The following is a 56,122-nucleotide window of genomic DNA, read 5'->3' on the forward strand; positions in this document are numbered from 1 at the left end:
ATGCCGTCACCGTGCTCACCGCCCTGCTGGAGGACGCCTCCGGCTACGGGCGCATCCTGCGCGACGAGGACGGCTCGGTCACCGGGATCGTCGAGCAGAAGGACGCCACTGAGGAGCAGCGTCAGATCCGTGAGATCAACTCCGGGATCTACGCCTTCGACGCCGCCGTGCTCACCCGTGCCCTGGCCCAGGTCACCACCGACAACGCCCAGGGCGAGAAGTACCTGACCGATGTGCTCTCCCTGGCCCGTCAGGAGGGCGGCCGCGTAGCCGCTGTGACCACCAGGGATCGCTGGCAGGTGGAGGGCGCCAACGACCGCATCCAGCTCCAGGCCCTGGGCGCCGAGCTGAACCGCCGGATCGTCGAATGGCAGATGCGCCACGGCACCACCGTGATCGACCCGGCCACCACCTGGATCGACTCCACGGTGATCCTGGAGGAGGACACCACCATCCTGCCGGGCACCCAGCTGCACGGCCGCACCCACGTGGAGTGCGACGCCGTCGTCGGCCCGGACAGCACGCTGACCGATGTGATCGTGGGCGAGGGCGCCAAGGTCACCCGCACCCAGGCCGAGGGCGCACGGATCGGCCCCCGCGCCAAGGTCGGCCCCTTCACCTACATCCGACCCGGCACCGTCCTGGGCGAAGAGGGCAAGATCGGCGCCTTCTACGAGACCAAGAATGCTGAGATCGGCCGCGGCGCCAAGCTCTCCCACCTCGGCTACGCCGGCGACGCCGTCATCGGCGAGCACACCAATATCGGCTGCGGCAACATCACCGCCAACTACGACGGCGAGAATAAGCACCGCACCGTCATCGGAAGCCATGTGCGCACCTCCTCCAACACCGTCTTCGTGGCCCCGGTGGAGGTCGGCGACGGCGCCTACACCGGTGCCGGCGCGGTGGTCCGCAAGGATGTGCCGCCCGGATCTCTGGCGCTGTCGGTGGCTCCGCAGCGCAACTCCGAAGGTTGGGTGGAGCAGAAGCGCCCCGACTCCCAGTCCGCTCAGGCCGCCCAGAAGGCCCGGGGCGACGTCGGCTGAGCCGGTGAACTCACCCCGTCCTTCCCGCATATCCGAATACAGTAGAGTTCCCTTCAGAGACCTTCAGAGAGGCAGCAGGCACCCATGGACGAGATCAGGCTGAGCACCGAGAAGACGATGGTGATCGCCTCCGGGCGGGCACACCCGGAGCTCGCTGAGGAGATCGCCAAGGAGCTCGGCACAGAACTTCTGCCGATGAGCGCCTACGACTTCGCCAACGGAGAGATGTACGTGCGCTCGGCCGAGTCGGTGCGCGGCAAGGACGTGTTCCTGCTCCAGTCCCACCCGGCCCCGCTGAACAATTGGCTCATGGAGCAGCTCATCATGATCGACTCGATGAAGCGCGCCTCCGCCAAGCGGATCACGGTGGTCTCTCCCTTCTACCCCTACTCCCGCCAGGACAAGAAGGGCCGCGGCCGCGAGCCGATCTCGGCCCGCCTGGTGGCGGACCTCTACAAGGCCTCCGGAGCGGATCGGATCATGTCGGTGGACCTGCACACCGCTCAGATCCAGGGCTTCTTCGACGGCCCGGTGGACCATCTGTTCGCCGTGCCGCCGCTGGCCGACCACATCCGGGCCCAGGTGGCCGACGATGAGGTCACCGTGGTCTCCCCGGACACCGGCCGCGTGCGTGTGGCCGAGCAGTGGGCCGAGCGTCTGGGCGGCGCCCCGCTGGCCTTCGTGCACAAGACCCGCGACGTCACCCAGCCCAATAAGGCCGAGTCCAAGCAGGTGGTCGGGCAGATCGAGGGCCGAACCTGCGTGCTCATCGACGACATGATCGACACCGGAGGCACCATCTCCGGTGCGGTGAAGGTCCTCAAGGACGCCGGCGCCAAGGACGTCATCATCGCCGCCACCCACCCGATCTTCTCCGAGCCGGCGGCTGAGCGTCTGGCCGACTCCGGCGCACGGGAGGTCGTGGTGACCAACACCCTGCCCATTCCGGAGGAGAAGCGCTTCGAGCAGCTCACCGTGCTCTCCATCGCGCCGATCCTGGCCACCGCTATCCGTGAGGTCTTCACCGACGGCTCGGTGACCTCGCTCTTCGACGGCAACGCATGATCTGCCACAGGCTGAGCTGATCAGCTCAGCCTGACATCAGTCTGACGCAGAGAGGGCGGGTTCCGGAACTCCGGAACCCGCCCTCTCTTTCTCTGTGCGGTGGGTCTGAGGTGTGGGGAAGGCCTGAAGCTGCGGCTCAGGCCTTCCAGCCGGTGTAGGCGTCGGCGAAGTAGGTGCGCCCGGCCTCCGTGCCGGTCAGCGCCTCGAACTCGCCGCGCCGGCGTCGTTGGCTGAAGGGGTTCTCCTCGGGCTGGCGGTGCAGCAGCGTGGTGGCCCAGTAGGAGAAGCTCTGGGCGCGCCATACCCGGTCCAGTGCGGTGCGGGAGTACTCGTCCAGGGCAGCGGAGTCCCGGCTGGCATCGGCGAAGAAGGCGGTGATCTGGGGGATCAGTGCCCGCACATCGCAGAAGGCCAGGTTCAGGCCTTTGGCTCCGGTGGGCGGGACGGTGTGCCCGGCGTCGCCGGCCAGCACCAGGCGGGCCCAGTTCAGCGGCTCGCAGACATAGGAGCGGAAGGGCAGCACCGTCTTCTCGATGATGGGTCCGCGCTGCAGCTGGATGGAGTCCTCACCGCCCAGCACGCTCTGGATGCGCTCGAAGATGGCTTCATCGCTCCAGTCGGCCGGATCGGTATCCGGGTCGCATTGGAAGTACATGCGCTGGACAGTCTCGCTGCGCTGGGAGATCAGCGCGAAGCCGTCCTCGGAGTTCGCGTAGATCAGCTCCGGATGCGTGGGCGGAGCCTCCACGAGGATGCCGAACCAGGCATAGGGGTAGGCGGTGAAGTGATCGGTGCGGATCTCCTCCGGGATGAGCTTGCGGCACATGGAGCGGGAGCCGTCGGCGCCGACGATCAGCTCCGCCTGGATCTGCTGGGCCGCACCCTCGGAGTCCGTGAAGCTGATCTGCGGGGAGCTGGTCTGCAGGCCCTCCACGCTGACTTCGGAGACCTCCCAGTGGATCTCGCCTCCCTCGGCCTGCCAGGCGGTGGCCAGGTCGTGGAAGACCTCGTTCTGCGGATAGAGCCAGACCGAGCGGCCCACCAGCTGCTGGAAGTCGATGCGCCGGCGCTCCCCGTCGAAGCTCAGCACTGTGCCCTCATGCTCATGGCCGTGGCTGTGCACCCGCGAGCCGATATCGGCCTGGGTGAGCATCTCCACGGTGGCGTCCTCCAGGATGCCCGCACGGTGGGTGGTGCGGATGGTCTCCTGGCTGCGGGTCTCGACGACGACGGCGGAGATTCCCTGACGCTTCAGCAGCAGGGCGGTCATCAGTCCGGCGGGGCCGCCGCCGACGATCCCGACCTGCACCTGGGTGGTCTGAACGGTCATCGAAGTCCTCTCAGGGAAGTGGTGCGCTGGCAGTTCTGTGTGGCCCAGTCTCCTCGCAGGGAAGTGACGGGGGCCATGTGGCTTCCGTTGAATGGATGATCAGCTGGGCGTGCTGAGCCCGCGCTGAATGCCCCGTGCCGCGATCTGCAGCATCTGCACCCAGGGGGCGGGGCGGCGGGCGACCTCCTCGTCATCGGTGACGATGCCCAGCCCCGCCACCAGCTGCCGACCCTTCTGCCGGATCGGGACGGCCAGGCCGGTGATGTTCTCCTCGATGGCGCCGGTCTGGGCGCAGCAGCCGTGCTGGCGGATGAAGGCCAGGTGCTCCTCGCTCAGCCGAGGGGAGGCCTCGGCGTCGTCCTGGTGCTTCTCTCGGTAGAAGGCCTGGAACTCGGAGGAGGCGTGGGCCAGCAGCACCAGCCCAGTAGCCGAGGCGTGCAGCGGCAGGCGCCCGGCCACTCCGCCGTGGATCTCCGGGGCCTCGCGGGAGGAGAGTCGGTCCACGAAGAGCACGTCGAAGCCGTCGATCACGCCCAGCTGGACGTGCTGTCCCATCACCGCTTGGATGTCCGAGAGGTAGGGGCGGGAGAGCACGGCCAGCTTGGTGCGCCGGGAGGCCCGGTTGGTGATCTCCCAGAGCCGAGAGCCCACGGTGTAGCCGCCGGGCCGCTGATCCAGCCAGCCCAACCGGACCATATCCCCACAGACCCGGTGGGCCGTGGCCGGCGGCAGGCCGGCGCGACGGGCGATCTCAGCGGTGCTCAGTGCATCGTCCTCAGGGGTGAAGGCGTTGAGCACACGGTCCAGGCGCCCGATCAGCGCCTCACCGGTGGGGGAGTTGGCCATAGGTGGTTCTGCCTCCAGATCCTCAGCCTCGGCCGCTTCCGGCCTGTGCCGCTGTGCTGTTCTCCGCAGTGCTGCCGTCGGCGGTGCCCTCAGCGCGGACATCGGCCTGCTGCGGCAGGTGCAGGCGCAGCGTCAGGGCTGCGCCGGCCGCCAGCAGGACCACCAGGCCCGCACCGGTGTAGAGCGCGAAGGGAGTCCATCCCACATCCAGCAGGGAGCCGACGATGATCGGCGCCAGGATCGCACCGCAGCGCCCGACGCCGAGCGCGGCCCCCACACCGGTGGAGCGCAGCCGCGGCGAATAGGTCATCGGTGCCAGGGTATACAGTCCGGAGATGCAGCCGTTGATGATCATGCCCAGCCCGACGCCGGTGACCATGGCCAGCGCGTAGACATTGGTGGAGCTGATGAACACGAAGAACATCACCGCGGAGACCGTGGCGAAGGCGGCCAGGACCTTCCGTGCGTCCCAGCGTGCGGTGCAGACGCCGTAGAGCACTGCGCCCACTGTGCCGCCGAGCATCAGCATCACGCCGCCGAGGATGCCCTCCTCCGCGGTGAAGCCCACCTGGGTCAGCAGCTGCGGGGTCCAGGTGTTGGCGAAGTAGAAGCCGAACATGACGATGAAGAAGATCGCCCAGAGCACCAGGGTGTTGCGCAGGTTGGCCGGAGAGAACAGGGCCACATAGGAGTTCTTGGAGGCGGAGCCGGCGTCGTCGTCCTTCTCGGTCTGGACCGAGGCGAGCTCCACCGGTCCGGTGATCCCCAGGCTTCGTGCGATCCTCTCGGCCTGCTGCCGCGGGGCTTCAGAGTCCTCGTGCTGGCTGCGCACGGCCAGGAAGTCCAGGGACTCGGGCATCTTCGCCCAGACCAGTGCGCAGGCGGCCACCGTCAGGATGCCGCCGAGCAGGAAGACCGACTGCCAGCCGAAGTTCTGGATCAGCGGAATGGCCAGCATGCCACCGATGGAGGCCACCACCGGGTAGCCTGCGGCGAAGATGCTCAGGGCCAGGCCACGGTGCTTGCGGTTGGAGTACTCCGAGACCAGCACTGTCCCGGAGGCCAGGATGCCGCCCACGCCCAGTCCGGTCACCACGCGCCAGAGCATCAGCTCCGGCATGGAGGAGGCGGTGGCGGAGAGGAAGAGGCCTGCGGCGTTGACGACCAGAGCCACCAGCAGCATGGTGCGGCGGCCGAAGCGGTCGGCGAAGGGGCCCACGAAGGCCGCGCCCAGGGCCATGCCGATCAGCCCCCCGGAGAGCAGCAGGCCCAGTTCGGTGCTGCTGAGTCCGAAGTCCTCGGTGACGGCATTGGCGGTGAAGGCCATCGCCTGGACGTCATAGCCGTCCAGGCCCATGAGGAAGGTGGCCAGAGCGACGATGAGCCACTGGTGCAGCCCCATGGGGCGGTCATCGATCTGTTCCCGGATGCTCGGCATCAGTTCACCCTCATTTCTCGGTGGTGTGGGTCACATGGCTGGGTGGACACTAACCAGCTATGACCGCCATCACAACTTAGTCGGATTCTTCGCCAGGGAGAAATCATTCAATGGATGATCTCTTGACGCCCTGGCCTGTGGATACGATGTGTCCGTGGCAAATTCACCCAGCGGGGACGCAGTTCTGGACCGCATCCTGCGCATCTTCGAATCCCTGGAGCAGGAGGCGAGTCTGCGCCCGGCTGAGCTGGCCGAGGCGGCCGGGCTGCCGCGCACCACCGGCTATCGGATGATCCGCCAGCTGCTCGGCCGGGGCTTCCTGGCCAGAGACGATGACGGCTGCATCCAGCTGGGACAGCGGCTCTGGGAGATCGCCCAGCACACTCCGCTGAGCCGGACCCTGCGCAGCGCCGCCCTGCCGCTGATGGAGGATGTGAGCTCCGTGGTCGGTCAGACCACCCAGCTGGCCGTCCTGGATGAGGATGAGGTGCTGATCGTGGAGCGGCTCTCCCGGCAGGGCGCCGTGGCCAACCCTGCCGAAGTCGCCTCCCGGATGCCTGCCCACCTGACCTCGATGGGTCATGTCCTGCTGGCCTTCGGCCCGGCGCGCCGGGTGGAGGCCTTCCTGCAGGCTCATGAGGAGCGGATCCGCCGTGAGCGTCCCGAGCTGCGCCGAGAGCTGGCCGAGGCGCGCAGTCGCGGATACGCCAAGCTCAGCGGAGTCATCCACCAGGAGACCGCCGGGATCTCGGTGCCGGTGCTCGATGCCCGCGGGCAGGCTGCCGCGGCGCTGACCATCGTGGTCCCGCGCGACTGGGGGTCCCTGGCCCAGCCGCTGATGGCGCTGCAGACCGCCAGTCGTAGCATCGCCCGCGCCCTCGGTGCCGAGGGCGCGCTGGCGAGCTGATCCCGCGGAGGGGGCTGATCTCGTCGAGGCGGGCGGCCGAGGTCGGAAGCTGTGCCGTTGAATGGTATGCGCCTCGTCGCAGATGGTCCGCGCCGACCAAGCTGGTGAGAGTCACATCACAAGGCACTTCAGATGAGGAGTTCTGCCCGATGGCCGAGCCCAACACCAACCCCGATGCCGCTGTGACCTCTCAGGAGGAGATCAGCCAGGAGATCGGGACGCTGCACGAGAAGTACCGCACCAGCCTCCAGGCAGGCGGGCCGGAGGAGACCACCGCACGGCTGAACTTCCCGCCCTACCGCAGCTCCCTGCTGCGCCACCCCACCAAGAGCCTCCACCACACCGATCCGGAGGAGATCGAGCTGCACAGCCCGGCCTTCGGCGAGCGGGACGTCCACGCGCTGGAGTCGGATCTGACCATCCAGCACAACGGGGAGCCCCTGGGCGAGCGCATCATCGTCGCCGGGAAGGTGATCGACGGAGACGGCCGCCCCGTGGCGGGACAGCTCATCGAGGTCTGGCAGGCCAACGCCGCCGGACGCTACATCCATAAGCGCGATCAGCACCCCGCACCCATCGACCCCAACTTCACCGGTGTGGGCCGGGCGATCACCGGGGCAGACGGCAGCTACAGCTTCACCACCATCAAGCCGGCGCCCTACCCGTGGAAGAACCACTTCAACGCCTGGCGTCCGGCCCACATCCACTTCTCCATGTTCGGGACCGACTTCACTCAGCGGATCATCACCCAGATGTACTTCCCCGGGGACCCGCTGTTCTCCCTGGACCCGATCTATCAGTCCATCGTGGATCAGAACGCCCGGGACCGGCTGGTCGCCCAGTACGATCACTCGGTCTCCCAGCACGAGTGGGCCACGGGGTACCGTTGGGACATCGTGCTCAGCGGCAGCAACCGCACCTGGACCGAGGCCGATCAGGAGGAACACTGAGATGAAGCACATCCCGACGCCGGCCCAGACCGTCGGCCCCTTCTACGGCTACGCCCTGCCCTTCAAGGACGGGGAGAACCTCATCCACCCCTCCCGCCCCGGTGCGGTGCGGCTGCACGGCACGGTCACCGACGGAGACGGCGCCACCATCCCGGATGCGCTGCTGGAGATCTGGCAGCCCGACGCGGAGGGTGCCATCCCGCAGGAGACCGGCTCCCTGGTGCGCGACGGCTACACCTTCACCGGCTGGGGCCGCGCGACGGTGGACAACGTCGGCCACTACACCTTCACCACGCTGAACCCCGGCCCGACGGCGCCGGGCAAGGCCCCTTTCATCCTGCTGACGGTCTTCGCCCGAGGCCTGATGGACCGGCTCCACACCCGGATCTACCTGCCCGAGGACATCCAGGCGCTGGAGAACGATCCGCTGCTGAGCAGCCTGGAGGAGCCCGAGCGTCGCACGCTGATCGCCGAGCGTGAGGCCGACGGCGGCCTGCGCTTCGACATCCGCCTGCAGGGCGAGGGTCAGACCGCCTTCCTGTCCTACCCGCGCACCCCGCAGCAGGTAGGGGCCGCCGAATGACCGAGGACTCTCTGCTCTCCCCGTCATGGGCGGGCACAGAGGTCTCCTCGCTCACCGGAGACCAGGCGCTTCTGACTGCGCTGCTCGAGGCGGAGGCCGCCTGGGGCGAGGTGCTGGCCGAGGCCGGATTCGCTCAGGCCGCCGATGCGCAGGCGCTGCGGCGCATCGGCTCCGATCCCCGGGCCGTCCCCGGTCTGGCCCCGGAGGAGCTGGCGCGGGCCGCCGTCGGGGGAGGCAACCCCGTCATCCCGATGCTCGCCGCAGTCCGTGCTGAGCTGAAGGCCTCCGGTGCGGGGGATTCGGCACTGCACCGCGGCGCCACCAGCCAGGACATCCTGGATACGGCCCTGGTCCTGATGGTCAACCGTGCCGGGGCACAGATCCTCGCTGACGGCTATGCCGCCGCCGGTGGGCTGGCCGCCTTGGCCCAGGAGCATCGCAGCACGCTGTGTGCCGCGCGCTCGCTGACCAAGCACGCCCTGCCCACCGTCTTCGGGCTGCGGGCGGCCACCTGGTTGGACGGCGTGTCCGCGGCGCTGAAGGACCTGGAGCGTGCGCTGAGCCGACTGCCCCTGCAATGGGGCGGAGCAGCGGGCACCCAGGCCGCCCTGGTGGACTTTGCCGGGGCTGAGGAGGCCCGCGGGCTGACCGAGCAGCTGGCCGCCCGGCTGGGCCTGCCGGCGACGGGACGTCCCTGGCATGTCCAGCGCCAGCCGCTGCTGCAGGCGGCCTCCGCCGTGGCCGGACTGAGCTCCGCGCTGGGCAAGGCCGCAGGAGACGTGCTGATGCTCCAACGTCCCGAGGTCGCCGAGCTGCGCGAACCCACGGCCGCCGGCCGCGGAGGCTCCTCCGCCATGCCGCATAAGCAGAACCCGGTGCTCTCCACGCTGATCCGCTCGGCGGCGATCAGCACCCCCGGCCAGCTCTCCACGCTGTACTCCGCGGCCGCGATGGCTCAGGACGAGCGTCCCGACGGCGGCTGGCACGCCGAATGGGCGCCGCTGCGTGAGCTGCTGCGGCTCACCGGGGGAGCGGCAGACCGCGCCCGGGAGCTCTTCGGCGGCCTGGTGGTCGAAGCCGAACAGATGGCGCACAACCTGCGCCTGGACGGTGACCTGGTGCTCAGCGAACGGCTGATGGCCGCGCTGGGCCCGAAGATGCCCGGCGGCAAGGAGCAGCTCAAGGACCTGGTCACCCGCAGTGTGCAGGAGGGCAGAAGCCTGCGCGAACTGGTGACCGAGAGCTTCGCCGAGGCCGGGGCCGCGGAGCCCGAACGGCTGCCCGAGCTCTTCGATCCTGCCGATTACCTGGGACGTGCCCAGGAGTTCATCGATTCCGCTGTACATGATTTCAAGGAGCAGAATGACCAGCGCACCCGCTGACCGGCTGAGCCTGGCCGGATCCTGGCTGACCAGCCCCGAGGACGCCCCGGCGGAGAAGCCGCTGCTGATCGTGGGCCCCTCGCTGGGCACCAGTGTGGAGGCCCTCTGGCGTCCCGCCGTGAGCTTCCTGGAGAAGCGATTCCACGTGGTGGGCTGGGATCTGCCCGGCCACGGCGCGGGCACACCGGAGGCCGAGGCCTTCAGCATCACCGATCTGGCCCAGGGTGTGCGCCGGCTGACCGCAGCAGTGCGGCAGGAGGCTGGGCTGACCGGGCCTGCCTATTACGCAGGTGTCTCCATCGGCGGTGCCGTTGCCCAGCAGCTGGCCGTGGACGCCGAGGCTGAGCCCACCTTCGAGAAGGTCGTGGTGCTGTGCAGCGCGGCCAAGATCGGTGAGCCCGTCGCCTGGCGGGAGCGGGCCGAGTTCGTGGAGCAGGCCGGGACCCCCTCCATGGTGGAGGGTTCGGCCAAGCGCTGGTTCGCCCCCGGATTCATCGAGGCCCAGCCGGCCATCACCGCCGGGCTGCTGCACTCGCTGCAGAACTCCGACCGGCACTCCTACGCCCGCTGCTGCGAGGCATTGGGGGAGTTCGACCTGCGCGAGAAGCTCCGCGGGGCTGCTGTTCCGGTGCTGGCCGTGGCCGGTGCAGAGGATGCCGTCTGTCCGCCGGAGCAGGCTGAGCTGATCGCCCAGACCGTGCCGCAGGGGCGGCACGCTGTACTGGCCGACGTCGGGCATCTGGCCCCGGCCGAGGCTCCCGAACAGACCGCTGAGCTGATCAAGGAGTTCATCGCATGAGCGCTGATGAGATCTACCAGGAGGGCATGCGGGTCCGCCGTGAGGTCCTCTCCGATGCCCACGTGGACAACGCGGAGGCGAAGAAGGACGAGTTCACCTCCGAATTCCAGGAGCTGATCACCCGCTACGCCTGGGGCACCATCTGGACCCGCCCCGGACTGGAGCGCACCACCCGCTCGGCCATCACGCTGACCGCGATGATCGCCGGCGGCTATTGGCACGAGCTGGAGATGCACATCCGTGCCGCGCTGCGCAACGGCGTGACTCCGGATGAGATCAAGGAGATCTTCCTGCAGAGCGCGATCTACTGCTCCGTCCCGGCGGCCAATGTGGCCTTCGGCATCGGCCAGCGGGTGCTGGCTGAGGAGGCGGAGAAGAAGGAGTCCGAGGGCTGAGGCTCCTCAGTCCGCTGCGGCCCAGCGGACCACCACATCGCCGATCAGGCTGCGCATCTGATGCTGGCGCTGCGGCGAGGCGAACTCGCTGTCGAAGAGCACGCTGAAGGTATAGCGGTTGGCCACCTGGAATACGCAGTAGGAACTGATCAGCAGGTGCAGATCCAGGGCGTTGACCTCCTCGCGGAAGACGCCCTTCTTATGGCCCTGGGCGATGATCCCGTCCAGCACGCCCATCGCCGGGGTGTTCAGATCATGCAGGGACTCCAGTTCTGAGATGAACCGGCCGCGGTGGATGTTCTCGATGGCCACCAGTCGGATGAAGTCCGAATGCTTCAGGTGGTGGTCATAGGTCAGCACGGCCAGCCGGCGCAGCGCCTCGGCCGGCTCCAGCTCCTGGACCTGCAGGCTCTGCTCGGCCTCCCGGATGCCCCGGTAGGCCTCCTCCAGCACGGCCAGATAGAGCTGCTCCTTGCCGCCGAAGTAGTAGTAGATCATCCGCTTGGTGGTGCGGGTGCGGCGGGCGATCTCATCGATCCGCGCCCCCGAATAGCCGGAGTCGGCGAAGACCTCGGTGGCCACGGCCAGCACATCGGCCCGGGTGCGCTCCGGATCCCTCAGACGGGTGCTCCGGTCAGTGGTGTCAGGCTCGGTCATAGAAGCACCCTACTGAATCTGGGCCCGGGCAGGGGTGCCCCGGCCGGGCCCAGCACAGCAGTGCGGCGGCTGCGAGGTCACTCGGCGGAGCCGCGGATGGCTTCGAAGACCTCGAGGGACTCTCCGTCCAGGTTCTCCCCCAGATAGGTGTGGGACTGGTCGCGGAAGGTGTCGACGTCGACGTCGTCGATGACCTCGATCTCTCCGGAGGTCTCCCACCGGTCCAGAGTCTCCTGCTCCTCCTCTGCCACGCAGGTGGTGACCTCCTCCACGGCGTCGGAGACCGCGGTGCTGAGCACCTCCTGCTGCTCGGAGTCCAGCTCGTCCCAGACCTCGCCGATGATGATCAGGTTGGTGTTCAGCTGGTGGCCGCTCAGGCTCAGGTAGTCCTGGACCTCGGAGATGTTCTCCGACTCCACGATGTTGATCGGGTTCTCCTGGCCGTCCACTGCGCCCTGCTGCAGGGACAGGTAGATCTCCTCGTAGGCGACCTCGGTGGCATCGGCGCCCAGAGCCTGAGCGTTCATCAGGTACTGCGGGGACCCGGGGAAGCGGATGCGCAGACCATCGAGGTCCGCGGGCTCCTGGATGGGAGCATCAGCGGTGAAGTGCCGGGCCCCTGCGGACCAGGCGCCCAGCGTGTGGATCCCGGTCTCGGCCGCAAAGTCCTCGATCACTGGGTCTGAGGCCTCATCGGCCATGAAGTCAGCCAGATGCTGCTCATCGTCGAAGGCGTAGGCGGCGTCGAAGACGCTGACCGGCTCATAGACCGCGCCCAGGGCGGAGGCGCCTTGGACGTCGATGTCGATGTCGCCGGAGGAGACCGAGGCGATCCGGTCGGCGTCGCCGCCCAGCTGGCTGGAGCCGTAGGTCTCGATGGCGATGCCGGCGTCGGCCTCATTGACCTGCTCCTCGATCAGCTCGATCCCGCAGTCCACCTGCGGCTGACCCGGGTTATAGCTGTGGGCCAGGGTCAGCACAGTGGCATCGGGATCATCTGTGGCGTCCTCGCCGCAGGCGGTCAGGCCCAGCGCCGGCACCATCGCCAGCGCGGAGATCTTCATTGTGGTTGAGCGGTGCATCGTTCTTCCTTCCATCAGGGATGTTGGGCCATCAGATCTGTGGGGCGTGCTGCTCCTGGCGCTCCGCGGCGATCAGAGCGTTGAGGTCGGCGAGCATCGCGGAGCGGTCCGCCGTGCGCCCGGTGAAGATCTCGAACGCATCGGCGGCCTGGTGCATGGCCATGCCGGTGCCGGGGGTGGCCAGCGCCCCGGCCTTCCGGGCGGCCTGGAGCAGCACAGTGTCCACCGGGCGGTAGACCACATCGGCCACCCAGTGGCGGTCGGTGATCAGCTCCGCGCTGAACGGTGCGCCGGGGTGGTGGGCCATGCCGAAGGGTGTGGCATTGACGATGCCCTCGGCCGCGGCGGTCAGTGCGGGCAGATCCTCAGGATGGGCGCTGGCGGCGGTGAAGCCGTGGCTCTCCTGGACGCTGTGGCAGACTGCGGCCGCACGTTCGGCGTCGACATCCACCACGGTCAGGCTCTGCACGCCCCGCATCACCAGGGCATGGGCCACCGCTGATCCGGCCCCGCCGGCGCCCACCAGCACCACGCGGCCGCAGCCGGTGCCGCCCAGGGCATCGTCCAGGCTGGCGCGGAATCCGGTGACATCGGTGTTGTGGCCGATGGCGCGCTCGCCGTCGAAGACCACGGTGTTCACCGCGCCGATCATCTGGGCCGAGGGTGCCAGCTCATCCAGCAGCGGCAGCACCGTCTGCTTAGCGGGGTAGGTGATGTTCAGCCCGTCGAAGCCGGTGCGCCGAGCGAAGTCCAGCAGGCGGGCCAGATCGGCCGGGCCGTCCTGCTCGGCGTGGAACTCGATCCGCCGGTAGATCGAACGCAGCCCATGGCGCTGGCCCTCCAGCTCATGCAGGGGAGGGGTCAGCGAGGGGCCGATGCCCTGACCGATCAGAGCGGCGAGCACGGACGGAGCGGTCTGTGGGGGCATCAGAGTCCCAGCACCTCCGGGAGGAAGAGAATCGTGTCGGGGAAGAAGATGGTCAGCAGCAGAACGACCACCGCTGGCATCGCGAAGGGCAGCGCACCCTTGAAGACCTCGCCCACACGGGTCTCCGAGACTGCGGCGGTCACGAACAGGGCCGTGCCCACCGGCGGGGTCAGCAGACCCAGCATGAGGGAGAAGATCAGCACGACGCCGAGAGTGATCGGGTCGATCTCATACTGCAGCCCGATGGGCAGCAGGATCGGTACCACCAGCACCAGGATGGCGGTGGCGTCGATGACGGTGCCCAGCACCAGCATCAGCAGGGAGACCAGCAGCATGAAGACCACGGGACTCTCGGTGATGCTGACGAAGACTTCGGTCAGCAGCTGCGGCAGCCGTTCCATGGCTAGGATATGGCCCAGCAGCGCGGCTGCGGCGACGATCAGCATGATCCCGCCTGTGGTCACCACAGTCTCGCGGATGGCTGTGAGCAGGCCCTTGAGGCTCAGCGAACGGAGGACCAGCGCGATCAGCAGCACATAGATCACCGCGACGGCGGCGGCCTCGGTGGGAGTGAAGAAACCGCCGAGGATCCCACCCAGGATGATCACCGGGGTCAGGGCGGGCAGGAGCACGCCGCGGACGGAGGCGAAGAACTCCTGCTTGTCGAAACGCCCGGCGGTGAGGTTCGGCTGGCGCCGGACCATCAGCCAGACCACGGCGCACAGGCCCAGGGCCATCAGCAGCGCCGGGACCACGGAGGCCGCGAAGAGCGCGCCGGTGGAGGCCGCGGCCAGCCCTGCGTAGATCACCGCGGGGATGCTGGGCGGCATCACCGGGGCGATCAGCGAGGAGGAGGCTGACAGGCCGGTGGCGAAGCGGCGGCTGTAGCCGTTGCGCAGCATGGCGGGGATCTGGACCTTTCCCAGTGCGGCGGCGTCGGCCACAGCGGAGCCGCTCATCCAGGAGAAGCCCACGCTGCCGCCCACGGTCACATAGCCGAGGTTGCCGCGGACTCGGGCCAGTGCGGCCAAGGCGAAGCGGAACAGCCGGTCGGCCAGTCCCGCGTGATTGGCCAGGGCGCCCAGAAAGACGAACAGCGGGACGGCCAGCAGCGGGAAGCTCTGCGCGGCGTTGGTGACCTGGCGCAGGCTCATGCCGGAGGACTGTCCGTCCAGGAGCATGTAGGCCAGGGAGGGCCCCAGGAAGGCGAAGGCCACCGGGACGCGCAGGATCAGCAGGATGGCGATGGCCAGTCCGAGCAGCAGCAGGCTCATGCGTTCCGCTCCTTCGAATCGGTGGCGGGGGAGTGTTCTCCCGCGGACAGCAGGGGTCCACAGCGAGCGACGACGTAGGCCGCCAGCAGCGAGCGGATGATCGTGCTGATCATGCCGGCCAGCACGGGGATGTAGACCACGGACATGGGAAGGCCCAGCACAGGGGAGCTGATCTGGCCTTCGGTGCTGACCAGGCTCCAGGCTTCGCAGCTCAGTCCCACGGCCACCACTGCGACGATCAGCAGAGAGAACACCTGCACAGTGCGCACCAGGCGCGGTGCGGGGAGGGTGTCGACGACCTCCAGAGTGATGTGGCCGCGCAGGGTGACCAGGATTCCGGCCACGGAGAAGGTCAGCCAGGCCATGGCGAAGCGCGAGAGCTCGCCGGTCCAGGCCGCGCCCTCGCCGGGCATATAACGCTGGGCCGCCTGCATGAAGACCAGCACCAGGATCATCAGAAGCATCAGCGCGCCGAAGGCCAGCTCGAGGCGCGTCATCGCGCTGAGCAGCCGGCGGGCTGCGGGGTGTTGGGGTTCGATCACGGTAGTCCTCAGGTCGCGAAAGGTGGTCTGTGCCACATGGATGAGAGATAACGTACCGGTTCGTACATTAGTGTGTCAAAGCTCACGTATGGGTGATCGAGGTGGGTGCTCCGGCAGGCCCGCGAGCTGGCGCAGGGGCCGGTGTGAGGCGGTGTGGCCGGGGCATGGGGCGGCGAGTGGTTGAGCTCGGCATCCCGGTTGTGTGGGCACTTTGAGACGTTCTCAGCCGGCGTCGGGCGCTCAGAGCATCTGAAAGTGCCCACACAACTCGGGGGTCAGCTGCGCTGGGCGGCGAGGCGGACGGGGGCGTTCGGGGCGCCGTAGCCGTCGTAGTCGCCGATCCGCTCCACCATCTCCAGGAACACGTCGCCCAAAGTGGGCGTGTAGAAGTGGATGAACTCGCCAGAGTCGCTGCGGTCATAGAGCAGGTCCAGCTCCTGAAGCTCCGTCAGGAAGTTCTCCTGCAGCCCGAACTTCGCACGAAGATCGGCGTAGTAGTTGTCCGGCACCTTCAGGAACTGGAGACCCCGACGCCGAGCGGCCCGGGCGAGCTCCACGATCCCGGTGCAGCCCACGGCCACATGGCGCGCCGGCATCGGCGCGGTCGGGGGAGCGAGGTTCAGCGGGAGTCTCACCGCTCCGTCGGTGCTGCGCATCACCTGGCTGCGCACCAGACCCTGCGGGCCCGGCACGTCCTGGGCGTCCTGCGAGGAGAGGCCCAGCACGCTGTGGAAGAACAGCACCGCCTCCTCGAACTCATGCCAGCGGTAGGAGAGGTTGATGTGGTCCACACAGGCCGCGCGGGACCCGGAGCGCCCCGAGCCGTCGAAACTTTCGGCGTCGCCGCCCTCGAACTCGCGGATCCAGGTGCCCTCCGGGGGCTGGTCGTTCCAATAGACCACCGTCCCGTCCGGTGCCGCCACCGGATGCAGCACATGCTCCCCGGCGTAGGTGCGGCGGAACACTGCCGGGGCCCCCAACGCGGCGCCGCGGCGGGCCGCCTGTTCGGCGCTGTCCACGCGAACCCCCACAGCGGAGAGCCGTGGGCTGTCCTCGCGGCTCTGCTCGTTGAGGATGATCCGGGACTCGCCCAGGGACCACAGCCGCACGGGCTTGCTGCGGTGCTTGCCGCCGAAGGTGAAGCCCAGCTGAGCGAGCATCTCGTCCACATCGTCCAGAGAGTTCCCGCTGATCTCCACGAAGTCCACATCCTGCAGCGGCTGCGGATCTTCCAGGCGGTCGGTCTCCCAGCTGTTGGCCGCAGCGGTGCGGTCGGCCAGCCAGGTCAGCGAGCGGCGGGCGTGGGCGGCGGTGCTGACCACATCAGTCTGGCGGAAGGTGTCGTTGAAGACCTCCAGGGACAGCGGGCCGCGGTATCCGGCGCGCAGCACGTGGGTCAGGAAGGCCGTCAGGTCGAAGGAGCCCTCGCCAGGGAAGAGGCGGTGGTGGCGGCTCCAGGAGAGGACGTCCATATCCAGCTGCGGGGCATCGGCCAGCTGTAGGAAGTAGATCTTCTCCCCGGGGATCTGCTCGATGGCGGAGGGGTCGTGTCCGCGGGCCAGGATGTGGAAGCTGTCCAGGCAGGTGCCCAGATTGGGGCGGTCGGCCATCTCCACCAGCTTCCAGGCATGCCGGTAGTCGTTGACGAACCGGCCCCAGGCCAAGGCCTCATAGGCGATCCGGATGTCGTAGCCGGCGGCCAGGTCGGCCAGTCTGCCCAGCTGCTCGGCCACGCGGGCGTCATCGTCCACGGTGGCGGTGCCGGCGTTGCTGCAGACCAGCACGGTGTCCGCGCCCAGGCGCCGCATCAGCTGGAACTTCTCCTCGGCCCGTCGCAGGTTGTCCTGCAGCGGCTCCTCCTCCACACCTTCGAAGTCGCGGAAGGGCTGGAAGAGGTCGATGCTCAGACCCAGGCGCTCGCAGAGGGTACGGATCTCCTCCGGAGACTCATAGGAGACGAGCAGGTCGGTGTCCATGATCTCCACGCCGTCGAAGCCTGCCTCGGCGCAGGCATGCAGTTTGGCGGTGAGGCTTCCGGAGAGGCAGACAGTGGCGATGGAGGTACGCATGCGTGCAATGTACCAAACATTACATTAGCTGGATATGGTGAGCCTCCGGCCTCGGATCGGCGCGATCGCGGGGATCTGCCCCGACCGCCTCGCGCAGGTCGGTACACTCGCGGATATGGAGGACCACGCTGTTGAGGGAGTCGACGCCGGCATCGGACGCAATGAATTCGTCCGTTCGCTGGCCACGGGGCTGAGCGTTTTGGAGAGCTTCACCCCGCTGGAGCCGCGGCTGACCGTCTCCGAGGTGGCGCAGCGCAGCGGGGTCAGTCGGGCCACGGCGCGGCGCATGCTGCTGACCCTGGACAGCCTCGGCTATGCCCACAGCGACGGCCGCCATTTCGAGCTCACCCCCAAGGTCCTCGGACTGGGCCGCGGGTACTGGTCCGGGCGCGGTTGGCATGAGCTGCTGCGCCCCTGGGTGGACAGCCTCTCGGCCTCCGTGGGGGAGTCCTGCTCAGCGGCCATCCTCGCCGAGGACGACGTCATGTACGTCTGCCGCGTGCATACCCGACGGATCATGCGGATCGACCTCGGCCTGGGCACCCGGCTGCCCGCCTTCGCCACCTCCATGGGCAGAGTCCTGCTGGCCGGACTGGAGGGTCAGGAGCTGGGCCGGCGGCTGGAGCGGATGGACCGACCGCAGCTGACCGAGCACACACTCACCGACCCTGCGCGCCTGGCCGAGGAGGTCACCCGCGCCCGAGAAGCCGGCCACGCCGTGGTGGATGAGGAGCTGGAGCTCGGTCTGCGCTCGGTGGCAGTGCCGGTCCATGATGCGGAGGGGCGCACAGTTCTTGCGCTGAACACCTCCATGTCGGCCGGGCGCGAGCCGTTGCAGGAATCGGTGGGGCGCGTGCTGCCTGCGCTGAAGGCCTCGGCGGCCTCGGTGGAGGAGCTGGTGCACTCGCTGGGCCGCGAAGTGGACCGGCTGGTGCTCCCCACCGCCTCCTGAGCAGGTCCATCTCCGGCGGCTCTCTCATTCGGGAGGAATGGTCGCCGCTGAATCTGGCTGAACGCTGATGGTGGGGCTATGATGTGAACGTATAGCGCACGGATGTTTGCATAGCGCACAAATCAGGAGTGGGCAGATAGGAGAAGACCATGCAGGACGTGTTCGTCTACGACGGTGTGCGGACCCCTTTCGGAAAGGTCGGGGGAGCGCTGGCCGGCACTCGTCCGGATGATCTGGCCGAGACAGTCATCAGTGCCGCCGTGGAGCGCGCCCCCGGACTCAGCCCCGAGAACGCGGCCGAGACGGTGGGTGAGGTCATCTTCGGCAACGCCAACGGCGCCGGCGAGGAGAATCGCAACGTGGCCCGCATGGCCTGGCTTCTGGCCGGACTCCCCGTCAGCGTCCCGGCCACCACCGTCAATCGGCTCTGCGGCTCCTCCCTGGACGCCGCCATCGGCGGAACCCGCCAGATCTCGCTGGGAGAGACCGACGTGGTGCTCGCCGGCGGTGTGGAATCCATGTCCCGGGCACCCTGGATCCTGCCCAAGACCGAGCGCCCGTTCCCCATGCAGAATCTCCAGCTGGCCAACTCCACACTGGGCTGGCGGCTGATCAATGACCGCATGCCCGCCGAGTGGACCGTTTCCCTGGGCGAGGCCACCGAGCAGCTGCGTGAGAAGCACGGCATCACCCGTGAGCGCCAAGACGAGTTCGCCGCCGTCTCCCATGAGAAGGCCGCCGCCGCCTGGGAGAAGGGGCACTATGACGATCTGATCGTGCCCGTGCCCGAGGTGGAGCTCAGCCGCGACGAGACCATCCGCGAAGGCGTGACCACAGAGAAGCTCGCCGGGCTCAAGACTGTCTTCCGCAAGCAGGACGGCACTGTCACCGCAGGCAACGCCTCACCTATGAACGACGGTGCCTCCGCCGTCTGGCTGGGCTCCGAGGTCGGCGGGCAGAAGCTCGGCCTGACCCCTCAGGCGCGCATCGCCGGATGGGGTGCCGCGGCCAATGAGCCCCAGTACTTCGGCTACGCGCCGGTGGAGGCCAGCGCCAAGGCGCTCAAGCACGCCGGCATCACCTGGCAGGACGTGGAGGCGGTGGAGCTCAACGAGGCCTTCGCCGCCCAGTCCCTGGCCTGCCTGGATGCCTGGGACATCGACCCGGCCATCCTCAACGCATGGGGCGGAGCCATCGCCATCGGCCACCCACTGGGTGCCTCCGGCACCCGCGTGCTGGCCACACTGGCCCGCCGTATGGAGGTCAGCGGTGCCCGCTGGGGCGTGGCCACCCTCTGCATCGGCGTCGGCCAGGGCCTGTCCGTCGTCCTCGAGAACGCGGCCTGAGAGAAAGGAAGATCATGGCTGTAGAGATTGCACCGAGCACCACGGAGGCCGTGGCCGGGATCGGCGACGGCGCCACCGTGCTGATGGGTGGCTTCGGCAACGCCGGCCAGGCCCATGAGCTCATCGACGCCCTGCTGGACTCCGGGGCCACCGATCTGACCGTGGTCAGCAACAACGCAGGACAAGGCGACGCCGGTCTGGCCCTGTTGGTCAAGGAGCGCAGGGTCGCCAAAGTGATCTGCTCCTTCCCGCGCCAGTCCGACTCCTGGCACTTCGACGAGGCCTACCGCGGCGGAGAGATCGAGCTGGAGCTGGTCCCTCAGGGCAACCTGGCCGAGCGGCTGCGCGCCGCAGGGGCCGGCATCGGGGCCTTCTTCACCCCCACCGGCTATGGCACCACGCTGGCCGAGGGCAAGGAGACCCGCACCATCGATGGCCGCAACTACGTGCTGGAGCACCCGCTGCGCGGCGATGTCGCACTGATCAAGGGGCTGGCAGCCGATGAGCAGGGCAATCTGATCTACCGCAAGACCGCCCGGAACTTCGGGCCGGTCATGGCGGCCGCCGCGCACCGCACCGTGGCCCAGGTGGAGCAGATCCTGCCCGCCGGGGACCTCGACCCGGAGAACATCATCACCCCGGGCATCTACGTCGATGTGATCACTCAGGTCTCCACCGCCTCCGGAGAGGCCGCTCAGAAGGAAGGACGCCTGCGATGAACGACGTTCTGGACCGCGACCAGCTGGCCCGCCTGGTGGCCGCAGACATCGCCCCCGGATCCTACGTGAACCTCGGTATCGGCCAGCCCACCAAGGTCTCCGACCATCTGACCGACGAGCAGGGGGTCACCCTCCACACCGAGAACGGCATGCTGGGCATGGGGCCGGCCGCGGCGGAGGATGAGATCGACGGCGACCTCATCAACGCCGGCAAGATCCCGGTGACCGAACAGGCTGGAGCCAGCTACTTCCACCACGCCGACTCCTTCGCCATGATGCGCGGCGGGCACCTGGACGTCTGCGTCCTGGGCGCATTCCAGGTCTCGGCCGCCGGAGACCTGGCCAACTGGTCCACCGGCGCACCCGGGGCCATCCCGGCCGTGGGTGGTGCGATGGACCTGGCCATCGGCGCCAAAGACGTCTTCGTGATGATGAGCCTCTTCGCCAAGGACGGCAGTCCCAAGATCGTCCCCGAGCTGTCCTACCCGGCCACCGGACTGGGCTGCGTCACCCGGGTCTACACCGATCACGGGGTCTTCCTGATCCAGCGCGAGGGTGAGGAGTCCCACGTGGTCCTGCGCGAGGCCTACGGGCTCAGCGTGGCAGAGATCCAGGAGCGCCTGGAGGTCTCGGTGGTGGACGGCAGCGGCTCCTGACACGTCTGCCGAAAACCCTGTTGCCACTCCATGGGAGACTCTCTGGATGTGGCCGCGATCACGTGATTCACTGGCGGCATGAGCGCACTCTCGATGCCCCAGAACAATGACGTTCAGGACTGCCCGACGCCGACCAGCCAGCCCCAGCCCGGCCGGCAGAAGCTCTGGACCCCCAGCCCGCAGCGGGTGCAGGACTCGGTGCTGCACCGCTATCAGCAGTGGCTGGCGGAGGAGCACGGGGTCTCCACTGGGGACTATCTGGAGCTCTGGGACTGGTCCATCGAGAACCTGGACCAGTTCTGGGACACCGTCTGGGAGTTCTTCGAGGTCCGCGGCGACCGCGGCGACGGTCCCGTGCGCCAGGGGCAGATGCCTGGGGTGCGCTGGTTCTCTGGAGCACAGATCAACTACGCGGAGAACACGCTGCGCCATGCCACCGTCTGCGGCGGCACCCTGGGCGACCAGGAGGCCCTGGTCGGCCTGCATGAGGATCAGAGCTGGCGGGACTCACTGACCTGGGACGAGTTGGCTGGGCAGGTGGGTGCGCTGGCCGCTCAGCTGAAGGAGTTCGGCGTCGGGCCAGGTGATCGTGTCAGTGCGGTGCTGCCCAACATCCCGCAGACGGCCGTGGCTCTGCTGGCCACCACCAGTATCGGGGCGGTGTGGTCAGTGGTGAACACCGACTTCGGCGCCACCGGCATCCGTGACCGCTTCGCCCAGATCGAGCCCACAGTGCTGATCACCGTGGACAGCTATCAGTTCAACGGAAGGGCGCGGAACCAGCTGGGCTCCCTGGAGGAGCTGCTGGAGGCACTGCCCACCGTGGAACACCACATCCTGGTGGACCAGGAGCAGACCACTGCGCATAAGCACACGTCCGGTGAGATCCCCGCTGGTCGGCTCACCGGGCACAGCCGGCTCTACTCGCAGATCGTCGCCGAGCCGAAGACGCCCGAATTCACCCGGGTGGAGTTCAACGAGCCGCTGTGGATCCTCTACTCCTCGGGCACCACGGGACGGCCCAAGGGGATCGTGCACTCCCACGGCGGGATCGTGCTGGAGCAGTTCAAATCCAACGGTCTGCAGTACGACGTCCGCTCCGGTGACCGCATCTACTTCAGCGCGGCCACCACCTGGGTCATGTGGAACCTGATGGTGGAATCCCTGGCCCTGGGCGCCACTGTCATCACCTACGACGGCGCCCCCGCCTACGGGGCAGCGGACCGCCAGCTGGAGATCGTCTCCCGGGAGCGGGCCACCCTCTACGGAACCGGTGCGGCCGTGCTGGCGATGATCGAGAAGTCCGGGGCGCGGCCGGCTGAGCAGCATGACTTCTCCGCGCTGCGCACCATCCTGTCCTCCGGCTCCCCGCTGCCGGACACCACCTGGGACTGGGTCTATGAGCACATCTCCGCCGACCTGCGGCTGGGCTCAGACTCCGGCGGCACCGACATCTCCTCGGGCTTCATCGGCTCCAACCCCTTCGACCCGGTATGGAAGGGCGAGCTGATCAGCCCCTATCTGGGGGTGGCCGCAGACACCTACGACGACGTCGGCCGCCCCGTCACCGGCGAGGTGGGGGAGCTGGTGGTCACCGAGCCCATGCCCTCGATGCCGATCATGCTCTGGAACGACCCGGAGATGACGCGCTGCCGGGAGACCTACTTCGACAGCTTCGAGGGTGTCTGGCGCCAGGGGGACTGGGTCACCCAGCTGCCTGAACGGCATTTCATCATCCACGGGCGCTCCGATGCCACGATCAACCGGGGCGGGATCCGCATGGGCTCGGCCGACATCTGCCAGATCGTGGACGAGGTCCCCGGCGTCCAGGCCTCCATGGTCATCGGTGTGGAGCTGCCCGGCGGCGGCTATCACATGCCCCTGTTCGTGGTGCCCCAGGAGGGCGTCCATGTGGACTGCACGCTGCGCGATGCCATCATCCTGGACATCCGCCGCGAGCTCTCTGCGCGGTATGTGCCCGATGAGATCATCGCGGCCCCGGACGTCCCGCGCACCCGCACCGGCAAACTCATGGAGGTTCCGGTGAAGAAGGTCTTCCAGGGCAGGGCCCCGGAGAGCATCGATCGTGAGGCCGCCAGCGACCCCGAGGTGCTGGCCTGGTATCTGCAGAAGGGTACGGAGTTCCAGCGGAGCCGTTCCGGCTGAGCGCGGCCGGCGCTTGCGACCACCGCAGGCCACCGCAGAGGTGTCCTAGACTCGGTCTGACCCGTCCGCCGTCGTCCCCGGAGGCTCCTTCATGCTTCTCGACCTGGCCGCCTCCCGCAGGGTGCTGTTCATCGGCGGCAAGGGCGGCGTCGGGAAGACGGCCACGGCCTCGGCCGCGGCGCTGCACCAGGCCCGGCAGGGCCGTACGGTGCTGGTGGTCTCCACCGACCCGGCCCATAATCTGGGCCACCTCTGGGAGCGCGCCGTGGGAGATCAGACGGTCGCCCTCTGGCAGCCCGACGTCGCACCCGACGCCGGACAGGCCGGTCTCCTCGACGGTGTGGAGATCGACCCGCAGGCCACGATCAGCACCCACCTCGAGGAGGTGGGGCGCAGCCTGCGGGACTTCATGCCTGAGCATCTGCACCGGCAGGTGGATCAGCACCTGGCCCTGGCCGCCCAATCGCCCGGGACCCATGAATCGGCGCTGTTGGAGCGGATCGCCCTGCTGTTGGAGACTGCTCTGGATGACTATGACCTGGTGGTCTTCGACACCGCACCCTCCGGGCATACCGCCCGGCTCATGGCGCTGCCGGAGACGATGACAGCCTGGACCGAGGGGCTGCTGAACCGGCGCAGCAAGGCGGAGAGGTTCGGGGCCGCAGTGCGTGCTCTGGATGGTGATGATGACCCCGAATCCAGCTCCGGAGCCAACCGGGACCGGCGCATCCGCCAGATCCTGACCCGCCGGAAGAACCGTTTCGAGGGCCTGCGTGCGCTGCTCACCGATGCCGGCCGCTGCGGCTTCGTCATCGTGCTGACCCCTGAGCGGCTGCCGGTGCTGGAGTCGGTGGAGCTGCACGCCCAGCTGAGCGAGAGCGGCGTCGAGGTCGCCGGCTGTGTGGTCAACCGGATGTCACCGGCGGACCAGGGTGAGTTTCTCGCCTCGCGGCGTGAGCAGGAGCTGAATCACCTGGCCACGCTGCGTCAGCAGCTGCCCGGAACTGCGGTGGACACACTGCCGCTGCTGGCCGGGGATCTGGTGGGCCCGGCCGCCCTGGGTCGGCTGGCCGATCACCTGGTATAGTGAACAGCTGTGCCCAGGCGAGGGAGCGCAGTGATCTGATGAGGATCTCGGCGACTCCGTGATCGACGAGGCGAAAACCAGGTTCTCCTTGACGCGGATTCTGAGCGGCAAGGCCTGGACTTCACTTCTCGCTGGTCCCTGGGGTATCGACCCGACCAACGAAGGAACATCATGAGCGACAAGATCGTCATCTCTGTTGAGCACCGCACCGAATTCGGCAAGGGTGCAGCCCGCAAGGCTCGCCGCGCCGGCCTGATTCCCGCCGTCATCTACGGCCACGGCGATGAGCCGCGCCACATCCTGCTGCCGAACCACGAGACCACCCTGGCAGTGCGTAACCCCAACGCTCTGATCACCCTGGACATCGAGGGCGAGGAGCAGCTGGTCCTGCCCCAGGACATCCAGCGCGACGCCATCTACCGCTCCGTGGACCACCTCGACCTGCTCGCCGTGCGCAAGGGCGAGAAGGTCGTCGTCGACGTCCCGGTGGAGGTCGTCGGTGAGCCCGCGGCCGGCTACGAGTACCTGCTGGACCAGGTCAGCGTTCCGGTCGAGGCAGAGGCCACCGCCCTGCCGGAGAACGTCACCATCGACATCACCGACCGCGACGAGAACGCTCTGCCCGAGCACCTCCAGATCCCGGCCGGCTCCACTCTGCAGCTGGACGACATGGAGTCCCCGATCGTCACCATCTACGAGCCGCAGGAGCAGGACCTGGGCGAGGAAGAGGACGCCGAGGGCGAGGAGACCGAAGGGGCAGCGGCCGAGGGCGAGGAGTCCGAGGAGGCAGAGGAGTCCTCCGAGGAGGGCGACTCCGAGGAGTGATCCTCACTCGCTGAGCCTGACGCTCGCTGGCCTCGAAGGGACCCGGTGTGCCGCAGAAGCGGCCGCCGGGTCTCTTCATGTCTGCGGGCGATAGGGTTGAGGCTATGGCGACAGAGACATCCTCCACCGGCAGCTGGTTGGTCATGGGCCTGGGAAACCCGGGCAGCAAGTACGAAGGCACCCGGCACAACATCGGACATATGGTCCTCGATGAGCTGCTGGGCCGGATGAACGCCAAGTACACCCGCACCAAGATCGGCGCTCAGGCTGTGGCCGCCCGGTTGGGCCCCGGAGGGCCCAAAGCTGTCTTCGCCGTCTCTGAGGGCTATATGAACGTCTCCGGCAAGCCCACGCGTGGGCTCATGGACTATTTCGGCGTCCCCGCGGAGAACCTGATCGTCGTCCACGATGAGCTGGACCTCGACTTCGGCCGCATCAAGATCAAGCGCGGCGGCTCAGAGGGCGGGCACAACGGGCTTAAGTCCATCACCCAGCACCTGAAGGGGGATAAGGACTACATCCGGGTCCGCGCGGGCATCTCCCGGCCGGCTGGACGCATGGACACCGCCGATTATGTGCTGCAGCGCTTCTCCTCCACGGAGCGCGAGGAGCTGCCCGGCTTCGTCGCTCAGGCCGCCGATGCGGTGGAGCTGACCATCTTCGAAGGGCTCACCGCGGCGCAGAACACGATCCACGCGGTCTGAGCCTCCGGGTCGTTCAGGCTCCAGATACACATCAAGTGGCACCCCTGAGTGGGGACAGCGCACCGCTGTCCACCCAGGGATACCACTCGACGAGTAAGCCGGTGGGGAGGAGTCGGCTCAGCCGTTCTTCTCGATCCACTTGGAAACCTCGCGGGCCTGAAGCTCCACGAACTTGCGCATATACGGCTCGGCGGCGGACTTCACCTTATTGCCGATCAGCGGGATCTTCACCGTGATGTCGCCGCGGACAGTGGAGAGGGTCTCGCCGTCGCGGGCATGCAGGTTCTGGGAGGCCTCGGCGGTGATCGGGGCGCCCTGGATCTTCACGGTCATATCCGAGCGGCGGGATCCGCCCTCATCGGCCGGGGACCACTTCTCGTCCACAGTCACCTGGACCTCGCCCTTGACGACCTTCTTGGCGATCTCCGGCAGCTTGTCCACCGACATGGCCTGCTGGGAGACGACCTCGCAGCCGCCGTCGGGGGTGCCCTTGACCTCAAAGCTGCGCAGCTCGGATCCCACCTTGGAGGCCAGGTGCTCGTGGAAGGCCTTGGAGGTGTAGGCGGTGATGATCTCACTGACGTCGTGTGTGATCACGGTCTCTTTCTCAAGCGCCACGGGAATTCTCCGATCTGTGGTGGTCAGGCGTTTCCAGCTGCAGAGTACGCGATCATCCTACGCCGAGGGTCCAGGTCAGGGCAGAGTCAGATCCGGGCGGTAGACTCGGGCCGGTGAGCGTGTTGAGTCTTCTGCTGCTGATCGGTGGATTCGTGCTCCTCGTAGGAGGCGGCGAAGCCCTGGTCCGAGGTGCATCCTCCCTGGGCAGGACCGTGGGCCTGTCCTCGCTGATCGTGGGCCTGACCGTGGTCTCCTTCGCCACCAGCGCACCCGAGCTGGCCGTGAGCACCGGCGCCGCCCTGAGTGGCTCGCCCGGCCTGGCCATGGGCAATGTGGTGGGCAGCAACATCGCCAACATCCTCTTCGTGCTGGGCCTGACCGCTGTCTTCGGCGCACTGATGGTCCGCCGGCAGCTGATCCGCGCCGACATCCCGGTCATGATCGGCCTGTCCATCCTGGCTCTGCTGCTGGCCATCGACGGCCGCATCAGCACTCTGGACGGTGTGGCGCTGCTGGTCCTGCTGCTGCTCTATCTGGTCGCCGTCATCACCTATGCCCGCCGCCAGCAGGCCGAAGGCAGGGACCCGGAGATCGTGGTGGAGGGAGTTGATGACGACGACGCCGGCAGCCGCCTCATGCAGACGCTGCGCGCTACCAAGCGGCGCTCGGTGATCACTGACCTGGTCTTCGTGCTGGTCGGCGTCGGGCTGCTGGTGGGTGGCGCCCAGATGCTGGTGGCCGGCGCCACTGACATCGCCACCGCACTGGGCATCAGTGAGCTCATCGTGGGCCTGACCATCGTGGCCATCGGCACCTCCCTGCCGGAGCTGGCCACCAGCGTGATCGCCGCCCTGCGCGGCGAGCGTGACATGGCCGTGGGCAACCTGGTGGGATCCAACATCTTCAACATCGGTGCCGTGCTGGGTGTGACAGCTGTGGTCTCCCCGGCGGGGATCGGCGTGGACCGTGCGGCCATCGTCTTCGACATGCCCGTCATGGTGGCCGCGGCACTGGTGCTGCTGCCGCTGGCCTTCACCGGCCAGCTCATCGCCCGCTGGGAGGGCTTCCTGCTGGTGGGCCTCTACGTGGCCTATGTGGTCTACCTGGTGCTGGCCGCCTCGGAGCACGGCGCGCTGGATCCGTTCAGCGCAGCCATGCTGTGGTTCGTCCTGCCGGTGACCGCCGTCTGGGTCTCCGCCACAGTGATCCAGGAGCTGAGACTGCGCCGCGGGCGGCGCAACGGCACCGAGCCCGAGTATCCTTCTCACAGCTGACCTGACATCCCTGATCCACTCCTCTGGCGAGGAATCTCTGACGAAGAACGAGGCGTCCTTCACCTATGGCACTCTCCGGTCTGCGCACCGCACTGGCGGCGAACTCCTCCTGCGCGAGGATCTCCTCGGCGGCCTCACATCCGGCCGCTGAGCGCACTGAGGAGCTGCAGATCGCGGCCACCACAGGTCTGCGCCCGGCCGTAGTCGCCGAGATCGCTCAGAACATCCGCTCGCACAGCTCCCACGGCGTGGTCCTGGCGGTCACCGCCACCGACCGCGAGGCCGATGATCTGGCCACCTCCCTGGAGTGCTACGCGCCAGAGGCCCGCGTGGGGCACTTCCCCTCCTGGGAGACCCTGCCGCATGAGCGGCTCTCCCCGCGCTCGGACACAGTGGGACGCCGCCTGGGCGTGCTGCGTCAGCTGGCCCACCCGGAGGAGGCCGGAGTCCTCGACGTGGTGGTCGCCCCGGTGCGCGCCGTGGTCCAGCCCATCGTGGCCGGGTTGGGAGACCTGGCCCCGGTGCGCCTGACCGTGGGGGAGGAACGTGACTTCGACGTGGTGGTCCAGGCCCTCTCCGATGCCGCCTATTCGCGGGTGGACATGGTCACCCGCCGCGGCGAGTTCGCCGTGCGCGGCGGCATCCTGGACGTCTTCCCGCCCACAGAGCCCCACCCGCTGCGCGTGGAGTTCTTCGGCGACGAGGTCGAGCAGATTCGCTGGTTCTCCGTGGCGGACCAGCGCTCCATCGAGGTGGAGGAGGGATCCGAGCATCCCACAACCCTCGACGCCGCCCCCTGCCGCGAGCTGCTGATCACCGATGCCGTCCAGGCCAAGGCCAAAGAGCTGCTCCCGCAGATGCCCCACGCCCAGGACCTGTTGAGCAAGATCGCCGACGGCATCGCCGCCGAGGGGATGGAGTCCCTGGCTCCGGTGCTGGTGGAGAAGATGGTCCCCTTCGTCCAGGAGCTGCCTGAGGGCTCGCTGACCCTGGTGGTGGAGCCCGAGCGCACCCGCGGCCGCGCCCATGATCTGGAGGTCACCAACGAGGAGTTCCTGGCCGCAGCCTGGTCCGCAGCCCCCGACGGCGGCGCGGCACCTCTGGACGTCTCCGCCACGGAGAAGGAGGGCATCGCCGCCGGTGCCTTCGCCTCCTTGGCCGAGACCCGTGAGGCATCCCTGCAGCACGGTGCGGGCTGGTGGTCCATCACCTCGCTGGGCCTGGATCCTGAGACCGCAGGCGGCGGGCTGGAACAGGACGCCGACATCGTCTCGGTGGAGTCCCGCGAGCCCATCGGCTACCGCGGCAGTGTGGAACAGGTCATGGAGTTCCTCGAGGGCCGGGCCAAGGACTCCTGGTCCGTGGTGGTCACCACCGCCGGGGGCGGCTCCGCCCAGCGCGTCCACGAGCTCCTCCAGGAGCACGGCGTCCCGGACCAGCTGGTGGAGACCCTCGACGCCGCCCCCGCGCCCGGGAAGATCACCATCACCACCGCGAACCTCTCCCAAGGCTTCGCCGTGGACTCGTTGAAGCTGGCCCTGCTCACCGAATCCGAGATGCTGGGCCGCTCGATCCGCCAGGACAGCTCCCGGGGCAAGAAGGTGCCGGCTCGGCGTCGTCGCAATGCCGTGGACCCACTGGCGCTGAAGAAGGGCGACTATGTCGTCCACGAGCAGCACGGCATCGGCCAGTTCATCGAACTGGTCCAGCGCAAGGTGGGCTCGCCCCAGGCGGTGAAGGCAGGCACCGCAGGTGTGCGTGAGTACCTGGTGCTCGAATACGCGGCCTCCAAGCGCAACGGTCCCAAGGATCGGCTGATGGTGCCCACCGATCAGCTGGACCAGGTCAGCCAGTACGTGGGCGGCGATGCCCCCAGCCTGTCGAAGATGGGCGGTTCGGACTGGGCTCAGACCAAGAAGAAGGCCAAGAAGGCGGTCAAGGAGATCGCCGGGGAGCTCATCCGGCTCTACGCGGCGCGCATGGCCTCCCGCGGGCACGCCTACGCGGAGGACACCCCCTGGCAGTCCGAGCTGGAGGACGCCTTCCCCTATGTGGAGACCCCGGACCAGCTGACCACCATGGACGAGGTGAAGCAGGATATGCAGCGGGAGATCCCCATGGATCGGCTGGTCTCCGGCGACGTCGGCTTCGGCAAGACCGAGATAGCCATCCGCGCGGCCTTCAAGGCGGTCCAGGACGGCAAGCAGGTGGCCGTGCTCTGCCCGACCACGCTGCTGGTGTCCCAGCATCTGGAGACCTTCACCGAACGCTACGCCGGCTTCCCAGTGACTGTGCGGGCGCTCTCACGCTTCCAGACGGCCAAGGAGTCCCGCGAGGTCACCGCCGGTCTGAAGGACGGCAGCATCGACGTGGTGATCGGCACCCACCGGCTGCTCTCCCAGGAGGTTCAGTTCAAAGACCTGGGCCTGGTGGTCATCGACGAGGAGCAGCGCTTCGGCGTCGAGCATAAGGAGCAGCTGAAGAAGATGCGCACCAATGTGGATGTGCTGGCCATGTCCGCCACGCCCATCCCGCGCACTCTGGAGATGTCCATGGCGGGTATCCGGGAGACCTCCACGCTGGCCACCCCGCCGGAGGAGCGGCATCCGGTGCTGACCTATGTGGGTCCCTACACCGATAAACAGGTCTCGGCGGCCATCCGCCGGGAGCTCATGCGGGAGGGCCAGGTGTTCGTGGTCCACAACCGGGTCTCCTCCATCGACCGGATGGCCGCCACTATCCGCGAGCTGGTGCCCGAGGCCCGGGTGGAGGTCGCTCACGGTCAGATGGGTGAGGCTCGGCTGGAGCAGATCGTCCAGGACTTCTGGGAGAAGAAGTTCGACGTGCTGGTCTCCACCACCATCATCGAGACGGGCCTGGACATCTCCAACGCCAATACGCTGATCGTGGACCGTGCCTCCACCTATGGTCTCTCCCAGCTGCATCAGCTGCGTGGACGTGTGGGGCGCTCGCGCGAGCGCGCTTACGCCTATTTCCTCTACCCCTCGGAGAAGCCGCTGGGGGAGGACGCTCTGGAGCGGCTCAAGGCGGTGGCGGCGAACAACGAGCTCGGCGCCGGCCTGCAGCTGGCTCAGAAGGATCTGGAGATCCGTGGTGCGGGCAACCTGCTCGGCGGCGAGCAGTCCGGGCATATCGCCGGCGTCGGGTTCGATCTCTACCTGCGGATGGTGGGTGAGGCGGTGGCGGACTACCGCGGCGATGCCGAGGAGACCATCACTGAGATCAAGATTGAGCTGCCGATCAACGCCCACCTGCCCCACGACTATGTGCCGGGGGAGCGGCTGCGCCTGGAGGGCTACCGCAAGCTGGCCGCCGCCGATGAGGACGCCAAGATCGATGAGGTGCTCGGCGAGTGGAAGGACCGCTACGGCGAGCCGCCTGAGGCCGCGGAGAACCTGGTGCAGGTGGCGCGCCTGCGCAACCGGGCCCGCGCCGTCGGGATCCATGACATCGGCACCCAGGGAAAGTTCATCCGTTTCGCCCCGATGGAGGAGCTGCCGGAGTCCCGCGAGATGCGCCTGGACCGGATGTACCCGGGCTCGCAGATCAAGCAGTCGATGAAGCAGATCCTGATCCCCAAGCCGACCTCGGGTGGGGCCATGGGCACGGACCTCATCGACGCCGACCTGCTCAAGTGGCTGGATCAGGTCATGACCGCCATCTTCGAGCCCAAGGCGGACTGAGGGCCCGCGATGACCCCGCAGCTGCCGCCTTCGTCGTCCTCTCCGGACCGCCCCGACCCGGGGCGGGAACCTCAGGTGAGGCCCGACGACGACGGCGCCGGCTTCGTCCGCGTCACCGGCAGGTTCTTCCGTGCCGTGGACCCGCAGTATGCGGACAGCGCCCTGGCAGCCCCGCAGCTGCGATCACCCCGCTGAGTTCCCGGAATCTGCCCGAAAAAGGGAAAGGGGCGGGGTGATCTGAGAATGCTGGAACCTGAGTCAGGGAACCAAGGATCGACTGATCAGTCGTGCTGCCTCGTCCCTGCCGTAGGCGGGGTTCCAGGGGAGGCGATGCCACACCAGCAGCAGCAGCTCTGCGGCGGGGGCACGGACCAGGAGTGACGGTTCGGCGTCCCCGATGATCACCGGGCCAGCGTCCAGGTCCGTGGCGAGGAGGTTCAGGCTCTTGGGCAGCGGTTCCGTCCGCGCCGACCGGAGCATGCGCGGGTACATGACCTCGGCCACCTCCGCCACACCGTCCAGGGCCAGTGCTGGATCGATCTCGGTGTGCTGTCCCAGTGCGTGCTGGGCGTCCCAGAGGTGGATCATCGTCTCGTGGACCTGTCGGCGCTGCCAGAACAGGGCGGTGCGCTGATCCTTGATCAGGGTCCAACAGGGCATGTCCGGCCCAGCCTTCGCCAGGGCTCTGTGCAGCCGCTCAGCGGTGCCGATGTACCAGTCGGCCAAGGAAGCATCGCCCGCAGGCTCTTCCTGTGGTCGGTCGCGTGGATCGGCGCCGCCGAGGATGCCGGCGGCCCACAGATGAGTCTCTCCCAGATGGCCGGTGAGCTCCTGCAGATCCCAGTCAGGACAGGAAGGTACAGAGGAGGTGAGGGCGTCGGCGTCCGCAGCCGCTGCGATCACGGTTCTGAAGCGCTCGGCGGTGGCCTCAAACTCATCCAACCATGGCCTGCCGGTGGGGGCGATCATGGTGGGGAGCATAGCCGAACCGGGTGAAGCGGTGGCCTCGGCAGACCGCAGAGGCGATCGTCCCGGCCGAGTGAGATTCTCCCAAGCAATTTGCTAGATTCGCTTGTGCAAACATGGCGTCCTGGGTAGCTTGGTGATATCAGCCGCGCCACACCAGGCATCCCAGGAGGAGATAATCATGTCATTCGCACCTGCGCATCGCTGTCACAAAGGTCTCGTGCTCTGTTCGGCCCTCTCGATCGGACTGCTGGCGGCCTGCACCACAGAGGCTGAGCCCGCCGGCGCGGCGTCCGGCGCCTCGCTGGACAGCCCCGGGGTGGAGCAGACTTCGGACGTCCAGGCAGAGGGCACAGCCGCCGACGCCGAGAGTGCGGCTCCCGAGGAGGCCGGCACCACTGAGCCTGCCTCGGCCGCCGAGGACGACGTCCTCTATGCCGAGGTCGATGACCCGGTCACCTTCGAAGTCTGCGAGGAGGCCGAGGAGTCAGAGCACGCCGCGGTCACCTGGCTGGACGATGAGGTGATCGAGGAGCAGGAGATCGAGGCCGTTCCGAGTGACTCGGTGGAGATCGACGGCGAAGAGGTGGAGATCCCCGGCTCTTCGGCCATCGTCATCCCTGAGCGCGTGGCCCAGGGCGGCTGCACCATCGAGTACACCGCACCCTCGGCATGCCTGCCCGCTGTGGAGATCTCCGGCTCCTTCGTTCCCGGCTACACCCTCCCCGGGCGGACTCTGCCCGAGGTGGAGCTGCCCGACGGCACCGTCCTGGAGGAGATGGTCCAGGAGGAGATCGAGGTCGCAGCGGTGGAGCACGACGGCGTCTTCCAGGAGGAGGTCTGCCAGACCAGCGAGGAGGATGCCGAGGATGGCGACTACATCAGCTCGGTCTACCGGTCCTCCATCTACCGCTCGTCCATCTATCAGTCCTCGGAATACATCAGCTCCGAATACCGCCGCTCGGTGAACCCCGGCGACGGCGAAAGCGTTCCGGGCACCAGCATGGACGGCTACGGCACCGATGGTCAGGGTGTCGACGGAGTGGGCATCGACGGGGAAGGCCTGGAGGGCTACGAGCTCGAGGGTGCCGACCATACCGAGTACTACGAGGACGATGACTCGGTCATCTACACCACCGAGGGTGATGTGCTCTTCGATCCCATGGAGTGGGAGCTCCTCTCCGGCGCTGAGAGCGACCTGGAGGCCATCGTCGCCGAGATCGAGGCTCTGGACGGCGATGTCGAGATCACGGTGGAAGGTCATACCGATGACCAGCCGCACCCGGATGACCTGGACGGCGACGAGGCTGGGGAGTATAACCAGCAGCTCTCCGAGGATCGGGCCCAGGCCGTGGCCGACTGGATGGGGGGCCACGCCGACGTCGACACCTCCGATCTGACCGTGGAAGGCTACGGCATGGATCACCCGCGGGCCGACAACAGCACGGAGGAGGGCCGGGCGGAGAACCGCCGCGTGGTCATCACCGCGGAGGAGATCTGAGGGGAGGGGCTCCGCCGCCTGGTGCGGTGCGGGCGGCTTCAAACCCGCCTACGCCCGGATCCCGGAGGATCCGGAGGTGGCCGGCGTCGTGCGCCCCGCAGAGTGGCCCATGCCGTCCCATGATGTGCAGGACCCCGCGGCCCACATAGGATTCTGCGTGGTGTACAACATCTCAGGAGAGCCTGCCGCCTGCGTGAACGGGGGATTCACCGAGCAGGGGAGCCTCGTGGGAGTGCAGATCGCAGCCAGCCCCCACGCCGACCGCGCCCCATCGGCCGGGCTACTGTGAGAACCTGCATCACTCGCCCTTCCCGAAAGGACACCCACCCATGAGGACCCCGCACCGACATGGTCTGGCCGCCGCGCTCGCCGTGGCCGCGCTGGGCCTGACCGCCTGCTCCGCCGGTTCGGAGGACGGTGCAGACGACGCCGGACCGGCGCAGGACGCTTCGGTCTCCATCGGTCTGGCCGCCGTCCCTGCCAACCTGGACTACACCACCAGCGGCGGCGCGGCCATCTTCGAGGCGCTGCTGGGCAACGTCTACGAGGGCCTGGTCCAGCTGGACGAGCACGGCGAGGTGGAGCCGCTGCTGGCCGAGTCCTGGGAGATCAGCGAGGACGGCACTGAATACAGCTTCACCCTGCGTGAGGACGTCACCTTCCACGACGGCACCCCCTTCGACGCCGAGATCGTGCAGTTCTCCCTGGAGCGGCTCGACGAATGGACCGCCAACACACCGGACAACCTCGCGGCCATCGACCAGGTGGAGGTGGACTCGCCCACTGAGGTCACCGTGGTCCTCTCCGAGCCCGACTACGACGCCCTCTACTGGCTGGCCGGCCCGCTGGGCACCATGTTCGCCCCGGACTCGGTGGACGACCTGGCCTCAGAGGCCAACGGCACCGGTCCCTTCACCTTCGAGTCCTACGAGAACGCGGTGCAGATGGACCTGGCCCGCCACGAGGACTACTGGGGTGAGCCCGCCGGGGTGGCCGACGCCTCCCTGGTCTACTACGAGGACGCCGCCGCGGCCGCCAACGCCCTGCGCACCGGGGGAGTGGACGCCATCCTGCGCGCCGAGGCCTATGACCAGGTGGAGTCCTTCGAAGAGGAGGACGAGTTCGACGTGGTCATCGGCGACACTCAGGCGGTGGCGGTGCTGGCCATGAGCAACGACCACGAGGAGCTCTCCGACCCGGAGGTCCGCGAGGCGATCTCCCTGGCCATCGACAAGGAGGCGGTGCTGGCCGCCGCCACCACCGGCCACGGCACCATCCTGGGCGGACCCAGCGTTCCCACCGACTCCTACTACCAGGACTACTCCGAGGAGCGCCCCCATGACCCTGAGGCCGCCGAGGAGCTGCTCGAGCAGGCCGGCGTCGAGGATCTGAGCCTGCGCTTCACCCTCCCCAACCGGCCCTATGCCGAGGCCATCGCCCAGGTGGTCCAGGACGATCTGGGCGAGATCGGCATCAGTGTGGACCTGGAGACCCAGGAGTTCCCGGCGGTCTGGGTGGAGCAGACGATGACCAACCAGGACTACGACCTGACCGTGGTCAGCCATGTGGAGCCGCGGAACATGATCAACTACGACGACCCGGACTACTACTGGGGCTATGACTCCGAAGAGGCCGCCGAGCACTTCGCCGAGGCCCGCGCCGCCACCGACGACGCCGACTACGCCTCCGCCATGGAGGCTGCGGCCGATCAGGTGGTCCAGGATGCGCCGGGGGTCTGGCTGTACAACTCGCCGAACATCGTGATCTCCCGCGACGGCGTCGAGGGCCTGCCCGAGGATGACCTGGGCGTGGGCATGAACCTCAGCGGGATCAGCGTGGACCACTGATCATGAGCACCGCCGCCGTGAGTTCAGCCGCCCCGCGGAAGGGGGCTGATGTGACCATGACCGTCCTGCGCCGGATCGGGGTCTTCGCCCTGACCGTGTGGGTGGCCTCCCTGGTGGTCTTCACCCTGCTCAACGTGCTGCCCGGGGACATGGCCCGGGCTCAGCTGGGGATGAACGCCACCGACGCCGACGTCGCCAGCTTCCGCGCCGAGCACGGCCTGGACCGGCCGCTGCCGGTGCAGTACTTCGACTGGATCACTGGCTTCCTCACCGGGGATATGGGCATCTCCTACTCCTCGCGGGCTCCGGTGGCGCCCCAAGTCTTCGACGCCCTGCAGGTCTCGCTGATCCTGGTGGGCGCCGGGATCCTGATCGCCGTGCTGATCGCGCTGCCGCTGGGCACGCTGGCGGCGGTGCGGCAGAACAAGCCCGACGGCGTGCTGCTCTCGGCGGTCAGCCAGGCCGGTATAGCCATCCCGAACTTCCTGGCCGGCCTGCTGCTGATCAGCATCTTCGCCGTGGGCCTGGGCTGGATGCCTTCAGGCGGCTGGACCGCACCGGCGGAGGGTTTCGGAGACTTCCTGCGCCAGTTGGCCCTGCCGGCCCTGGCCCTGGGACTGGTCCGCGGGGCCATCCTCTCCCGCTACACCCGTGCGGCCGTGCTGGACGTGATGCGCGATGACTTCATGCGAACCGCTCGGGCCAAGGGGCTGATGCCCGGAGCGGCGCTGCGCCGGCACGGACTGCGCAACGCCCTGGTCCCAGTGGTCACCGTGACCTCGGTGGAGTTCTCCGCCCTGGTGATCGGAGCCGTGGTCATCGAGACGGTCTTCGTGATCCCGGGGCTGGGCTCGCTGCTGATGCGGGCGGTGGACAACCGTGACCTGATCCAGGTCCAGGGGATCGTCATGTGCGTGGTGGTGCTGGTGCTGCTGGTGAACCTGCTGGTGGACATCACCCGGACGCTCATCGACCCCCGGCTGAGGAGCGCCCGATGAGCCAGCTCAGAGATGCACAGGCAGAGCTCGAATCAGCCGAGCAGACTCAGCCGCGCCGCCGTTGCGCCGGGGGAGGACTCATCCTGACCGGCGGCATCCTGGTGGGCACGGTGGTGCTCATGGCCCTGGTCTCGCTGGTCTGGACCCCGCAGGACCCCACTGCCACCTCCGCCGTGGACCGTCTCCAGGGCCCCAGTGCAGAGCATCGGCTGGGCACCGACGGCCTGGGCCGGGACATCGCCTCCATGCTGCTGGCCGGAGCCCAGATCCCGCTGCTGGTGGGCCTGGTGGCAGTGGTCATCTCTCTGGTCATCGGGGTGCCCTTCGGGATCGCGGCGGCCATCACCGACCGTGGCGCCGGCATCTGGATGATGCGCTGGAACGACATCGTCCAGGCCTTCCCGCCTCTGCTGCTGGCGATCATCCTGGCCGCCGTCTGGGGCGGCAGCACGGCCACCGCCATGGTGGCCCTGGGCATCGGCGCCTCACCCGGTGTGGCCCGTGTGGTCCGCTCCGGGACGCTGCAGGTGCTCAGCCAGGAGTACGCTCTGGCCGCACGGGCGGCAGGACGCGGGCCGCTGCACCTGGCGCTGCGCCATGTGCTGCCCAATATCCGCGGCATCCTGATCGTCCAGGCCACGGTGGGATTCGCCATCGCCGTGCTGGCTGAGGCCGCCCTGTCCTTCCTGGGCCTGGGCACACCGCCGCCCACTCCCTCCTGGGGGCGCATGCTCCAGGAGGGCCAGTCGTTGCTGCAGGTGGAGCCGCTGCTGGTCCTCTGGCCCGGTGCGGCCATCGCCATCACCATCCTGGGCTTCAACCTGTTGGGCGACGGCTTGCGGGACCGCTTCGACCCACGGATGGAGGTGCGGCGATGAACGACGCCGACGCGCACAGCAGCGCAGGCCTGCTGGAGATCTCCGGTCTGGAGATCGGCACCTCCAGCACCCGACTGGTCCACGGCGTCGACCTGCAGATCGGCCGCGGCGAACGCGTGGGCCTGATCGGCGAATCCGGCTCCGGGAAGTCACTGACCCTGCTGGCGGCCATGGGGCTGCTGCCGGAGAACCTGAAGGTCTCCGGATCCGTGCGCCTGGACGGTGAGGGCGAGCTGCTCGGCGCCTCAGAGCGCCGGATGGCCTCTGTCCGCGGATCCCGGATGTCCATGGTCTTTCAGGAACCGATGACCGCGTTGAACCCGCTGATGCGGGTGGGGGAGCAGATCGCTGAGATCATCCGCCTCCACCAGGGGGTCAAGGGCCAGCCGCTGCAGACCCAGGTGCTGGAGCTGCTGGACAGCGTGAAGGTCCCGGACCCTGCACGGGCCGAGCGGGCCTACCCCCATGAGCTCTCCGGCGGACAGCGCCAGCGCATCGTGCTGGCCATGGCCATGGCGAATCAGCCCGATCTGCTGCTGGCCGATGAGCCCACCACCGCGCTGGACGTGACCGTGCAGAAGCAGGTGCTGGAGCTGATGGGCGATCAGGTCCGTCAGGCCGGTTCCTCGCTGCTGTTCATCACCCATGACCTGGGTGTGGTGGCCTCCATCTGCGACCGGGTCCTGATCATGCGCCACGGCAGGATCGTGGAGTCCGGCCCACTTCAGACGGTCTTCAGCGATCCTCAGCACCCCTATACCCGCGGACTGCTCGCAGCCTCCGCCCTGGAGACCGACCAGCAGACCGGGCGCCTGATGACAGTGGGCGCTGTGGGCCAGGAGGGGCGGCAGCAGGGCGGGCCGGGGCAGAGCGGTCTGGGGCAGACCGGACCGCAGCAGGAGCAGACCGGACCGCAGCAGGAGCAGGCCGGGCCGGCGTCTGGAGCTGCGCCTCATGAGGTCTCCTCAGAGGAGCCGCAGACCTTCGATCAGGCGGCCATCTTCAACCAGACCGACGCGGAGCCGCTGTTGGCCGTCCGCGAGGTGCGCCGCACCTATGGGCGCGCAGGGCTCTTCGGCGGAGGCCGTCAGGTCCAGGCGCTGCGCGGCGTCTCCTTCGATGTGCGGGCCGGACAGCGCTTCGGGATCGTGGGGGAGTCCGGCTGCGGGAAGTCCACGCTGCTGCGCATCCTCACCGGTCTGGACGAGGCCACCTCAGGTTCCGTGGAGGTGAGCGGTCAGGAGATCCTGGGGAAGAAGGAACGGCAGCTGCGCTGGCTGCGCGAGGCGGTGCAGATCGTCTTCCAGGACCCCATGGGCTCGCTGGACCCGCGGATGCGGATCGAAGATGTGGTGGCCGAGCCGCTGCGCGGAGCCTCGCGTGAGGAGCGGCGGAGCCGTGTGGAGGCGCTGCTGGAGGAAGTGGGGCTGCCCCGCCGGGCCGCGGACCGCTGCCCGCATGAGTTCTCCGGCGGACAGCGCCAGCGCATCGCCATCGCCCGGGCGCTGATCACCCGTCCCAAGATCCTGATGGCCGATGAGGCGGTCTCCGCGCTGGATGTCTCCGTGCGTGCCCAGGTGCTCAATCTGCTGGATGACCTGGTCCGGGACTATGACCTGACTATGCTCTTCGTCTCCCACGACCTGCAGGTGGTGCGCCACGCCTGCGACACGGTGGCGGTGATGAACGCCGGGCAGATCGTCGAATGTGGACCCGCCGACGTGCTGTTCGCCCAGCCGCAGCACTCCTATACGGCCTCGCTGCTGGAGTCCATCCCGCGCGTGGCGGGCTAGGGAGGGAGGCCATGGAGTTCACCCCGGTGAGGAAGATCAGCGTCTGGATCAGGCCGACCGCGAGGCCCTGGAATCCCTGGTGGACGCCTGACACGGGCAGAGACTCAAAGAGGCAGGTGCAGAAAGAGACGGGGAGCAGCTCCGAAGAGCTGCTCCCCGTCTCTGAGGCAATCAGCGCGGCCGTCGCTCAGTGCTGGGCGCTGACCTTGGGCTCGCTGATGGAGGCATTGGACTCGGCGGCGCGGGACTCCATGGCATCCAGCGGCTCACCGTGCTCGCCGTGCAGGTCCTGCTGATCCAGGGAGTCCGAGCGGCCGATCAGCTCCTTGGCCACCAGGAAGGCGCCCACGTAGAGGCCCATGAAGATCAGGCCGGGAACCCAGACGTTGTCCAGATCCCAGAACATCAGGGCCGCGATCGACCCCAGCAGCATGCCGAAGACGACGAGGAAAGCGATGAAGTTCTGCAGGAAGCGGCCCTGGCCGGAGTAGGCGGCGACCTTGCCGTTGCTGATCATGCTGGGGATCCCCTTTGTTCAGTACGAAGATTCGGTGCTGGCCGACTGACCAGCGTGGGTGCTGTTGTCTCCTACGATACCAAGTGAGGAGCTGGCTCCGATGCGCGTTGCCCCGGCCGCCACCACAGCGGCGGCATCCTCATAGGTGCGCACCCCGCCGGAGGCCTTGATGCCCAGCCGGCCGCCCACCACACGGTGCATCAGCGCGATGTCCTCCACTGTGGCCCCGCCGCCGGCGAAACCGGTGGAGGTCTTCACGAAGTCGGCGCCGGCTGTCTCTGCCGCACGGCAGACCAGCTCCTTGGCCTCCTCGCTCAGCAGCGAGGTCTCCAGGATGACCTTCAGGATCGCACCGCGGTCATGCGCGACGCCGGCGATGGCCTCGATCTGCGCGGCCACCTCATCCTCCTTGCCGGCACCGGCCAGGGCGATGTCCACGACCATGTCGATCTCCTCGGCCCCGGTCTCAGCGGCCTCGGCGGTCTCGGCCACCTTGGACATCGTGGTGGTGGCGCCCAGCGGGAAGCCCACCACAGTGCAGGTCTTCACCGGGGAGCCCTCCAGCAGGTGGACCACCAGGGGAACCCAGCGCGGGTTCACACAGACGGAGGCGAAGCCGTGCTCGCGGGCCTCAGCCGCCACCTTCCTGATGGCTGCCTCGTCGGCGTCGGGCTTGAGCAGGGTGTGGTCGATCAGCGGCGCCATCTCCGCGGGGGAGGGGACGGATGCGTCGGTCATGAGGTCTCCTTCAGGCGTGGCGGCCGCGGACAGGCGGCACAGGTCAGGTGGGGCGGGTTCAGCCCCGGAACGGGCGTCAGCTGAGCAGGACGGTCATAGCCTCGCGCAGCTGCTCGAGCCGCTCGGCGGCCCGGCCGCGGGCGGCGACGATGGCCTCGCGGCCGGCGTCGTCCCCGGCGGTGTCGTCCATCGTCTCCAGGTAGCACTTGACCTTGGGCTCGGTGCCGGAGGGGCGCACGATCACGCGGTCCCCGGCCTCGGTCAGGTAGATCAGCGCATCAGTCTTGGTGGCCTCGCTGAGCTCAGCTCCGGGCAGCGGGTCCGTGGTCAGGTCCAGGGCCTCGGTGACCGGGGCCCCGGCGATCTCCGCGGGCGGCTGCTCACGCAGCTTCGCAGTGATGGTGCCCAGTTCGGAGAGGTCGTTGACCCGCACGGTGACCTGGCCGGTGAGGAAGACGCCGGCCTCGGCTGCGATCTCGTCCAGCGCCTCCACCGCGTCGGTGCCGCGGGCCTTCAGATCGGCGGCCAGCTCGGCGAAGATCAGGGCGGCGGAGACGCCGTCCTTATCCTTCACGTTCACCGGGTCCACATTGAAGCCGATGGCCTCCTCATAGCCGAAGCTCATGTTCTCCACCCGGGCCAGCCATTTGAAGCCGGTCAGCGTGGCGGCATGGGAGACTCCGCGGACCTCGCAGAGCCGCTCCAGCAGCCGGGAGGAGACCACGGAGTTGGCCAGCACCGGGGCGGGGGACCCCTCGGCGCCGGCACCGGGCTGGGGGCGCAGGGGTCCGCGGTCCAGCAGGTGGCGGCCCAGCAGCGCACCGATCTCATCGCCGGAGAGCTGGCGCCATTGCTGCTGATGCGGATCGAAGACCGAGGCAGAGAGGCGGTCGGCGTCGGGATCGTTGGCCAGCACCAGATCCGCGTCATGCTCGGCGGCGGCCTTCAGACCGAGGTCCAGGGCGCCGGGCTCCTCCGGGTTGGGGAAGTCTGCGGTGGGGAACTCCGGATCCGGTCCGAACTGCTCGGCCACCGGGATGACCTGGGAGAAGCCGCCGGCGGAGAGCAGGCTGGTCACCATCTCGCCGCCTACGCCGTGCATGGCGGTGTAGACGACGGTCAGGTCGCGGTGCGGGAAACGCCCGGCGTCCAGCAGCTGCAGCGCCTCAGACTCGTAGGAGGCGCGGTCGGCGTCGTCGATCAGCTGCACACCGGAGGGCACCGGAACCTCGGCGGAGGGCTGCACGGCCGGAGCCGCGGCATCCTCGGCGAAGTCCTGCTCCACGTTCTCCGCGATCATGGCGGCGATCTCCTGATCCACCGGAGCCACGATCTGCGCCCCGACGCCGAGCCCGTGCGGCTCCAGGTGGCGGGAGAGCTCCCCGCCCAGGTAGACCTTATAGCCGTTGTCCCGCGGTGGGTTGTGGCTGGCGGTGACCATCACGCCCACCTCGGCGTCCTTGACCAGCACCTGGCGGGCCAGCAGGGGAGTGGGGCCGGGGCGCTCGAAGAGGTGGACCTCCCAACCGGCGTCGGAGAAGATCTGCGCAGTCTCCGCGGCGAACTCATCGGACTGGTGGCGGGCGTCAAAGCCGATCACGATCCGCCGCGCTCCAGGGGAGACCACATCCTGCGGGTTGTCCGCCTGCGGGCGTGCCGCATCCAGCTTCTGAGCGGCGTACTGCAGCAGGCCGGCGGCGGTCTGGCGGACCACCAGGCGGTTCATCCGCAGCGGGCCCGCCCCGAGCTCAGCGCGCAGACCGGCGGTGCCGAAGGCCAGCCGCCCGGCGAACAGCTTCTGCAGCTGTTCGGCCGCCTCCGCATCGGAGGATTCGGCGCGCTGCAACAGCTCCTCCAGGACGCTGCGGGTGGAGGGATCGGGATCCAGCTGGATCCAGCGGCGGACGGTCTTCACCAGGGCGGCGTCGGACAACTCAGTCTCCTCGAAGGCTCAGGCAGTCAGGGTTTCGGTGATGATCTCGGCCAGCAGGGCTGAGATGCGGGGTGCTGCGTCGCGGCCGGCGTCGATGACCTCCTGGTGGCTCAGCGCCTCACCGGTGGTGCCGGCGGCGGCGTTGGTCACCAGGGAGATGCCGAAGACCTCCATGCCCGCGGCACGGGCGGCGATGGCCTCCAGAGCGGTGGACATGCCCACCAGGTCCGCGCCGATGGTGCGCAGCCAGCTGATCTCCGCAGGGGTCTCGTAGTGAGGACCGGAGAGCTGGGCGTAGACGCCCTCGGGCAGAGACGGGTCGATCCGCTGGGCGATCCCGCGCATGCGCGGGGAGTAGAGGTCCGTCATGTCCACGAAGTGCGCCCCGCGCAGCGAGGAGGCGCCGGTCAGGTTCAGGTGATCCCTGATCAGCACCGGGCTGCCCGGAGCCCAGTCGGGGTTCAGCCCACCGCAGCCGTTGGTCAGCACCATGATCTGGGCACCGGCGGCGGCCGCAGTGCGCACCCCGTGGGCCGCTGCGTCCACGCCGCGGCCCTCGTAGTAGTGGGTGCGCGCCCCGACCACCAGGATGTGGTGGCCGGAGGCGGTGCGGATGGCCGTGAGCCGGCCCGAATGGCCCGCCACGCCGGAGACGTGGAAGCCCGGGACCTCCTCGGCGTCGACGACGGCGACAGTCTCGCCCAGCTGCTCGGCGGCCTCGCCCCAGCCCGAACCCAGCGTGCAGGCCAGGTCGAAGCGCTCCACGCCGGTGCGCTGCAGCAGCACCTTCGCTGCCTCCTCGGCCAGCACATTGGCCGGGGCGGTGGGGTCATTGGTGGGGGTCAGTCCGGCGTCCGGGACGACATGCTGGGTCAGCTCCCCAGCCACCTGTTCTGCTCTGCTGTGGGTGTAGGCCATAGTGTTCGGGTCCTGCTTCGGCTCCATCGGGCTCAGGTCTCTCAATCTACTCGCTGGGTTCTGCCACATGCAGATGCAGGCGGCGGGCGGCCTCGGAGAAGGAACCGGTCAGCGACGGGTAGACGGTGAAGGTGGAGGCCACATCGTCCACATGCATCTTCTGGGTGACCGCCAGCGCCAGCGGGAAGATCAGCTCGGAGGCCCGCGGGGCCACCACCACGGCGCCGATCACGGTGCCGGATCCCTTGCGGGAGAAGATCTTCACGAAGCCCTCGCGGATGTTCATCATCTTGGCCCGCGGGTTGGTGGCCAGGTCCAGCTTGACCACATCGGCCTGGTATTTGCCAGAGTCGGCCTGCTCCTGGGTCACGCCCACAGTGGCGATCTCCGGGGAGGTGAAGACGTTGGAGGCCACATGGTGCAGCTTCAGCGGCTTCACGCCTTCGCCCTGCATATGGGCCACGGCGATGCGTCCCTGCATCGCGGCCACCGAGGCCAGGGGCATCATGCCGGTGCAGTCGCCGGCGGCGTAGATGTTGTTGGCCGTGGTCCGTGAGACGGTGTCCACCAGGATGTGGCCGGACTCGGTGGTCTCCACACCGCAGTCGTCGAGGCCGATGTCTTCGGTGTTGGGGATCCCGCCCACAGCCATCAGGCAGTGGGATCCCTCCAGCACGCGGCCGCCGGAGAGCGTGACCTTCACACCCTCCTCTGTGCGCTCCACGGATTCGGCGCGGGATTTGGAGGCGACCTTGACTCCGACGCGTGCGAAGGAGTTCTCCAGCACGCGGGCAGCGTCGGCGTCCTCGCCGGGAAGCACCTGCTCGCGGGAGGAGACCAGGGTGACGTCTGCGCCCAGGCGGCGGTAGGCGGAGGCGAACTCGGCGCCGGTGACGCCGGAGCCGACCACGATCATGTGCTCGGGCACCTCGGTGAGGTTGTAGGCCTGGGTCCAGTTCAGGATGCGCTCGCCGTCGGGGACGGCGGTGGGCAGCTCTCGCGGGTGGGCGCCGGTGGCGACGATGATCGCATCGGCCTCGATGAGATCGGTCTGGCCGGCGGCATCGGTGACCTCGATGCTGTGCGGCGGCTTCAGGCGGCCCTTGCCCTTGACCACAGTGACGCCCGCGGCCTCGAGGGTGGTGTGGATGTCGGCGGACTGGTCGTGGGCGAGCTTCAGGAGGCGCTCGTTGACCTGGGAGAAGTCGGCCCAGGCCTCGGTCTCGTAGTAGTTGTTCTCGCTGCTCTCTCCGAAGCGCACGCCGAATGCCGTGGAGGCGTTGACACGCCGCATCGCATCAGCCGTTGCGATCAGAGTCTTGGAGGGGACGACGTCGGTCAGCACCGCCGACCCGCCGAGTCCCTTCTCCTCGACGATGGTGACGTGGGCACCGGCGTCGGTGGCGACCATGGCGGCCTCATAGCCGCCGGGACCACCTCCGAGGATCGCGATGCGGTCAGGGGCGAAACGCTTGCGAAGTTTGTCCGTAGTCACATCTGCCATCGTATCCGCTAGAGTGAATCTCTGATGATCAGTGAAGCCCCCGGCGGATTGAGCGCGGGGGCGCTGAAGAAGGGCAGGTGGAATCGCGGTGACGCTGGGCCTTGATCGCACCGAAGCGGCGATCATCAACGCGATCCCCAGTCTGCCTATCCACTCTTCGGCGCTCCTGGTTCTGGTCGCCGGGCTCTTCCTGGCCGCACTGGTCATACGAGCCCAGAGGGTGTCGGCCCGCGAGTCGGCGCCGCAGAAGAGACAGGGTCTCCCGGCCCGGCAGGCGCGGGCTGCTCGCCGACGTGTGCAGCGGTTGCGCCGGCAGGTGCTCGAGAGACGGGAACGAAGGGCGAATATGACCGTCACGACCGACAGCACGTTCACCATCCGCTGGGGCCGCACCCTGGTGGCGCTGGTGGGTGTGATCGCACTGCTCACCGCTGCGGTGACCGGAGTCCTGGCCGCCGCAGGGTCGTTGCTGGCCGCTGTCCCGCTCGCGGCCCTCGGCGTGTTCGTGCTCTCCCTGGTCACCCTGCGCACCATGGCTGTGGCGCGGCGGAAGCGTCAGCGCCGTGAGCGCATCGAGTCTGCCATGCGCGAGGCGATGTACCCCGACGCCGAGAGCTCGGCTCAGCGCCCGGCCGTCCCCGGCGCTCCCTTCGATGCGCTCAGTTCCGATGAGCGCGGTGCGGGCGGACCGAACTCCCTGCAGCAGGTGGACGAGGACGGGTTGCCGGTGGAGGTGGAGCGCACCTTCGCCGAGGCTCCCGCCATGGACGCCGCAGCGCTGCAGCAGGCCCACCGTGCCGCGGCCCAGTCCGACGCCGCTCAGTCCCAGCAGGGCGCATGGGAGCCCCGCGAGGTGCCCAAGCCCAAGTATCTGCAGGCAGAGAAGGCCGAGCGTCCGCTGCCTCAGCCCATGGAGCAGGAGGAGGCCAAACGCCCGAGCACCGAGGTGAAGCTGAGCCCCAACGCTCAGGCGGCTCCGCCGCAGCAGGACCAGCCGCAGCGGGCTGAGCCGAAGAGGACCGAACAGAAGCAGAAGACCGAGAAGAGCCGGTCGATGGACCTGGACGAAGTGCTCAAGCGCCGCCGCGCCTGAGCGCCGCAGGAGAGGCCACCGGACATGGGACTTCAGACTCCACGGGCTGCACCGTCGCAGAACACCTCCCAGCTGGAGGCGCAGCAGCTTGCTTTCCTGGAGTCCTATGACGCCCACTCGCCGATCGCCGTGGCGATTCAGCACTCCGGGGTCTATGCGACCTCCATCCAGCTGGAATCGGTGCAGCACCGCCCCGGGGCAGGGGTCACCGGCATCTACCGGGTGGCCACCGCCCGTCCGGTGATGCCCAGCACCTGGTCCACCGGCGTCTACACCCAGACCTCCGATCATGTGGACGAACTCTATGTGGGCATGACCACGGAGCCGGTGCCCCAGGACGCCCAGGGCGTGGTCTTCTCACACAGCCCTTATGGACCGCTGGCCGTCTGGCAGCATCCGCTGGATCCTGCCCTCCCGGGCCTGCGCCTGGCCACCGATCCGGCCTCGGTGGCCGAACACTGGGGCTTCGGCAGGACGCTGACCGCCCTGGAGACCATCAGCTACCGCCCGCTGCGCCGGGCGGTGATCGCCGCAGACTTCGACGACGGCAGCCGGCTCTTCCTCAAAGTGCTGCGTGCCGGCCGCGCCGCGGATCTGGACGCCCGCCATCGCATGCTGCTGGCCGTAGGGATCCCCGCCCCGCAGCCGATGCGTGAGCCGGTGGCCGATGTGGTGGCACTGGCCGAGGGGCCGGGCGTGTCGCTGGCCGAACACTTCCTGGCCGACGGAGCCGCCCACCTGAGCCCTGAGCAGTTCACCGGGCTGCTGGACCAGATGCCCGCCGAGGTCATGACCCTTCCGGCCCGGGACGCCTGGACCGATCGGCTGCCGGCCTATGCCTCCGCGGCGGTCTCAGCCCTGCCGCACTGCACCGAGCGCATCCGGTCCCTGGAGGCCACCATCCTCAACGGCCTGCCGCAGACCGACCGCGGTCCGGCGGTGCCCACCCACGGAGACTTCTATGAGGCCAATCTGCTGATGAACGGGCAGGCGATCTCCTGCCTGCTGGATGTGGATTCTCTCGGCCCGGGGCACCGGGTGGACGATCTGGCCTGCTTTCTGGGGCATCTGGCGGTGCTGCCGGCGGTGGACTCCCGCTATGTGCACGCTCCGGCGGCCTTCGACCGCTTCGCCCGGGTCTTCGCCCAGACGGTGGACCCGGCGGCGCTGCAGCTGCGGGCCGCCTCCGTGGGCCTGTCCCTGGTGGCCGGAGCTCGGGATTCACGCCGCACCGGCTGGGAGATTCAGGCGGAGCACCGGCTGACCTGCGCCGAGGCGGTGCTGGGGCTCACTGCCCCCGCGCCAGCTCTTCCCCAGTGGCCAACCGATATCCCGCCCCGCGCACTGTGACGATCCGCTGGCTGCCCAGCTTATTGCGCAGATAGCGGATATAGACGTCGACGACGTTGGAGCTGGTGTCGGCCGCGCTGTCCCAGACCATGTCCAGCAGCTGTTCGCGGGAGAGGACCTGCCGCGGATGATCCAGCAGCACCTCGGCCAGGGCGAACTCCCGGGCGGAGAGCTCCACCGGCTCGCCGTCCACTGAGGCCTGACGTGTGGCCAGGCCCAGCACCACGCCCAGATGTTCCAGACGCTCGGGCTGCTCCCAGCCCGCGTCGGGGGAGGAGGATGCCGCAGCGGCCTCCTCCTGGCTCTTCAGCCGCAGCTTCACCCGAGCGATGAGCTCCTCCACGCGGAAGGGCTTGGACATATAGTCCTGGGCACCGGAGGAGAGCCCCTGGACGGTGTCCTCCACGGAGGTGCGGGCGGTCAGGATGATCACCGGGATCTCATCGCCTCCGGAGCGGATCTTCTCCAGCACCTCGAAGCCGTCCATCTGGGGCAGCCCCAGGTCCAGGATCACCAGATCGAAGGAGCCGTTGGCGAGCTGCACGATGGCCTGGGTTCCGCTGACGGCCTGCTCGGACTCGAAGCCTGCGGCCTTGAGGCCCTTGGCGATGAAGGAGGCGATGCGCGCCTCGTCCTCCACGATCAGAATGCGGCTCATCCCTGCTGTCCTCACCTGTTGGGTCGATCGGTCGTGTTCTCCAGCACCGGCAGCGGCCCGGTGGCGTGGACGGCGTCGTCGTCCTCAGGCTGTTGGCCGGCCAGCTCGAAGAGCTCGGCCACCGGCAGCACCATCGTAAAGATTGATCCCTTCTCCGGCACGGACTCCACTCGGACCTCTCCGCCATGCAGCCGTGCGATGGTCTCCACGATGGCCAGGCCCAGCCCGGAGCCTTCGGCCCGCTGGGAGTGGGAGCCGCGGGAGAAGCGGGAGAAGATCGTCTCCTGATCCTCTGCGCTGATGCCGGCACCGGCATCCTTGACCCACAGGTAGAGCGTGGTCCGGTGCACCGCAGATCCCAGCGAGATGCGGGAGCCGGGATCGGAGAACTTCACTGCGTTGTGCGCCAGCTGCAGCCAGGCCTGGGTGATCCGCTGGGCATCCAACGGGACCACGGTCCTGGCCTGGGAGTCCAGGCTCCACTCGCGGTCCCCGAGGGTCTGGGCCTTCTCGAAGACCTGCTCGGTCAGCAGGTCCACATCGGCGGCGGAGACGGCGAGGAAGTCGCGCTGGTCGGATTTGGCCAGGGTGACCAGGTCCTCGACCAGGCGGCTCATCCGGTCCAGCTCGTCCACGGCCAGCTCCGCGGTCTGGCGCACGTCCTGGGGGTCCTCGGCGTCGATGAGCTCCAGGTGACCGCGCACTATGGTCACCGGAGTGCGCAGCTCGTGGCCGACGTCGTCGAGCAGCTGGCGCTGGGAGGTCACCGCCGTCTCCAGACGGTCCAGCATCTGGTTCACGGTCACGGCCAGCTCGCCCAGGTCATCCTTCGTGCGCACCGGGATGCGCCGGGAGATGTCCTCCTCGGTGATGGACTGGGCGGTGCGGCGCAGCAGCCTGACCGGCTGCAGCAGCCGTCCCACCAGCAGCCAGCCCAGCATCCCGGTGACCACGACGGCGGCCGCCCCGATGCCGGCATAGGTGAAGAAGGTGCGGTGCAGGGCGGCCATGCCCTCGTCCACGTCGAAGGCCAGCACGAAGTGGGTGGGCTCGGTGTCCTCGGCCATCATGACCGGCACGATCACCGCCCGGTAGGTGCTCTGCTCGGTCTCCGCCGTGCGGATCCGGTGCTCCTCGATGGGCAGCTGGGACTCGATCCAGGTCAGGAACTCGGGATCATCCTCCAGCCGCACCGGCAGGGACTCGTTGGCCAGCCAGCGGACCTGGCCGTCCCGCACAGCCACCATGGACTCGTTCTCGGCCAGGATCATGCCCGAGACGGTGGTGTGGATGAACTCATCGGCGGTGGACCAGGGCTCACCGGTGCTGGGATTCACCGACTGTTCGCCGCGCTGGATGAACTCGGTGACGGTCCGGCCCAGGGAGTCGTCCATGGAGCGGTGGAGATCGGCGCGCTGGAGCAGATAGGCCGCGGTGCCGGCCAGCACCAGGGTCAGCATGGTCAGGAAGACCATGAAGCCCATGACGCGGGCGCGCACACTGAGCCGCAGAGTCTGCTTCAGCCGCCGTCTCACGGCTTGATGCGCCGTTTCAGGCGGGTCAGCTCCCGGCGCAGCTCGGCGGCCTCATCCGCACGGCCCAGCTGCATCAGCGCATCGATCCGGCCTTCGAGAGTCTCGGCGGAGAGTTCGGCGTCGGACTCCCGGTGATCGGTGGCCATGCGGAAGATGGCCTCGGCCTCCTCGGCCCGGTCCATCTCCAGCAGCACTTTGGCGGCGAAGATCTCGGCCTCGGCGGAGGCCGGGTCATCCTCGGCCTCGGCGAAGAGGTCTGCGGCGCTCAGCGCTGCGGAGATGGCCTCAGTACCCTGGCCCAGGGCCAGATGCCCGCGGGCCAGAGTGTCGGTGACATCCGCGATCTGCCAGGGGGTCCCGTGTTCGTCGGCGATGCGCAGCGCCTTCTCCAGGTGGGGCAGGCCCGCGGCGTCCTCGGTGCGGGTGAGCAGATGGCCCAGCGAATGCAGGGTCTGCATGAGCATCAGCGGGTCCTGGTCATCGGACTGCTCGGCCAGCCGCAGCCCCTCCTGGTAGTGGGTGCGCGCAGATTCGGTGCGCTCCAGGGAGGCGGCCAGCGCTCCGGCGGCCAGATGGGCTCGGACGGCCTCCTCCAGCTCATCGGAGGAGACGAAGAGCTGTGCGGCTTCCTCCCAGTGGGCCATGGCCTCCACCGGGCGGCGCTGCTGGGTCACGGCATGGCCGAGTCCCATCAGGGCGCGTCCGCGGGTGGAGAGGTCCTCTTCGGTGCCGGCCAGCCGGACGGAGAGCCCGTCCAGGATCTTCTCTGCCTCCTCGTGGCGCTGCAGCTCCAGCAGCTGCTGGCCCAGAGCGAGGCTGAGCATGCGGGATTCGTCGAACTCGCCCAGTTCGGCCTGCTGGACGGCCACCTTCCAGGCCAGTACGGAGACTTCGCCGTCCTCCAGGACGGCGGTCATCCCGGCCAGCAGGGCGGCGGCGGAGGCGGCTCCCTTGCGCACGCCGCAGCCGGCATAGAGCTCCACGGAGGCCATGGCGACCTCCATGGCCTCCTCATGGCGTTCCTGGTGGTGGTGGATGGTGGCGCGCAGCATGGCCATCGCACCGCGGACCGCACGGTTGGCGGGGGCGGCCATGACCTGCTCGGCCACGGTGAGGGCCTCTTGGGTCTCTCCGGAGAGCAGCAGGCTGTGGGCCAGGAACATGCGGGATCCGGCCAGGGCCTGGGGCTTGTCCTGGGCCTCGAGGATCTCGCAGGCCTCACGGACCAGCGGGAGGGAGGCCTGGGGGCCCTCGTCGTGGAGGACGCACACGGCCAGGGAGGAGAGGACATCGGCCAGGATGAGAGAGCCCGGGGCATCGGTGCGCAGGTCCTCGGCCACCCGCTGGAGGATCTCGCCCTCCACGCGGTCCGGCTCGCGCAGCAGGATGCCGCCCAGCTGCTCCTCCACCTCGGCCTGGTGGCTGCGGCCCAGCTCGCGCAGCAGGCTGATGCGCTCAGCCATATAGGGGGCGGCGAGCCCAGATGCTCCGCGCATCTCGTTGACCCCGGAGAGGATGCGCAGCAGCATCAGACGGTTCTCCGGGTCCTGGGCGCCGGGCGCCTCCAGGCCGCGGGCGGCCGCCTCCACGGCAGCGGTATAGCGTTCCCCGTAGGCGGCCTCATAGGCGAGGTCCACCCATCCGCGGGCGGTGTGGGCGGTGGGTTCGCTGTCTGAGGGCTGGTGGAGGACACAGCGCAGACGTTCCATGAGCTCACCGGTCATCTTTCCAAGGGTAGCGCGTTTGGGAGGCGGGTCTGCCTGAGCCTCTAGACTTGTCGTCATGATTTCTTCCTCCGGCGTCTCTGCCCGGCGCCTGACGGTGACCCTCGGGATCGGGGCCCTGGCCCTGACCGCATGTTCGGGACCGCCTCCGGCGCAGGAGCCCACCGGCGACGTCGCAGAGCAGGCCTGGACCATGCTGGTCGGCGACCACCCTCTGGATCAGACGGTGGCCTATATCTACTCGCTGGCCCTGAACTCCCGTGAGGCTCCCACTGTGGTGGAGAGCCGCGAGCAGGACCTGGCCGAGCTGGTGGAGCTGCTGGGGGAGCAGGAGGAGGACGAGGGCAGCCAGATCCTGCTGTCCCGGACCATGTCTCTGGCTGAGGCCCTGGATCCTGAGAGCTATGCGGAGCTGACCTCCCAGGCGGAGGAGGCGCTGGCCCCGGCGGCCTCCGCCGAGGAGCTCACCGAGCTGGTGGAGGCCGGGTTGGAGGGTGCTGAGCTGCTGGAGCCCTCGGCCGGAGTGCTGAGCAACTCCATGGCCGTCACCTCGATCACCGCGGAGCTGCACGACATCTCCTCCGACGCCGACAGCCCGGAGGATCCGGCCTTCGCCCAGGCCTGCGATGAGTTCGAGCTGGGGGTGCGCGAGGGTCTGCCGGATCCGGGGCCGCTGCTGGAGGATCTCTACGGCTGTGAGCCTGCCGAGATCGTCGAGGGCTCTGAGGCGGAGCTGATCCAGATGCTGATCAACGCTGAGATCGAGGCGGCCCTGCTGACCTCCTCGCATCCGCAGATCAGCCAGAACGCCTTGATCTCCCTGGATGACACGGAGCGGGCCTTCCCGGAGGAGCAGTTCGTGACCGTGGTGGACTCCGGCATCGCGGAGGAGGCGCCCGACGTCGTCGAGGAGATCTCTGAGGCTCTCGATGCCGAGGCGCTGGTCACCCTGCGTCAGCTCATCGACGGTGAGGATGGGTTGGAGCCGCAGGAGGCCGCCGAATACTGGCTGGTGGACAACGACTACATCGCTGAGCCTGAGGGCTGGGGATGAGCCTTCGGCTGAACGCCGGCTGATCAGGGAGGGAAAACTTCGGCTGTCCTCTTTTCAGATTGTTGACAATTGGGGCAGAATCTCTCTATGGAGGAATTCGAGGAGTTCACGCAGGCGCAGAAGCTCCGCAACGTCCGCTACGACGTTCGGGGCCCCATCGCAGAGGAAGCCGCACGCCTCGAGCAGGCCGGCCATCGCATCACTAAGCTGAACATCGGCAATATGGCGCCCTTCGGCTTCGAGGCGCCGGATTCCATCCTGGTCGACATGATCAAGAACCTGCCCACGGCGCAGGGCTACTCCGACTCCAAGGGGATCTACTCCGCCCGGACCGCCGTGGCGCAGTACTATCAGACCAAGGGCATGAAGGACGCCGACGTCGAGGACGTCATCCTGGGCAACGGGGTCTCCGAGCTGATCACCATGACTCTGCAGGCGCTGATCAACCCCGGCGACGAGATCCTCATCCCCGCCCCGGACTACCCGCTGTGGACCGGCATCACCGCGCTGTGCCAGGGCACCCCGGTCCACTACATCTGCGATGAGTACAACCACTGGTGGCCGGATCCGGAGGAGATCGAATCCAAGATCACCTCGCGGACCAAGGCGCTGGTGCTGATCAATCCGAACAACCCCACCGGTGCCGTCTACCCGCGGGAGATTCTCGAGGCGATGGTGGACATCTGCCGGCGCCACGACATCATGCTGCTGGCCGATGAGATCTACGAGAAGATCACCTACGACGGCGCAGAGATGATCAACGCCTGCACGCTGTCCGACGACGTCTTCACCATCACCTTCTCCGGGCTCTCCAAGACCTGGCGCGTGGCGGGCTTCCGCTCCGGCTGGATGTACATCTCGGGCCCCAAGCATCGGGCCAAGAACTACCTCGAGGGCCTGAGCCTGATGTCGAATCTGCGCATGTGCCCCAATGTGCCGGCACAGCACGCCATCCAGACGGCATTGGGCGGCTATCAGTCCATCGATGAGTTCATCTATCCGGGCGGACGCCTCTATGAGCAGCGGAATGTGGCCTATAAGCTGCTCGCCGACATCGAGGGTGTCCAGGTGGAGCAGATGGACGGGGCGATGTATCTGTTCCCACGGCTGGATCCGGAGATCTACCCCATCGAGAACGATGAGGCCTTCGTGATCGAGCTGCTGCGCCAGCAGAAGATCCTGGTCTCCCACGGCAGGGCCTTCAACTGGGTGGACGATCAGCACTTCCGCCTGGTGGCGCTGCCCGCGGTGGAGGAGTTGGAGGAGGCCATCGCGGGCATCGCGGACTTCCTGGCCGGCTACCGGGACGCACTCATCCGCGGCTGACGCGAGCTGAGTCGCATATCCCACAGCGCGGCCTCCGCTGAGCCTAAGATGAGGGGATGCAGGAATTCGAGGAGTTCACCCAGTCGCCCAAGCTCCAGCACGTCCGGTACGACGTCCGCGGCCCGATCGCGCAGGAGGCGGCGCGGCTGGAGCGCGAGGGGCATAAGATCACCCGGCTGAACATCGGCAACCCTGCCCCCTTCGGCTTCGAGGCTCCGGACTCCATCCGGACCACCATGATCAACAATCTTGCCGAGGCCCAGGGCTACTCGGATTCCCAAGGCATCCACTCCGCGCGCATCGCGATCGCCCAGTACTACCAGTCCCGCGGTATGACCGAGGCGGATCCGGATGACGTCTATCTGGGCAACGGCGTCTCCGAGCTGATCTCCATGGTCCTGCAGGCCATGCTGGCACCGGGGGACGAGGTCCTCATCCCCGCTCCGGACTACCCGCTGTGGACCGGTGCCACCACGCTCGCAGGCGGAAAGGCCGTGCACTACATCTGCGATGAGTCGAACTCCTGGTGGCCGGATCCCGAAGAGGTGGAGTCCAAGGTCACCGACCGCACCAAGGCACTGGTGCTGATCAACCCGAACAACCCCACCGGTGCGGTCTACCCGCGGGAGATCCTCGAGCAGATGGTGGACATCTGCCGCCGCCACAACCTGATGCTGCTCTCGGATGAGATCTACGAGAACATCACCTTCGACGACGCCGAGATGGTCAACGCCTGCACTGTGGTGCGCGAGACCGGTGACGACGTCTTCACCATCACCTTCTCCGGACTCTCGAAGACCTGGCGCGTGGCGGGCTTCCGCTCCGGCTGGATCTACCTCTCCGGCGCCACCCAGCGCGCGCAGAACTATCTGGAGGGTCTGACCCTGCTGATGAATATGCGCATGTGCGCCAATGTCCCGTCCCAGTACGCCATCCAGGCGGCGCTGGGCGGGCACCAGTCCATCGAGGATCTGATCGCCCCCGGCGGGCGGCTCTACGAGCAGCGCAACACCGCCTACCGGCTGCTCTCCGAGATCGAGGGGGTGGACGTCCACCAGGCCGACGGCGCCCTGTACCTGTTCCCGCGCCTGGACCCGGAGATCTACCCGATCCAGGACGATGAGGCCTTCGTCATCGAGCTGCTGCGTCAGCAGAAGATCTTGGTCTCCCACGGACGCGCCTTCAACTGGATCGACTCCAACCATTTCCGGCTGGTCACCCTGCCCAACGTGGAGGACCTGGAGAGCGCGATCGGCGGCATCGCCGAGTTCCTCAGCGACTACCGGGACGCCACCGCCAAAGGCTGAGCCCGGTTCTGCAGGACAGCCCGGCATCGCCGGGCCAGGCCGACCCGCCCGCCGGATCACTCCTCGGAGGAGCCCTCCAACGACTTCCGGACCTCCTCGAGCCGCGTGCCGGCGCCGTCCAGCCACCGCTCGCAGCGGTCGGCCAACGCCTCACCGCGCTGCCAGAGCGCCAGAGACTCCTCCAGTGGGGCGCCGCCGGTCTCCAGCTTGGTGACCACGGCGATCAGCTCCTCGCGGGCCTGTTCATAGGTCATCTGCTCGACATCGTCGAGCTGCGCCGCGGTGAAGGAAGCCTCGGCGTTCTCGGGGGTGTTCTCACTCATCGTGTCTCTCCTGACTTCACGTCTGTCACATCTGCGGTGAACTCTCCGGCGGCCACCATGACCTGCACCTCGGTGCCGGGCGCCAGCTCGGCGGCGTCGCGGATGATCTGGCGCTGGGACTGCACCACGGCGTATCCGCGGTCCAGCGTGGACTGCGGGGACAGGCCGGTCACCCTGGCCCGGGTGTGGGTCACCCAGTCCCGGGCGCGGGCCACCGCGGCCTCCATGGAGACCAGCGCCCGACGCCGGAGGCTCACCAGATCCTCGCGGCGGACGGTGATCATATCCTCCGGCCGGGCCAGCACCGGACGGGAGCGCACGGCCTCAAGCCACTCGGTCTCCCGGGCGATGAGCCGCTGGACGCCCTGGGACATCCGTGAGCGCGCTCCGGTGATGTTCTCCCGCTCGTGAGCCTCATCCGGGACCAGCAGCTTGGCTGAGCCGGTGGGGGTGGAGGCGCGCACATCGGCCACTTCATCGAGCAGCGGGCGGTCGGCCTCATGACCGATGGCCGAGACCACAGGGGTCTGTGCCTCGGAGACCGCACGGATCAGGCGCTCGTCGGAGAAGGGCAGCACCACCTCCTCCAGCGCGCCGCCGCCACGGGCGATCACGATGACGTCCACCGTCTCCATGGCGTCGAGGTCGGCCAGCGCCTCCGCCACAGCGGTGGGGGCCGAGGTGCCCTGGACGGCCACCTCGCGGACTTCGAACTCGGCGGCGGCCCAGCGGGCGTGGACGTTGCGCAGCACGTCCTTCTTCGCGTCCGAGTCACGTCCGGTGATCAGGCCGATGCGGCCGGGCAGAAGCGGCAG

At 68.2% G+C, this 56,122-nt stretch carries 50 protein-coding genes (2 of these 50 running past the window's edge); 29 read left to right on the plus strand and 21 right to left on the minus strand.

Annotated features, from left to right (window positions below; all coding sequences use genetic code 11):
- Together glmU and IEW85_RS05970 are read left to right on the plus strand one after the other, a co-directional pair.
- Positions 1-1,046, plus strand: partial view of a bifunctional UDP-N-acetylglucosamine diphosphorylase/glucosamine-1-phosphate N-acetyltransferase GlmU gene (gene glmU / locus IEW85_RS05965; RefSeq protein ID WP_373286551.1) — the 3' portion only. It extends 358 nt beyond the left edge of the window; the window shows 1,046 of its 1,404 coding nt (coding positions 359-1,404); its start codon lies off the left edge, out of view; it ends in the stop codon at positions 1,044-1,046.
- A gap of 84 nt (positions 1,047-1,130) precedes the next feature.
- Positions 1,131-2,111 carry a ribose-phosphate diphosphokinase gene (locus IEW85_RS05970; protein ID WP_188683715.1) on the plus strand — a complete coding sequence of 327 codons (981 nt, stop codon included), beginning with the start codon at positions 1,131-1,133 and terminating at the stop codon, positions 2,109-2,111.
- A gap of 136 nt (positions 2,112-2,247) precedes the next feature.
- Here IEW85_RS05970 and IEW85_RS05975 read toward each other — a convergent pair whose 3' ends face one another.
- The 3 genes from IEW85_RS05975 to IEW85_RS05985 form a co-directional block, all read right to left on the minus strand.
- The gene (locus tag IEW85_RS05975; RefSeq protein ID WP_188683717.1) at positions 2,248-3,441 is read right to left on the minus strand and encodes a 4-hydroxybenzoate 3-monooxygenase; all 1,194 of its coding nucleotides are present in this window, start codon (positions 3,439-3,441) and stop codon (positions 2,248-2,250) included.
- 99 nt (positions 3,442-3,540) lie between these two features.
- Positions 3,541-4,287 (minus strand): IclR family transcriptional regulator, encoded by a 747-nt coding sequence (locus IEW85_RS05980; protein WP_188683719.1) that lies wholly within the window; start codon positions 4,285-4,287, stop codon positions 3,541-3,543.
- A gap of 22 nt (positions 4,288-4,309) precedes the next feature.
- Positions 4,310-5,725, minus strand: a complete 1,416-nt coding sequence (locus tag IEW85_RS05985) for an MFS transporter (RefSeq protein WP_188683721.1) — start codon at positions 5,723-5,725, stop codon at positions 4,310-4,312.
- Between the two features lie 154 nt (positions 5,726-5,879).
- Between IEW85_RS05985 and IEW85_RS05990 the strand changes: the two genes are divergently transcribed.
- The 6 genes from IEW85_RS05990 (at position 5,880) to pcaC (ending at position 10,741) form a co-directional block, all read left to right on the plus strand.
- On the plus strand, positions 5,880-6,632 hold the full coding sequence (locus IEW85_RS05990) for an IclR family transcriptional regulator (RefSeq protein ID WP_188683723.1): 753 nt from the start codon (positions 5,880-5,882) through the stop codon (positions 6,630-6,632).
- 149 nt (positions 6,633-6,781) lie between these two features.
- Positions 6,782-7,582, plus strand: coding sequence for a protocatechuate 3,4-dioxygenase subunit beta (gene pcaH, locus IEW85_RS05995; protein ID WP_188683725.1), 801 nt, complete (start codon positions 6,782-6,784; stop codon positions 7,580-7,582).
- A 1-nt stretch (position 7,583) separates the two neighbouring features.
- Positions 7,584-8,165 (plus strand): protocatechuate 3,4-dioxygenase subunit alpha, encoded by a 582-nt coding sequence (gene pcaG, locus IEW85_RS06000; protein WP_188683727.1) that lies wholly within the window; start codon positions 7,584-7,586, stop codon positions 8,163-8,165.
- Positions 8,162-9,547 carry a lyase family protein gene (locus tag IEW85_RS06005; protein WP_188683729.1) on the plus strand — a complete coding sequence of 462 codons (1,386 nt, stop codon included), beginning with the start codon at positions 8,162-8,164 and terminating at the stop codon, positions 9,545-9,547. Before pcaG ends, IEW85_RS06005 begins: the two co-directional genes overlap by 4 nt.
- Positions 9,528-10,346, plus strand: coding sequence for an alpha/beta fold hydrolase (locus IEW85_RS06010; protein WP_188683731.1), 819 nt, complete (start codon positions 9,528-9,530; stop codon positions 10,344-10,346). The genes IEW85_RS06005 and IEW85_RS06010 overlap by 20 nt, the downstream gene beginning before the upstream one ends.
- On the plus strand, positions 10,343-10,741 hold the full coding sequence (pcaC, locus tag IEW85_RS06015; protein ID WP_188683733.1) for a 4-carboxymuconolactone decarboxylase: 399 nt from the start codon (positions 10,343-10,345) through the stop codon (positions 10,739-10,741). The genes IEW85_RS06010 and pcaC overlap by 4 nt, the downstream gene beginning before the upstream one ends.
- Before the next feature lie 6 nt (positions 10,742-10,747).
- Here pcaC and IEW85_RS06020 read toward each other — a convergent pair whose 3' ends face one another.
- The 6 genes from IEW85_RS06020 to IEW85_RS06045 form a co-directional block, all read right to left on the minus strand.
- Positions 10,748-11,398 carry a TetR/AcrR family transcriptional regulator gene (locus IEW85_RS06020; RefSeq protein WP_188683735.1) on the minus strand — a complete coding sequence of 217 codons (651 nt, stop codon included), beginning with the start codon at positions 11,396-11,398 and terminating at the stop codon, positions 10,748-10,750.
- Between the two features lie 77 nt (positions 11,399-11,475).
- A complete protein-coding gene (locus IEW85_RS06025) occupies positions 11,476-12,480 on the minus strand; it encodes a DctP family TRAP transporter solute-binding subunit (RefSeq protein ID WP_229658841.1) in 1,005 nt (334 codons plus the stop codon).
- Between the two features lie 31 nt (positions 12,481-12,511).
- Positions 12,512-13,408: a shikimate dehydrogenase gene (locus IEW85_RS06030; RefSeq protein ID WP_188683739.1), complete on the minus strand. Its 897-nt coding sequence runs from the start codon at positions 13,406-13,408 to the stop codon at positions 12,512-12,514.
- Positions 13,408-14,682, minus strand: a complete 1,275-nt coding sequence (locus tag IEW85_RS06035) for a TRAP transporter large permease (RefSeq protein WP_188683741.1) — start codon at positions 14,680-14,682, stop codon at positions 13,408-13,410. Before IEW85_RS06035 ends, IEW85_RS06030 begins: the two co-directional genes overlap by 1 nt.
- On the minus strand, positions 14,679-15,224 hold the full coding sequence (locus IEW85_RS06040; RefSeq protein ID WP_188683743.1) for a TRAP transporter small permease: 546 nt from the start codon (positions 15,222-15,224) through the stop codon (positions 14,679-14,681). The genes IEW85_RS06035 and IEW85_RS06040 overlap by 4 nt, the downstream gene beginning before the upstream one ends.
- Before the next feature lie 275 nt (positions 15,225-15,499).
- Positions 15,500-17,293 (minus strand): sugar phosphate isomerase/epimerase and 4-hydroxyphenylpyruvate domain-containing protein, encoded by a 1,794-nt coding sequence (locus IEW85_RS06045; protein ID WP_188683745.1) that lies wholly within the window; start codon positions 17,291-17,293, stop codon positions 15,500-15,502.
- A 115-nt stretch (positions 17,294-17,408) separates the two neighbouring features.
- Between IEW85_RS06045 and IEW85_RS06050 the strand changes: the two genes are divergently transcribed.
- The 8 genes from IEW85_RS06050 (at position 17,409) to pth (ending at position 25,748) form a co-directional block, all read left to right on the plus strand.
- Entirely contained in the window at positions 17,409-18,245 is an 837-nt protein-coding gene (locus IEW85_RS06050; protein ID WP_188683746.1) for an IclR family transcriptional regulator domain-containing protein, read from the plus strand.
- A 149-nt stretch (positions 18,246-18,394) separates the two neighbouring features.
- Positions 18,395-19,591, plus strand: coding sequence for a thiolase family protein (locus tag IEW85_RS06055; RefSeq protein ID WP_188683747.1), 1,197 nt, complete (start codon positions 18,395-18,397; stop codon positions 19,589-19,591).
- A gap of 14 nt (positions 19,592-19,605) precedes the next feature.
- Positions 19,606-20,310: a 3-oxoacid CoA-transferase subunit A gene (locus tag IEW85_RS06060; protein ID WP_188683748.1), complete on the plus strand. Its 705-nt coding sequence runs from the start codon at positions 19,606-19,608 to the stop codon at positions 20,308-20,310.
- Positions 20,307-20,966 (plus strand): 3-oxoacid CoA-transferase subunit B, encoded by a 660-nt coding sequence (locus IEW85_RS06065; RefSeq protein ID WP_188683749.1) that lies wholly within the window; start codon positions 20,307-20,309, stop codon positions 20,964-20,966. The genes IEW85_RS06060 and IEW85_RS06065 overlap by 4 nt, the downstream gene beginning before the upstream one ends.
- Before the next feature lie 78 nt (positions 20,967-21,044).
- The gene (locus tag IEW85_RS06070; protein WP_229658842.1) at positions 21,045-23,132 is read left to right on the plus strand and encodes an acetoacetate--CoA ligase; all 2,088 of its coding nucleotides are present in this window, start codon (positions 21,045-21,047) and stop codon (positions 23,130-23,132) included.
- Positions 23,133-23,223: 91 nt separating this feature from the next.
- Positions 23,224-24,219 (plus strand): ArsA family ATPase, encoded by a 996-nt coding sequence (locus tag IEW85_RS06075; protein WP_188683750.1) that lies wholly within the window; start codon positions 23,224-23,226, stop codon positions 24,217-24,219.
- Between the two features lie 171 nt (positions 24,220-24,390).
- Positions 24,391-25,044, plus strand: a complete 654-nt coding sequence (locus IEW85_RS06080; RefSeq protein ID WP_188683751.1) for a 50S ribosomal protein L25/general stress protein Ctc — start codon at positions 24,391-24,393, stop codon at positions 25,042-25,044.
- A 104-nt stretch (positions 25,045-25,148) separates the two neighbouring features.
- The gene (pth, locus tag IEW85_RS06085; protein WP_188683753.1) at positions 25,149-25,748 is read left to right on the plus strand and encodes an aminoacyl-tRNA hydrolase; all 600 of its coding nucleotides are present in this window, start codon (positions 25,149-25,151) and stop codon (positions 25,746-25,748) included.
- Positions 25,749-25,865: 117 nt separating this feature from the next.
- Here pth and IEW85_RS06090 read toward each other — a convergent pair whose 3' ends face one another.
- Entirely contained in the window at positions 25,866-26,366 is a 501-nt protein-coding gene (locus IEW85_RS06090) for a DUF2505 domain-containing protein (protein WP_188683754.1), read from the minus strand.
- A gap of 113 nt (positions 26,367-26,479) precedes the next feature.
- Between IEW85_RS06090 and IEW85_RS06095 the strand changes: the two genes are divergently transcribed.
- The 3 genes from IEW85_RS06095 (at position 26,480) to IEW85_RS06105 (ending at position 31,539) form a co-directional block, all read left to right on the plus strand.
- A complete protein-coding gene (locus tag IEW85_RS06095) occupies positions 26,480-27,640 on the plus strand; it encodes a calcium/sodium antiporter (RefSeq protein ID WP_188683755.1) in 1,161 nt (386 codons plus the stop codon).
- A 65-nt stretch (positions 27,641-27,705) separates the two neighbouring features.
- Positions 27,706-31,344, plus strand: a complete 3,639-nt coding sequence (mfd, locus tag IEW85_RS06100) for a transcription-repair coupling factor (protein WP_188683756.1) — start codon at positions 27,706-27,708, stop codon at positions 31,342-31,344.
- Positions 31,345-31,353: 9 nt separating this feature from the next.
- Positions 31,354-31,539 (plus strand): hypothetical protein, encoded by a 186-nt coding sequence (locus tag IEW85_RS06105; protein ID WP_188683757.1) that lies wholly within the window; start codon positions 31,354-31,356, stop codon positions 31,537-31,539.
- Positions 31,540-31,602: 63 nt separating this feature from the next.
- On the opposite strand, the gene IEW85_RS06110 is transcribed toward IEW85_RS06105, so the two are convergent.
- Complete coding sequence (locus IEW85_RS06110) at positions 31,603-32,313, minus strand: maleylpyruvate isomerase family mycothiol-dependent enzyme (protein WP_188683758.1); 711 nt, start codon at positions 32,311-32,313, stop codon at positions 31,603-31,605.
- Positions 32,314-32,491: 178 nt separating this feature from the next.
- On the opposite strand from IEW85_RS06110, the gene IEW85_RS06115 reads away from it, so the two are divergent.
- From IEW85_RS06115 to IEW85_RS06135, 5 genes are all read left to right on the plus strand, one after another.
- The gene (locus IEW85_RS06115) at positions 32,492-33,811 is read left to right on the plus strand and encodes an OmpA family protein (protein WP_188683760.1); all 1,320 of its coding nucleotides are present in this window, start codon (positions 32,492-32,494) and stop codon (positions 33,809-33,811) included.
- A gap of 329 nt (positions 33,812-34,140) precedes the next feature.
- Positions 34,141-35,658, plus strand: a complete 1,518-nt coding sequence (locus IEW85_RS06120; protein ID WP_188683762.1) for an ABC transporter substrate-binding protein — start codon at positions 34,141-34,143, stop codon at positions 35,656-35,658.
- A 2-nt stretch (positions 35,659-35,660) separates the two neighbouring features.
- Complete coding sequence (locus IEW85_RS06125; protein WP_444543780.1) at positions 35,661-36,656, plus strand: ABC transporter permease; 996 nt, start codon at positions 35,661-35,663, stop codon at positions 36,654-36,656.
- Entirely contained in the window at positions 36,653-37,534 is an 882-nt protein-coding gene (locus IEW85_RS06130; protein WP_188683764.1) for an ABC transporter permease, read from the plus strand. Before IEW85_RS06125 ends, IEW85_RS06130 begins: the two co-directional genes overlap by 4 nt.
- On the plus strand, positions 37,531-39,327 hold the full coding sequence (locus tag IEW85_RS06135; RefSeq protein WP_188683766.1) for a dipeptide ABC transporter ATP-binding protein: 1,797 nt from the start codon (positions 37,531-37,533) through the stop codon (positions 39,325-39,327). Before IEW85_RS06130 ends, IEW85_RS06135 begins: the two co-directional genes overlap by 4 nt.
- Positions 39,328-39,514: 187 nt before the next feature.
- Here the strand turns inward: IEW85_RS06135 and IEW85_RS06140 are convergent, their stop codons facing one another.
- The 5 genes from IEW85_RS06140 to IEW85_RS06160 form a co-directional block, all read right to left on the minus strand.
- Positions 39,515-39,844 carry a hypothetical protein gene (locus IEW85_RS06140; protein ID WP_188683768.1) on the minus strand — a complete coding sequence of 110 codons (330 nt, stop codon included), beginning with the start codon at positions 39,842-39,844 and terminating at the stop codon, positions 39,515-39,517.
- 18 nt (positions 39,845-39,862) lie between these two features.
- The gene (gene deoC, locus IEW85_RS06145) at positions 39,863-40,582 is read right to left on the minus strand and encodes a deoxyribose-phosphate aldolase (RefSeq protein ID WP_188683770.1); all 720 of its coding nucleotides are present in this window, start codon (positions 40,580-40,582) and stop codon (positions 39,863-39,865) included.
- A gap of 76 nt (positions 40,583-40,658) precedes the next feature.
- Entirely contained in the window at positions 40,659-42,515 is a 1,857-nt protein-coding gene (locus IEW85_RS06150) for a phospho-sugar mutase (RefSeq protein WP_229658843.1), read from the minus strand.
- An 18-nt stretch (positions 42,516-42,533) separates the two neighbouring features.
- Positions 42,534-43,460: a purine-nucleoside phosphorylase gene (locus tag IEW85_RS06155; RefSeq protein ID WP_229658844.1), complete on the minus strand. Its 927-nt coding sequence runs from the start codon at positions 43,458-43,460 to the stop codon at positions 42,534-42,536.
- Positions 43,461-43,479: 19 nt separating this feature from the next.
- Positions 43,480-44,937, minus strand: a complete 1,458-nt coding sequence (locus tag IEW85_RS06160; RefSeq protein WP_188683772.1) for an NAD(P)H-quinone dehydrogenase — start codon at positions 44,935-44,937, stop codon at positions 43,480-43,482.
- A 346-nt stretch (positions 44,938-45,283) separates the two neighbouring features.
- On the opposite strand from IEW85_RS06160, the gene IEW85_RS06165 reads away from it, so the two are divergent.
- Positions 45,284-46,030: a hypothetical protein gene (locus IEW85_RS06165; protein ID WP_188683774.1), complete on the plus strand. Its 747-nt coding sequence runs from the start codon at positions 45,284-45,286 to the stop codon at positions 46,028-46,030.
- 24 nt (positions 46,031-46,054) lie between these two features.
- Positions 46,055-47,380: a phosphotransferase gene (locus tag IEW85_RS06170; RefSeq protein WP_188683776.1), complete on the plus strand. Its 1,326-nt coding sequence runs from the start codon at positions 46,055-46,057 to the stop codon at positions 47,378-47,380.
- Here the strand turns inward: IEW85_RS06170 and IEW85_RS06175 are convergent.
- From IEW85_RS06175 to IEW85_RS06185, 3 genes are read right to left on the minus strand one after another with little or no spacing between them, the layout of a single operon-like run.
- Positions 47,319-48,038 (minus strand): response regulator transcription factor, encoded by a 720-nt coding sequence (locus IEW85_RS06175; RefSeq protein WP_188683778.1) that lies wholly within the window; start codon positions 48,036-48,038, stop codon positions 47,319-47,321. The genes IEW85_RS06170 and IEW85_RS06175 overlap by 62 nt on opposite strands.
- 11 nt (positions 48,039-48,049) lie before the next feature.
- Positions 48,050-49,573 (minus strand): sensor histidine kinase, encoded by a 1,524-nt coding sequence (locus IEW85_RS06180; protein ID WP_229658845.1) that lies wholly within the window; start codon positions 49,571-49,573, stop codon positions 48,050-48,052.
- Positions 49,570-51,297, minus strand: coding sequence for a tetratricopeptide repeat protein (locus IEW85_RS06185; protein WP_188683780.1), 1,728 nt, complete (start codon positions 51,295-51,297; stop codon positions 49,570-49,572). Before IEW85_RS06185 ends, IEW85_RS06180 begins: the two co-directional genes overlap by 4 nt.
- Positions 51,298-51,355: 58 nt before the next feature.
- On the opposite strand from IEW85_RS06185, the gene IEW85_RS06190 reads away from it, so the two are divergent.
- The 3 genes from IEW85_RS06190 to IEW85_RS06200 all read left to right on the plus strand — a co-directional run bounded on the left by IEW85_RS06190 (position 51,356) and on the right by IEW85_RS06200 (position 54,984).
- On the plus strand, positions 51,356-52,351 hold the full coding sequence (locus IEW85_RS06190; protein WP_188683782.1) for a glycine betaine ABC transporter substrate-binding protein: 996 nt from the start codon (positions 51,356-51,358) through the stop codon (positions 52,349-52,351).
- Between the two features lie 87 nt (positions 52,352-52,438).
- Positions 52,439-53,677 (plus strand): pyridoxal phosphate-dependent aminotransferase, encoded by a 1,239-nt coding sequence (locus tag IEW85_RS06195; RefSeq protein WP_188683784.1) that lies wholly within the window; start codon positions 52,439-52,441, stop codon positions 53,675-53,677.
- Positions 53,678-53,733: 56 nt separating this feature from the next.
- On the plus strand, positions 53,734-54,984 hold the full coding sequence (locus tag IEW85_RS06200; RefSeq protein WP_188683786.1) for a pyridoxal phosphate-dependent aminotransferase: 1,251 nt from the start codon (positions 53,734-53,736) through the stop codon (positions 54,982-54,984).
- Positions 54,985-55,040: 56 nt separating this feature from the next.
- On the opposite strand, the gene IEW85_RS06205 is transcribed toward IEW85_RS06200, so the two are convergent.
- Both IEW85_RS06205 and xseA read right to left on the minus strand, forming a co-directional pair.
- Positions 55,041-55,307, minus strand: coding sequence for an exodeoxyribonuclease VII small subunit (locus tag IEW85_RS06205; protein WP_188683788.1), 267 nt, complete (start codon positions 55,305-55,307; stop codon positions 55,041-55,043).
- Positions 55,304-56,122, minus strand: partial view of an exodeoxyribonuclease VII large subunit gene (gene xseA / locus IEW85_RS06210; RefSeq protein WP_188683790.1) — the 3' portion only. Its footprint extends 423 nt past the window's final position; the window shows 819 of its 1,242 coding nt (coding positions 424-1,242); the start codon falls outside the window, past its right edge; its stop codon occupies positions 55,304-55,306. Before xseA ends, IEW85_RS06205 begins: the two co-directional genes overlap by 4 nt.

Source organism: Nesterenkonia cremea (genome assembly GCF_014642675.1).
GTDB classification, from domain to species: Bacteria; Actinomycetota; Actinomycetes; order Actinomycetales; family Micrococcaceae; genus Nesterenkonia; species Nesterenkonia cremea.

Excerpts from the sequence above, each read along its gene's own strand:
- IEW85_RS06205 (WP_188683788.1), bottom strand. The coding sequence starts at position 55,307 with ATGAGTGAGAACACCCCCGAGAACGCCGAGGCTTCCTTCACCGCGGCG.
- IEW85_RS06010 (WP_188683731.1), top strand. The coding sequence starts at position 9,528 with ATGACCAGCGCACCCGCTGACCGGCTGAGCCTGGCCGGATCCTGGCTG.
- IEW85_RS06125 (WP_444543780.1), top strand. The coding sequence starts at position 35,661 with ATGAGCACCGCCGCCGTGAGTTCAGCCGCCCCGCGGAAGGGGGCTGAT.
- IEW85_RS06105 (WP_188683757.1), top strand. The coding sequence starts at position 31,354 with ATGACCCCGCAGCTGCCGCCTTCGTCGTCCTCTCCGGACCGCCCCGAC.
- IEW85_RS06195 (WP_188683784.1), top strand. The coding sequence starts at position 52,439 with ATGGAGGAATTCGAGGAGTTCACGCAGGCGCAGAAGCTCCGCAACGTC.
- IEW85_RS06080 (WP_188683751.1), top strand. The coding sequence starts at position 24,391 with ATGAGCGACAAGATCGTCATCTCTGTTGAGCACCGCACCGAATTCGGC.
- IEW85_RS06020 (WP_188683735.1), bottom strand. The coding sequence starts at position 11,398 with ATGACCGAGCCTGACACCACTGACCGGAGCACCCGTCTGAGGGATCCG.
- IEW85_RS06035 (WP_188683741.1), bottom strand. The coding sequence starts at position 14,682 with ATGAGCCTGCTGCTGCTCGGACTGGCCATCGCCATCCTGCTGATCCTG.
- IEW85_RS06110 (WP_188683758.1), bottom strand. The coding sequence starts at position 32,313 with ATGATCGCCCCCACCGGCAGGCCATGGTTGGATGAGTTTGAGGCCACC.
- IEW85_RS05980 (WP_188683719.1), bottom strand. The coding sequence starts at position 4,287 with ATGGCCAACTCCCCCACCGGTGAGGCGCTGATCGGGCGCCTGGACCGT.
- IEW85_RS06140 (WP_188683768.1), bottom strand. The coding sequence starts at position 39,844 with ATGATCAGCAACGGCAAGGTCGCCGCCTACTCCGGCCAGGGCCGCTTC.
- IEW85_RS06055 (WP_188683747.1), top strand. The coding sequence starts at position 18,395 with ATGCAGGACGTGTTCGTCTACGACGGTGTGCGGACCCCTTTCGGAAAG.
- IEW85_RS06185 (WP_188683780.1), bottom strand. The coding sequence starts at position 51,297 with ATGACCGGTGAGCTCATGGAACGTCTGCGCTGTGTCCTCCACCAGCCC.
- IEW85_RS06065 (WP_188683749.1), top strand. The coding sequence starts at position 20,307 with ATGAACGACGTTCTGGACCGCGACCAGCTGGCCCGCCTGGTGGCCGCA.
- IEW85_RS06175 (WP_188683778.1), bottom strand. The coding sequence starts at position 48,038 with ATGAGCCGCATTCTGATCGTGGAGGACGAGGCGCGCATCGCCTCCTTC.
- IEW85_RS06075 (WP_188683750.1), top strand. The coding sequence starts at position 23,224 with ATGCTTCTCGACCTGGCCGCCTCCCGCAGGGTGCTGTTCATCGGCGGC.
- IEW85_RS06025 (WP_229658841.1), bottom strand. The coding sequence starts at position 12,480 with ATGCACCGCTCAACCACAATGAAGATCTCCGCGCTGGCGATGGTGCCG.
- IEW85_RS06060 (WP_188683748.1), top strand. The coding sequence starts at position 19,606 with ATGGCTGTAGAGATTGCACCGAGCACCACGGAGGCCGTGGCCGGGATC.
- pth (WP_188683753.1), top strand. The coding sequence starts at position 25,149 with ATGGCGACAGAGACATCCTCCACCGGCAGCTGGTTGGTCATGGGCCTG.
- IEW85_RS05970 (WP_188683715.1), top strand. The coding sequence starts at position 1,131 with ATGGACGAGATCAGGCTGAGCACCGAGAAGACGATGGTGATCGCCTCC.
- IEW85_RS06170 (WP_188683776.1), top strand. The coding sequence starts at position 46,055 with ATGGGACTTCAGACTCCACGGGCTGCACCGTCGCAGAACACCTCCCAG.
- IEW85_RS06160 (WP_188683772.1), bottom strand. The coding sequence starts at position 44,937 with ATGGCAGATGTGACTACGGACAAACTTCGCAAGCGTTTCGCCCCTGAC.
- IEW85_RS06030 (WP_188683739.1), bottom strand. The coding sequence starts at position 13,408 with ATGCCCCCACAGACCGCTCCGTCCGTGCTCGCCGCTCTGATCGGTCAG.
- IEW85_RS06115 (WP_188683760.1), top strand. The coding sequence starts at position 32,492 with ATGTCATTCGCACCTGCGCATCGCTGTCACAAAGGTCTCGTGCTCTGT.
- IEW85_RS06130 (WP_188683764.1), top strand. The coding sequence starts at position 36,653 with ATGAGCCAGCTCAGAGATGCACAGGCAGAGCTCGAATCAGCCGAGCAG.
- pcaG (WP_188683727.1), top strand. The coding sequence starts at position 7,584 with ATGAAGCACATCCCGACGCCGGCCCAGACCGTCGGCCCCTTCTACGGC.
- IEW85_RS06045 (WP_188683745.1), bottom strand. The coding sequence starts at position 17,293 with ATGCGTACCTCCATCGCCACTGTCTGCCTCTCCGGAAGCCTCACCGCC.
- mfd (WP_188683756.1), top strand. The coding sequence starts at position 27,706 with ATGGCACTCTCCGGTCTGCGCACCGCACTGGCGGCGAACTCCTCCTGC.
- IEW85_RS06165 (WP_188683774.1), top strand. The coding sequence starts at position 45,284 with ATGACCGTCACGACCGACAGCACGTTCACCATCCGCTGGGGCCGCACC.
- IEW85_RS06155 (WP_229658844.1), bottom strand. The coding sequence starts at position 43,460 with ATGGAGCCGAAGCAGGACCCGAACACTATGGCCTACACCCACAGCAGA.
- pcaH (WP_188683725.1), top strand. The coding sequence starts at position 6,782 with ATGGCCGAGCCCAACACCAACCCCGATGCCGCTGTGACCTCTCAGGAG.
- pcaC (WP_188683733.1), top strand. The coding sequence starts at position 10,343 with ATGAGCGCTGATGAGATCTACCAGGAGGGCATGCGGGTCCGCCGTGAG.
- IEW85_RS06050 (WP_188683746.1), top strand. The coding sequence starts at position 17,409 with ATGGAGGACCACGCTGTTGAGGGAGTCGACGCCGGCATCGGACGCAAT.
- IEW85_RS05985 (WP_188683721.1), bottom strand. The coding sequence starts at position 5,725 with ATGCCGAGCATCCGGGAACAGATCGATGACCGCCCCATGGGGCTGCAC.
- IEW85_RS06120 (WP_188683762.1), top strand. The coding sequence starts at position 34,141 with ATGAGGACCCCGCACCGACATGGTCTGGCCGCCGCGCTCGCCGTGGCC.
- IEW85_RS06070 (WP_229658842.1), top strand. The coding sequence starts at position 21,045 with ATGAGCGCACTCTCGATGCCCCAGAACAATGACGTTCAGGACTGCCCG.
- IEW85_RS06190 (WP_188683782.1), top strand. The coding sequence starts at position 51,356 with ATGATTTCTTCCTCCGGCGTCTCTGCCCGGCGCCTGACGGTGACCCTC.
- IEW85_RS05975 (WP_188683717.1), bottom strand. The coding sequence starts at position 3,441 with ATGACCGTTCAGACCACCCAGGTGCAGGTCGGGATCGTCGGCGGCGGC.
- IEW85_RS06135 (WP_188683766.1), top strand. The coding sequence starts at position 37,531 with ATGAACGACGCCGACGCGCACAGCAGCGCAGGCCTGCTGGAGATCTCC.
- deoC (WP_188683770.1), bottom strand. The coding sequence starts at position 40,582 with ATGACCGACGCATCCGTCCCCTCCCCCGCGGAGATGGCGCCGCTGATC.
- IEW85_RS06200 (WP_188683786.1), top strand. The coding sequence starts at position 53,734 with ATGCAGGAATTCGAGGAGTTCACCCAGTCGCCCAAGCTCCAGCACGTC.
- IEW85_RS06005 (WP_188683729.1), top strand. The coding sequence starts at position 8,162 with ATGACCGAGGACTCTCTGCTCTCCCCGTCATGGGCGGGCACAGAGGTC.